Source organism: Piscinibacter lacus (genome assembly GCF_016735685.1).
GTDB lineage: Bacteria > Pseudomonadota > Gammaproteobacteria > Burkholderiales > Burkholderiaceae_C > Aquariibacter > Aquariibacter lacus.
In genome coordinates this window covers 661,754-709,287 of sequence record NZ_JAERRA010000002.1, presented here as the reverse complement: position 1 = coordinate 709,287, position 47,534 = coordinate 661,754, and the positions used below count along the sequence as shown (strand labels likewise).

Below are 47,534 nucleotides of genomic sequence, written 5' to 3'. Positions count from 1 at the left end.
TTAAGCCTGACGACCATAGCGAGGTGGTCCCACCCCTTCCCATCCCGAACAGGACCGTGAAACACCTCAGCGCCGATGATAGTGCGGATGCCCGTGTGAAAGTAGGACATCGTCAGGCTAATACATTGAAACCCCCGTCCTCCATGAGGTCGGGGGTTTTCTCATTGCCGTTTTCGAATGCGGCGAAGGCGCTGCGGTTTCACCTGATGACGGGATGACTCGGGTTGGGGACAATAGTCCCGTTGCAAGGAGACGATCATGACCGCTGCCTGGCTCAAGCACTATCCCCAAGGTGTTCCGGCTACCATTGATCCTAGTGCCTACGGCTCACTGCTGACACTGATTGACGAGAGCTTTGCCAAGTTCTTAGGCCGTCCGGCCTGTCACTTTCTTGGGCGCAGCTTCAGCTTTCACGATCTTGATGTTCGATCGCGCGCTTTTGCGGCATACCTTCAGTCGCTGGGTTTACAGGCGGGTGATCGCGTTGCCGTGATGATGCCCAATGTTCCGCAGTATCCTGTGGTCGTTGCAGGCATCCTGCGAGCCGGCTGTGTGCTGGTGAACGTCAACCCGCTCTACACCCCGCGCGAGCTTGAGCATCAGCTTCGCGATTCCGGATCGTCAGCGATCGTCATTCTTGAGAATTTCGCAGCGACTTTGCGCGCTGCCAAGCATGCCATTCCGCCGAACCGAGTGGTTCTTGCCGCCATGGGCGATATGCTGGGAGTTGCCAAGGGCGCTGTGGTCAATGCGGTGGTGCGGCACGTCAAGAAGCTCGTGCCGGCTTTCGACTCGACGGGTTTTGTTCGATTCGGTACGGCCTTGCAGCGAGGAGCAGCCCAGCCGTACCAGCGACCTGAGGTTGATGCTGAGGATGTGGCGTTGCTCCAATACACCGGGGGAACCACTGGGGTCAGCAAAGGAGCGGTTCTCAGCCACCGGAACATCATCGCAAATGTTCTGCAATGCGAGGCTTGGTATCGACCGGTCCTTGGTGGGTTGCCTGCCAACGAGCCCTTGTTGACGGTTTGTGCACTGCCGCTTTATCACATCTTTGCGTTTACTGTGAACATGATGCTGAGCCTCCGAGTCGGTGGCGCCAACATTCTGATTCCCAATCCCCGAGACCTGCCTGCGGTGTTCAAGGCGCTCAAGCCGCATCGCTTCCACAGTTTTCCAGCGGTCAATACCTTGTTCGGCGCCTTGGCGCGGCATCCTGAATTCAACACCGTCGATTGGTCGAGCCTGCGTTTGAGCGTCGGGGGTGGCATGGCGGTGACCGCGGGTGTCGCGCAGCTTTGGCTAGAAAAGACCGGCTGTTCGATCTGTGAAGGCTACGGCCTGTCGGAAACCAGCCCGACCGCCAGTTGCAATCCGGTCGATGCCAAGAGCTACACCGGCACGATCGGCTTGCCCCTGCCGTCGACGGAGTTCAAGCTGCTTGACGACGCCGGGCAGGAGGTGGCGCTGGGCGAACCCGGCGAGATCGCGATCCGCGGCCCGCAAGTGATGCAGGGCTATTGGCAGCGGCCAGACGAGACGGCAGCCGTGATGACAGCGGACGGCTTCCTGCGGACCGGCGACATTGGCGTGGCCGATGAGCGCGGCTACTTCAAGATCGTCGACCGCAAGAAGGACATGATTCTCGTCAGCGGCTTCAACGTCTATCCAAACGAGATCGAGGATGTGATGTCGCGCATGCCTGGCGTGCTTGAGTGCGCGGCTGTTGGGGTACCCGACGAGAAATCTGGCGAAGCTGTGCGCTTGGTCATCGTGCGTCAGGACCCCTCCCTCACCGAGGAGCAAGTGCGCACCTACTGCCATGCCAATCTGACCGGCTACAAGCGTCCGCGCCAGATCGAGTTCCGGGCCGACTTGCCCAAGACCCCGGTCGGCAAGATCCTTCGACGCGAGCTGCGCTGATTCATGCGCTCCCGTCGCCCTCGCCCTGTTCAAGGATTGTCATGACCCTGGCCCTGATGGCGGCCATGCCCGAGGAGCTTGCCGCGCTTCTGGCCCAGTTGGACTCGCCGACCGTGCATCACCATGCCGGCCGTGCCTTTCACGCAGGTCGTCTCGAAGGACAGGACGTGGTGCTGGTGCTTTCGCGCATCGGCAAGGTCGCAGCCGCAACCACGGCCACCTTGCTGATCGAGCGTTTCAAGGCGCGGGCGATCGTCTTCACCGGCGTGGCGGGCGGCCTGCATCCGCAGGCTCGGGTGGGCGACATCGTCATCGCCCGCGAGCTGCTGCAGCACGATCTGGACGTCTCCCCCCTGTTTCCGCGGCATGAGGTGCCGCTGACCGGACGCTCCCGCTTCCCGACCGATGCCGAGCTGAGTGATGGCTTGCAGGCCGCCGCGGCCGAGGCTTTGGCGGTCGAGCGGCTGGCGCTGGCCGCCTCGCTGGAGGCCTTGGGCGTCTCGCAGCCGCGCCTGCACGAGGGCCTGATCGTCAGCGGCGATCGCTTTGTCGCCACCGCGGCAGAAAGTCAGGCCTTGCGCCACGAGCTTCCCGATGCCCTGGCGGTCGAGATGGAGGGCGCTGCCCTGGCCCAGGTCTGCCACGACTGCGATGTGCCCTATGCCGTGATCCGCAGCATCTCCGACCGGGCCGACGACGCCGCCCATGGCGACTTCCTGCGCTACCTGGCCGAAGTGGCGGCGCCGATGGCCGCGGCCATCCTGCGTTGCTGGTTGCGTCGCGGTCCGCTGCCAGTCTGAGCACTTGCGCGGCCCGGCTCGACCCGCGCCGGCTCGTTCGGCATCGGCAAGGCAGCCGCTCGGCAGGCCGCCCGGTCCGGCAGTTCAGTAACGCTCAGGCACGATTAGATCCTGCGGCACCGGATGCCGCAGGTAATCCGCATGCCGCACCCGCTGCGGCAATTGGATGGCGGGACGCTCCACCTCGGCATAGGGCATCTGATCCAGCAGATGGGCGATGCAGTTCAGTCGTGCCTTCTTCTTGTCGACGGCTTGCACCACCCACCAAGGCGCCTCGGCGATGTGCGTGCGCTCCAGCATCGCTTCCTTGGCCACGGTGTAGTCCTCCCAGCGGCGCCGGCTTTCCAGGTCCATGGGGCTGAGCTTCCACTGCTTGAGCGGATCCTGGATGCGGGCTACGAAGCGGGCTTCCTGCTCCTCGTCGGTGATCGAGAACCAGTACTTGATGAGCTGGATGCCCGAGCGCACCAGCATGCGCTCGAACTCGGGCACCGAGCGGAAGAACTCCTCGACCTCGGCCTCGGTGCAGAAGCCCATCACCCGCTCGACGCCCGCACGGTTGTACCAACTGCGGTCAAACAGCACGATCTCGCCCGCAGCCGGCAGGTGGGCGGCATAGCGCTGGAAGTACCACTGCGTGCGCTCGCGGTCGTTCGGCGCCGGCAGCGCGGCCACGCGGCAGACGCGCGGGTTCAGCCGCTGGGTGATACGCTTGATCACGCCGCCCTTGCCGGCCGCGTCACGGCCCTCGAAGAGGATGACCACCTTGTGCCGCGTGTGCTGCACCCAGTCTTGCAGCTTGACCAGCTCGCCCTGCAAGCGGAACAACTCCTGGAAGTAGCGTCGGCGTTCGTCGCGGCTTTCCGCGCTGCGGCCGGCGTCGCGGTCGTCGAATTCCAGTTCCAGTTCCTCGTCCAGGCTGTCGAGCCGGTCCAGGAAGAGGCGCTCGGCCAGGTCGGGTTCGGCGCCGGTCGCGCGGTCGTCGTCGGGGCGGGTCATGGTCGGCTTCCTGCGTCCGCGGGACAGGTCGCGGCGTGGACCGGACCCTAAGCGCCTTGCATGACCCGGCCGTGAAAACCGGCCCCCGCTCAGCCCGCCACAGCCTCAGCCTTCGTGCGCGCGAAGGCCGCGATCACCTCGGCGACGCTGGCCGTCAGCCGCTGCGCATAGGGCAGGTGCAGGAACTCGTTGGGGCCATGCGCATTGCTCTTCGGGCCCAGCACCCCGCAGACCATCATCTGCGCCTTGGGGAAGCCCGCCTCCAGCAAGCTCATCAGCGGGATGGTGCCGCCCTGGCCGATGTGGGCATAGGACGCGCCGAAGTGCGTGCGCGAGGCGGCCTCCAGCGCCGCATCCAGCCAGGGCGCGAGCGAGGGCGCATTCCAGCCCGTCGCGCCCCAGCGCGCCGAGCCCTGGCCGTCATCGTCGGGGCCGGCCCGGCCATCGGGCTCGAAGGTGACCCGCGCGTTGTAGGGCGCCTGATCTTCCAGCAGGGCCTTCAGGCGCTGGGCGGCGACATGGCCATCCACGCCCGGCGGCAAGCGCAGGCTGAGCTTGAAGGCGGTGAAGGGCCGCAGCACATTGCCGGCGCTGCGGGTGGCGGGAAAGCCGTCGGCGCCGGTCACGCTCAGCGTCGGGCGCCAGGTGCGGTTGAGCAGCACCTCGGCCGGGTCGGTCGTCACCGGCAGCACGAAGCCGCCGTCGGCGCCGCAGGCCCAGGGGTAGCGCTTCCAGACCTCGGCCCCAAGGATGGCGGCGGCCTGCTGCGCCTGGGCCACCCGCTCGGCCGGGATCGCGACATGGAAGCTCTCGGGCAGCACGCGACCGCTGCCGCTGTCCTCCAGCCGGTCCAGCAGATGGCGCAGGATGCGGAAGCTCGAGGGCACTAGGCCGCTGCCGTCGCCCGAGTGCACGCCCTCGTCCAGCACCTCCACCCGCAGCGTGCCGGTCACGTTGCCGCGCAGGCTGCTGGTCAGCCAGAGCTGCTCGTAGTTGCCGGCCCCCGAATCCAGGCAGACGACGAGCTGCACATCGCCCAGGCGCGGGCGCAGCGCGTCCAGGTAGGCCGGCAGGTCGCCCGAGCCGCTTTCCTCGCAGCTCTCGATCAGGCCCACGCAGCGCGGGTGCGGCAGGCCCTGGGCCTGAAGCGCGGCCAACGCCGTGACGGCGCTGTAGACGGCGTAGCCATCGTCGGCGCTGCCGCGGCCGTAGAGCCGCTCGCCCTGCAGCACCGGCGTCCACGGACCGAGGCCGGTCCTCCAGCCATCGAACTCGGGCTGCTTGTCCAGATGGCCATAGAGCAGCACGGTCGGATCGTCCTGCGCACGCACCGCAGCAGCCGGCGTACTCGCCGCCAGCTCGAAGAAGATCACCGGCGTGCGCGGGCGGCCGTCGGGGCCCGTCAGGCGGACGATCTCCAGCCGCAGGCCCCTCAGACCCTGCGCCTCGACCCAGGTCGACGCGTCGCGCAGCACCTTCTCCAGGTGGCCGTGCTCGGCCCAGTCGGGATCGAAGAGCGGGCTCTTGGCCGGGATGGCGATGTAGTCGCGCAGCGCGGGCACGATGCGCTCGGCCCAGGCGCGGTCCACATGGGCACGCAGGGCCTCGGCATCCGGGGACGGCAGCAGGCGTTCGGGGGCGTTCATGGCATGGGGCTCCGGCAAGTGGCGGCCGTCAGGCCGCCGGGGGATGCGTGCTTCGGGCTTTGGGCTTCAGGACAGAGCCCAGGCTCAGGCGCTGAGCACGGCCTCGCGCGTGGGCAGCTCGGCGCGCAGCGAATGCGGCAGGGCCTGGGTGATGCGCAGGTCCAGCAACTGGCCGACCAGGCGCTGCGGCTGCGGGCCGGGGGCGAAGTTGACGATGCGGTTGCACTCGGTGCGGCCCATCAGCTCGGTCGGGTCCTTGCGGCTCGGGCCCTCGACCAGCACGCGCTGCATGCAGCCGACCAGGGCCTGGCTGCGGCGCTGCGCCTCGGCCTCGATCGCCGCTTGCAGGACTTGCAGGCGCTTGAGCTTCACCTCCGCCGGCGTGTCGTCGGCCAGCGCCGCGGCGGGCGTGCCGGGCCGGCTGCTGTAGATGAAGCTGAAGCTCGCGTCAAAGGCCACCTCCTCGACCAGCTTCATCAGCAGGGCGAAGTCGGCCTCGGTCTCGCCGGGAAAGCCGACGATGAAGTCGCTGCCGATGGCGATGTCCGGCCGCAGCGCGCGCAGGCGGCGCACGATGCTCTTGAACTCCAGCGCGGTGTAGCCGCGCTTCATCGCCATCAGCACGCGGTCGCTGCCGTGCTGCACCGGCAGGTGCACATGGTTGACCAGCTTGTCGCAGCGGCCGTAGAGCTCGATCAGCCGCGCGCTGAACTCCTTGGGATGGCTGGTCGTGTAGCGGATGCGCTCGATGCCCGGGATCTCGGCCACCACTTCCAGCAGGAAGGCGAAGTCGGCGATCTCGGCCGTGCCGCCCATCGGCCCGCGGTAGGCGTTCACGTTCTGGCCCAGCAGCGTCACTTCCTTCACGCCCTGCTCGGCCAGGTGGGCCACCTCGCTCAGCACGTCGTCGAAGGGCCGGCTCACCTCCTCGCCGCGGGTGTAGGGCACCACGCAGTAGCTGCAGTACTTGCTGCAACCTTCCATGATGGAGACGAAGGCGCTGGCGCCCTCCACCCGGGCGGGCGGCAGGTGGTCGAACTTCTCGACCTCGGGGAAGCTGATGTCGACCTGCGGCCGGCGCTGGCTGTCGCGGCGCTTTAGCAGCTCGGGCAGGCGGTGCAGGGTCTGGGGGCCAAAGACCACGTCCACATAGGGCGCACGGTCCAGCAGGGCCGCGCCTTCCTGGCTGGCCACGCAGCCGCCCACGGCAATCTTGGTGCCGCGCGCCTTCAGGTGCTTGACCCGGCCCAGGTCGCTGAAGACCTTCTCCTGCGCCTTCTCGCGCACCGAGCAGGTGTTGAAGAGGATCAGGTCGGCCTGCTCCGGGTCCTGCGTGGGCTCGTAGCCTTCGGCGGCGCGCATCACGTCCACCATCTTGTCCGAGTCGTACTCGTTCATCTGGCAGCCGAAGGTCTTGATGTAGACCTTCTTGCCGGCAGCGGCAGGGGCCTCGGCCACGGGGGCGCTGGCTTCGCGGGGGGTGTCGTCGTTCATCGGGGCCTCGCGGAGGAAACCGTGGATTTTCCGCGAAGCCCGCCGGCCCGGGGGCGGGCCCGGTTCAGATCGCGCCGCGGCAGTTGGGCGCGCCGCAGCCGCAGCGCAACTGGCCGGCGTGGTGCGACTCGCCGTAGTCGGCGGTGATCTCCTCGCCCGGGCTCAGCGCGCGCAGGGCGTAGAACTCCACCCGGCCCTGGCGGATGCGCAGCACCGCATTCGGCGCGCAGCTGTGGTTGACGAAGCGCAGCGGATCCGAGGAGCCCGCTGCGTCGATCGCGTGATGCGCATCGAGCTCGACGATCATGATCCGCGCCAGGCCCTTGGCGCGCCGACGGGCCTCGCGCACGCTGATGCGCTCGCCGCGGATCTCGCCGATCTTGCGCCGCGCCGGCACCGCCTCGTCGGCATAGGCGCCCTGGCCGTCGATGCGGCTCGGCGCCACCCGCACGGCATAGGCGGCCGGGCCGTGGCGGCGCGGCTCGCTCGGGGGCGGCGGGGCGGGCGGCAGGCTGCGCAGTTCGGGCATCGGCCCATCATGCCAAAGCCGCGGCGGCGGGCTGCGCCTCGCTTCGCCGCTGCCGCGCAAGCGGGCCGCGTTTTGGGCTCATGGGGCCTAAGGCCTTTGGGCTGTCACACCTGACTGACCGTTTGGTCATTAAGATTGCTGCACTGCGGGTCAAGGGCCGGGCGCTGTGCGCCGGGCCCCTGCCTCCCCCTTCCGGCCGCCCGGGCCAAAGAAGCTGCACGACCATGACGCCCTCCATCCGTCCCCTATCGTCCGACGCCGGCACCCCCCCCGACGCCAACGCCGACGCCACCACCCAGCCCCTGGGCCGCCGCCCCTGGGCCCTGGCGGCCACGACCACCCTGGTCGCCGTGCTCGGCAGCCTCAGCCTGCTGAGTGGCTGCAGCGAAGGCGTCCAGGCCCAGGGCGGCCCGCCGGGTGCGCCGCCGGTGGCGGTGGCGCCCGCGGTCGAGCGCATGGTGCGTGAGCAGCTCGACTTCACCGGCCGCCTCGAAGCGCCCGAATCGGTCGACATCCGCGCCCGCGTCGGCGGCCCCATCGACAAGGTGCATTTCCGCGACGGCGCGGTGGTCAAGGCCGGCCAGTTGCTCTTCACCATCGACCGCCGCACCTATGCCGCCGAGGTCGCCCGCTTCGAATCGCAGCAGGCGGCCGCCCAGGCCCAGTTCGCCATCGCCCAGGCCGACCTGGGCCGCGCCCAGGGCCTGCTGGAATCGCGCGCCGTCTCGCGCCAGGAGGTCGACCAGCTCGCCGCCGCCGCCCGCACCGCCGAAGCCCAGCTTCGCGCGGCCGAGGCCGCGCTGCAGGGCGCCCGCCTGAACCTGGCCTTCACCGAAATCCGCGCGCCCATCGCCGGCAAGCTCTCGCGCGCCGAGATCACCACCGGCAACCTCGTCGGCCCCGAGCAGGTGCTGACCACCCTGGTCAGCCTGCAGAAGGTCTATGCCTATTTCGACGTGAGCGAGCAGGCCTTCCTGCGCCTGCGCAAGGTGGCCCCGGCGACGCTGCAGGCCCGCATGGGCCTGGCCGACGAGCGCGGCCTGCCGCATGCCGGCGCGGTCGACTTCGTCGACAACCGCCTGAATCCGGCGACCGGCGCGATCCGCGTCCGCGCCGTCTTCGACAACCGCGACGGCCGCTTCGCGCCGGGCCTGTTCGCACGCATCCAGCTCGCGGGTGGCGAGCCGCGCAAGGTCGTGCTGACGCCGGACCGCGCGATCGGCACGGACCAGAGCAAGAAGTTCGTCTACGTGGTCGGCGCGGACAAGATCGCGCAGTACCGCGAAGTCCAGCCCGGCGCGCTGCGCGAGGGCATGCGGGTGATCGAGAAGGGCCTGGCCGCGGGCGAGAAGGTGGTTGTCAGCGGCTTGCAGCGCGTGCGCCCCGGCGCGCCGCTGGAGCCGCTGGAACTGCCGGTCGATGCCAATGGCCTGCCGGTCGAAGCCGCCCCGGGCGCGGCGCCGGCCGCCGCCCCGGCCTCCGCCGCCTCGGCGGCCGGCGCCTGATCTGCCGGAGCCCGCGCCATGGACATCTCACGCTTCTTCATCGACCGGCCGCGCTTTGCCGCGGTGCTGTCGATCATGGTCTTCCTCGTCGGCCTGATCGCGATCTTCCGGCTGCCGATTTCCGAATACCCCGAGGTCGCGCCGCCGCAGGTCGTCGTGCGCGCCCAGTTCCCCGGCGCCAACCCGCGCGTGATCGCCCAGACGGTGGCCACGCCGCTGGAAGAGGCGGTCAACGGCGTCGAGGACATGCTCTATATGTCCTCGCAGGCCACCGCCGACGGCGCGATGACCCTGACCGTCACCTTCAAGATCGGCACCGATGCCGATGCGGCCGAGACCGCGGTGCAGAACCGCGTCAACCGCACGCTGCCGCGCCTGCCCGAGGTGGTACGGCAGATCGGCGTGACGACCGAGAAGAGTTCGCCCAACCTGACGATGGTGGTCCACCTCGTCTCGCCGGAGGACAAGTACGACGCGCTCTACCTGCGCAACTACGCGACGCTCAACATCCGCGACGAGCTGCTGCGCATCCCCGGCATGGGCTCGGTGCAGGCCTTCGGCTCGGGCGACTACGCCATGCGCATCTGGCTGGACCCGGACAAGCTCACCGCGCGCGGCCTGACCGCGGGCGACGTGACCCGAGCGGTCCGCGAGCAGAACGCGCAGGTCGCGGCCGGTGTCGTCGGCGCGCCGCCCGCGCCGCGCGGCACCGAATTCCAGCTCTCGATCAACACCCAGGGCCGGCTCAGCTCGCCCGAGGAGTTCGCCGAGATCATCCTGCGCGTCGACACCCGCGACGGCTCCATCGTCCGGCTCAAGGACGTCGGCCGGGTCGAGCTTTCGTCTAACAGCTATTCGCTGCGCAGCCTGCTGAACAACAAGGAGGCTGCGGCCATCGCCATCTTCCAGTCGCCCGACGCGAATGCGCTGGCGCTGTCGGAGGCGGTGCGCCAGACCATGGAGCGGCTCAAGGCCGACTTCCCGGCCGGCGTGGACTACAGCATCGTCTACGACCCCACCCGCTTCGTGCAGACCTCGATCAACAAGGTCGTGCAGACCCTGATCGAGGCGGTGCTGCTGGTGGTGCTGGTGGTCATCGTCTTCCTGCAGACCTGGCGCGCCTCGATCATCCCGCTGCTGGCCGTGCCGGTCTCGGTGGTCGGCACCTTCGCCGTGCTGCTGGCGATGGGCTTCACCATCAACACCCTGACGCTGTTCGGCCTGGTGCTGGCCATCGGCATCGTGGTCGACGATGCGATCGTCGTGGTCGAGAACGTCGAGCGCAACATCGAGTCCGGCCTCAGCCCGCGCGAGGCCAGCATCAAGGCCATGCGCGAGGTCAGCGGGCCCATCATCGCCATCGGCCTGGTGCTGTGCGCGGTCTTCATTCCGCTGGCCTTCGTCTCCGGCCTGTCGGGGCAGTTCTACCGCCAGTTCGCGGTGACGATCGCGATCTCCACGGTGATCTCGGCCTTCAACTCACTGACCCTGTCGCCTGCGCTCAGCGCCATCCTGCTCAAGGGCCATGACGCCCCCAAGGACTGGCTGACCCGCGGCATGGACAAGGTCTTCGGCGGCTTCTTCGCCTGGTTCAACCGCGTCTTCCAGCGCGGCTCCTCGGGCTACAGCCGGCAGGTCGGCGGTCTGGTGCGGCACAAGGCGGCGGCCCTGGTGGTCTATGCCATCGGCCTGGCGCTGACCGGCTTCCTCTTCACCCGCGTGCCGCCGGGCTTCGTGCCGGCGCCCGACAAGCAGTACCTGATCGGCATCGCCCAACTGCCCGACGGCGCCAGCCTGGACCGCACCGAGGCCGTCATCCGCCGCATGAGCGAGATCGCGCTCAAGGTACCCGGCATCAAGGATTCGGTGGCCTTCCCTGGCCTGTCGATCAATGGCTTCGCGGCCCAGCCGAACGCCGGCATCGTCTTCTTCGGCCTGCACGACTTCGAGGACCGCAAGACCGCCGAGACCCAGCTCCAGGCCATCCTGGGCAACGTCAACGGGGCGATCCAGCAGATCCAGGATGCGCAGATGTTCGTCGTGCCGCCACCCGCGGTGGACGGCCTGGGCAATGCCGGCGGTTTCCGCCTGGAGCTGCAAGACCGCGATTCGGTCGGCGAGCAGGCGCTCTATGCCGCGGTCTGGGGCGCCATCGGCCGCATCTATGCCAACCCGCAGTCCAGCATCGGTCTGACCTACAGCAACTATCAGATCAATGTGCCGCAGCTCTTCGCGGACGTGGACCGCACCAAGGCCAAGCAGCTTGGCGTGAACCTGTCCGACGTCTACGAGACCATGCAGACCTACCTGGGCTCGCTCTACGTCAACGACTTCAACCGCTTCGGCAAGACCTACCAGGTCATCGTCCAGGCCGATGCGCCCTTCCGCAACAAGCCCGAGGACATCGCCGCCCTGCGCGTGCGCAACGACCGCGGCGACATGGTGCCGCTGGGCGCCTTCGTCGACGTGCAGCCCACCTTCGGCCCCTCGGCGGTCAGCCGCTACAACGGCTACTACTCGGCCGACATCAACGGCTCGCCCAAGCCCGGCTTCAGCTCGGGCCAGGCCCAGGCCGAGATGGAGAAGCTGCTCAAGGAGGCGCTGCCGCGCGGCGTCGGCTACCAGTGGACCGAGCTGGTCTACCAGGAAAAGATCGCCGGCAACACCATGGTCCTGATCTTCCCGATCTGCGTGCTGCTGGTCTTCCTGGTGCTGGCGGCGATGTACGAGAGCTGGAAGCTGCCGATCGCGATCCTGCTGATCGTGCCGATGTGCATCCTGTCGGCGCTGACCGGCGTCTGGCTCTCGCGCTTCTGGGGCCAGCCGGGCGACTTCAATCTGTTCACGCAGATCGCCTTCGTCGTGCTCGTCGGCCTGGCATGCAAGAACGCCATCCTGATCGTCGAGTTCGCCAAGGAGCTCGAAGAGCAGGGCGAGAAGGTGCTCGATGCCGTGATCCACGCCTGCCGCATGCGCCTGCGCCCCATCCTGATGACCTCGATCGCCTTCATCGCCGGCGTGACGCCGCTGATCTTCGGCAGCGGCGCGGGCTCCGAGATGCGCCAGGCCATGGGCATCGCCGTCTTCAGCGGGATGATCGGCGTGACGATCTTCGGCATCTACCTGACCCCCGTATTCTATGTGCTGATGCGCGGCCGCGGCCGGGCCATGCCGGTTCGCGCCGGCCATGGCCACGGCCACGGCGCGGACAGCCCGACCGCCGGAGCCTCCCATGACTGAGTCCATCCTGCGCCGCGGTCCCGGCCCCCTGCAGCGCCTGGCGCCGCTGGCCGCTGCCGCCCTGCTGGCTGCCTGCACCACCGTCGGCCCGGACGCCAAGCCGCCCGTCACCCGCCTGCCGGCCGGCTTCACCCAGGCCGGTGCCGCGGCGGCGCCCAACACCCAGGCCGTCGACCCGGCCCGCATCGCCCGCTTCTGGCGCGGCTTCCAGGACCCGGTGCTCGACGGTCTCGTCGAGCAGGCCCTGGCCGCCAACCCCGAGCTGCGCCTGGCCCTGGCCCGCTTGCAGGAGGCCCGCGCCGGCCTGCGCGAGGCCGAGGCGGCGCAGCGCCCCAGCGGCGGCATTGATGCCGGCGCGAACCGTACGGTCATTCCCTTGACCCAGGCGCAGGGCCTTTCACGCGAGGCCCGCACCGGCAACATCCTGAACGCCGGCTTCGTCGCAAGCTGGGAGCTGGATTTCTTCGGCGGCCTGGCCCGCAGCCGCGAGGCGGCCACCGCCACCGTCGCGGCCAGCGAAGCCGGCTTGCAGGCGGTGCAGGTCTCCCTGGTGGCCGAGCTGGCGGGCAGCTACCTCAGCCTGCGCGGCCTGCAACAGCGCCTGATCGCGACCGAGGAGGCCCTGCGCGCCCAGCGCGCCTCGGTCGAGCTGCTGCGCCTGCGCAGCGAGGCCGGTCGGGCGAGCGATCTCGACCTGGCCCGCGCCCGCGGCCTGCTGGCCGGCACCGAGGCAGCCCTGCCCGCGCTGCGGGCCGGCATTGAGCGCCAGGCCTTCCGCATCGCCACCCTCAGCGGCCAGGCGCATGGCGAGCTGCTGGCCCGGCTGGCGTCGCCGGCCCCGCTGCCCGCCCTGCCGCTGACCGACCTCGGCGCGCTGCCGGTCGGCACGCCGGCCGCCTGGCTGCAACGCCGGCCCGACCTGATCGCCGCCGAGCGCGAGCTGGCCGCCGCCACCGCCCGCATCGGCGTGGCCACGGCCGATCTCTTCCCCAAGGTCTCGCTCTCGGGCCTGCTGGGCCTGAATGCCGCCACCGTCAGCGGCCTGGCCCGGGCCGGGGCGGGTGTCTACAGCCTGGGGGCGGGCCTGCAATGGGCGCCCTTCGATTCGGGCGCGCTGCGCGCCCGCATCGCCGCGGCCGAGGCGCGCAGCGCCCAGGCCCTGGCGCGCTACGACCAGGCCGTGGCCGCCGCGCTGGAAGAGACCGAGGCCGCCTTCAGCGACTACAGCCGCGGCAGCGAGCGCGTGCAGCGCCTGGCCGAGGCCAGTCGCCAGAACCAGGAGGCCCTGCGCCTGGCGACGCTGCGCCACGACGCCGGCATCGACGACTACCTGAGCGTGCTCGATGCCCAGCGCGAGGCCCTGGCCAGCCGCGAGGCCGAAACCGCCGCCCGCACCGAGGTGGCGACCGCCCTGGTCAGCGTCTACCGCAGCCTGGGTGGCGGCTGGGATGCCGCCAGCCTGCCGGGGGCCGCGCCGCAGGCGGCCGCGCCCGCGGGCGGGCGCTGAGCCGCCGCATGCGAGCGGCCCACGGCGCCCCGGCGCCCGGCCGGCCGTGGCAGCTCAGCCGCGCTCGAAGCTGAAGACCGCGGTCGGCGCGCGCAGATTGGGCCGCCAGTCGATGCGCCGGCCGCCGTCGAGCCCGAAGGCCTCGCGCAGCCGCAGCCCCTGCTGGCGGGCGAGGATCTCGAACTCCGCGAAGGTGCCGACCCGGATGTTGGGCGTGTCGTACCACTGGTAGGGCAGGGCCCGGGTCACCGGCATGCGGCCGGCCAGCACCCGCAGCCGGTTCGGCCAGTGCGCGAAGTTCGGGAAGCTGACGATGCCGATGCGGCCGACCCGCACCGTCTCTTGCAGCATCAGCTCGGTGCGGCGCAGGTGCTGCAGGGTTTCGAGCTGGAGCACCACATCGAAGGCGTTGTCCTGGAACAGCGACAGGCCTTCGTCCAGGTTGCGCTGGATCACGTTGACGCCGCGGGCCACGCAGGCCTCGACCTTGGCATCGTCAAGCTCAATGCCGTAGCCGGTGCAGCCGCGCGTCTCGCGCAGCAGGGCCAGCAGGCTGCCGTCGCCGCAGCCCAGGTCCAGCACATGGGCGCCGGCCGGCACCATGCGGGCGATCTGTTCGAAGTCTCCGCGCGGATTCATGCCTGCAACTCCTTCGCGCCCGACAGGCTCCGGGCCATGCGGTCGAACCACTGGCGCAGCACGCCGTGGTAGCGCGGGTCCTCCATCAGGAAGGCGTCGTGGCCGTGCGGCGCATCGATCTCGGCGTAGCTGACCTCGGCCCGGTTGTCGAGCAGGGCCTTGACGATCTCGCGCGAGCGCTGCGGCGTGAAGCGCCAGTCGGTCGTGAAGCTGACGACCAGGAACTTGGCCCGCGCCGCGGCCAGCGCCCGGCGCAGCGAGCCGCCGTGGGCGCGCGCCGGGTCGAAGTAGTCGAGCGCGCGGGTGATCAGCAGGTAGGTGTTCGCGTCGAAGTACTCGCTGAACTTGTCGCCCTGGTGGCGCAGGTAGCTCTCGACCTGGAACTCGATGCCCTGGGTCGTGTAGGCCAGGTGGCCGTTGCGCAGCTCGCGGCCGAACTTGCTGGCCATCACGTCGTCGGACAGGTAGGTGATGTGGCCGATCATCCGCGCCACGCGCAGGCCGCGCTTGGGCACCGTGCCGTGGCTCAGGTAGTGGCCTTCGTAGAAGTCGGGGTCGGTCACGATGGCGCGTCGCGCGACCTCGTTGAAGGCGATGTTCTGCGCCGACAGCGCCGGGGCCGAGGCGATCACCGCCGCATGCCGGACCCGCTCCGGGTACTGCACCGTCCAGGCCAGGGCCTGCATGCCGCCCAGGCTGCCGCCGATCACCGCGGCCAGGGTGTCGATGCCCAGGGCATCGAGCAGCCGGGCCTGCGCATCGACCCAGTCCTCCACCTGCACCACCGGGAAGTCGGCGCCCCAGGGCTGGCCGGTGGCCGGGTTCGGATGCGTCGGCCCGGTCGAGCCGAAGCAGGAGCCCGGGTTGTTCATGCAGATCACGAAGAAGCGCCGCGTGTCCAGCGGTTTGCCCGGGCCGATCAGGTTGTCCCACCAGCCATTGCTGCGTGCCACGCCGGCGTGGGTGCCGGCGGCATGGTGGCTGGCGTTCAGGGCATGGCAGACCAGCACCGCGTTGTCGCGCGCGGGGCTGAGCGTGCCGTAGGTCTCGTAGACCAGGTCGACCGGCGCCAGCGAGGCCCCGCTGCGCAGCAGCAGGGGGCTGTCGAGCCGGAGGGTCCGGGGCGTCACCTCGCCCACGCTGCTCGGGAAATCCACGGTGTTCAGGCGTCCAGAAAAACGAAAACCCGGCGTCGCTGCGCTAGCGAGGCCGGGCGGTGCTGGGATCGCGGCCCCTGTTTAGCTGCATTTCTTGAGCGCCCGCAAGCCGGAACAAATCGGCGCTGTGCTTTGAGTTTAGCCGCAGCCCCGCGGGGCTGTCCGCCGCCGCGCGGGGCTGGCGTGCCGGCCCGGCCGCGCGACGCGACAATCGCGGCTTTCACGTGGGGAGTCCGTCGCGCATCGCGAGGGCAGGGGGCCCGACGCGCGAGAACCATACGAGGAGTCAAGGTGCTGACGGTTTACCTGGTCGAAGACGATCCCCTGATTGCCCAGCATGTGCGCGAGGCTCTGAACCAGACGGCCCGCCTGCGCTGCGTCGGCCATGCCGCCCGGCTGGCGCAGGCGCGCGAGGAGCTGCCCAGCCTGCGCCCCGATGTGCTGCTGTCCGACCTGGGCCTGCCCGATGGCGACGGCACCGAGCTGATCGCCGAGCTCAGCGCCGCCCCGGCCATCGAGGGCGTCTGGCATCCGCACATCCTGGTCTTCTCGGTCTTCGGCGACGAGATCCGCGTGCTGCGCGCGATCGAGGCGGGTGCCGACGGCTACTTCCTCAAGGGATGCACGACCGAGGAGCTGGTCGTCGCCGTCGAGCAGGCCGCGCGGGGCGAATCGCCGATCTCGCCGGCCATCGCGCGGCAGTTGCTCAAGCGCTTCGAGGGCCGTGCCGAGCCGGCACCGGTCGAACCGGCGCCGCCCGATGCCCTGGACCTGCTCGGCCTGGACACCGACCCCGGCTTCGACACCGGCCTGGGCCTGGACGGCCCCCTGGTCGCCAGCCGGCATGAGGTGACGGCCCTGGAGGTGCAGGTGCTGCGCCTGGTCGCCCAGGGCTTCGTGCCCGAGGAGATTGCCGAGCGCCTCGGCCTGAGCGAGCGCGGTGTGGCGCTGGAAGTGCGCAACGTCTACCGCAAGTTGCAGCTCAGCCAGCGCACCGACCGCCACGCCGGCCGGTGAAGCGCATCGCGCGTCGGCTGGCCGGCTTGCTGCTGGCCTGCATGCTGGCGGCCTGCAGCGGCTTGGCCGAGCCGCTCGGGCCGCTGGTGCAGGAAGTCGATCGCGCAACCCTGCTGCTGCCCGGCGAGCCGCCGCGCGAGACCCGCCTGCCCGATGCCTGGGAGCGCAGCGCACCGCTGCGCGAAGGCGGCGTGCGCTACCGCATCGACCTGGAACAGGCCGCGCTGGAGGCCGGCCCGGCGGCGCTCTTCATCCCGCGCGTCGGTTTGGTGCTGCGGGTGGTGCTCAATGGCGAGCCCATCGCCCAGTTCGGCAGCACCCAGCGCCAGCCCCTGCCCGATGTCTCGCAGCAGCCCATCCTGGTGGCCCTGCCGCCGGCCCTGCTGCGCAGCCGCGGCAATGTGCTGGAGCTGGAGGTGCACGGCGAGCCGCGCCGCGAAGCCGGCCTGTCGCGCCTCTGGGTCGGCCCGCTGGAATTGCTGGAGCCGCGCCATGTGGCCCTGGGCCAGTTGCAGAGCCGCGGCGCCTGGGCGGTGGGCGCGGCCGCCGCGGTGATGGGCGCGCTGGCCCTGCTGCTGGCCTCGCGCGTGCGGCATTTCGGCTACGCCTGCTTCGGCGTCGGCAGCTTGCTGTGGGCCTGGCGGGTGACGGCCTTCGAGCCGGGCGGCAGCGAGGCCTGGTCGCCCATCCTGGCCGTGCTCTTCCAGGTGTCCTACCCCTGGTTCGTCGTGCTGATGAGCTTGTATGCCCTGGCCGTGGTGGGCCGCGACGGACCGCGCGCGCGCCAACTGCTGGCCGGCTGGGCGGTGGTGGCCCTGGTGCTGACCGTGCTGGGCTGGCTCAGCGTGCAGCCCGGTCTGCGCACCGCGGTGCTGGCGGGCAGCCAGGGGGTGTTGATCCTCGTCGGCGGGGCGCTGATCCTGCGCGCCGCACGCGACCGCCAGCTCGCCGCCGTGCTGCTTGCCGTGGCGGCCCTGGCCTGCCTGGTGGTCGGCGCCCGCGATCTCTGGGTCTTCCGGGTGATGTACGACTACGGCGCCGTGTCCTGGGGCCGCTACACCATCCTGGCCCTGCTGGCGGTGCTGGCCTGGACGGTGGTCGATGACTTCGCCCATTCGGCCCGCGGCCTGCAGGCGCTCAACCGCAACCTGGCCGAGCGGGTGGCGCAGAAGGAATCCGAGCTGGCCCGGGCCTTCGACGGCGCGCGCGAGCGCGAACGCGAGCAGGCCACCCGCGCCGAGCGCGACCGCATCCTGCGCGAGATGCACGACGGCCTAGGCGGTCGCCTGGTCGCCGCCATGGCCCTGACCCAGCAAGTGCAGCGGGTCGAGACGGCCGAGACGACCCCGCCGACCGGCAGCCGCCTGCCCGCTGAAACCGGCCCGCCGCCGCCCGCCGAGACCCTGCGCGAGCTGCGCGCCGCGCTGGACGACTGCCTGGTCGAGCTGCGGCTGGCGCTGGATTCCCTGGAAACCGACCGTCGCCCGCTGGTCGAGGCCCTGGCCGAGCTGCGCTTCCGGGTCGAGCCCTCACTGCGCGCGGCCGGCATCCGCCTGGTCTGGCAGCCCAGCGATGCGGTGATCGACTGGTCGCTGCCAGCCACCGACACCCTGCAGGTGCTGCGCATCGTCCGCGAGGCCCTGACCAATGTCATCAAGCATGCCCAGGCCAGCACCGTGTGGCTGCGCCTGGCGCCGCTGCCGCCGGAATCGCCTGAACTGCCCGAGGCCTCGGCCCGGCTGCCGAGCGAGGCGCCTTCCGAGCGAGTCCTCGCCCCCTGGACCGAGGGCGCCCGGCCCGAGGCCGACCGCGACATCGATCCGCCGGAGACCGGGGCCGCGCCCGAAGCCGAGACCGAGCCGGCGCCCTCGCTCGGCGTCTGCCTCAGCGTGATCGACAACGGCCTGCAACGCCGCCAGCTCGCCGAAGGCAGCGACCTGCCGCACTTCGTGCCCGAAGGCCTGCACAAGGGCCGGGGCCTGGCGAACATGGAGCGGCGCGCCGCCGCCCTGGGCGCCCGCCTGAGCAGCGGGCCATCCGAAGAAGGCTGGGCGGTGGAGCTGCGCCTGCCGCCGCGCGGCTGAACAAGCCGCATGCCGCGCCGGGGCGCGGTGCCGGCGGATCAGGCGGCCGGCGGCGCGGTGTCGATGAAGCTTGGCCGCTGGGCCAGCTTCTCGAAGAGCTTGCCCAGGTTGGGATGGCGGTCGCGCCAGTCGATTTCCGGATTGCGGAAATCGAGGTAGCCCAGCGCGCAGCCGACCGCGATGTCGGCCAGGCCCAGGTGGGTGCTGCCGCCGATGCACCAGGGCCGGTCGCCCAGGCCCTGGCTCATGGCCTTGAGCGACGCATGCACCTTACCCATCTGCCGGTCGATCCAGGCTTGCGAGCGCTCGGTCTCGCTGCGGCCGGGCCAGGTGGCTTCCAGCCGGGCCGACACCGCGGCATCGAGCAGGCCGTCGGCCAGGGCTTCCCAGGTGCGCACCTCGACGCGCTCGCGGCTGGCCGCGGGCAGCAGCTTGCCCACCGGCGACAGGGTGTCGACGTATTCGACGATGACGCGGGAATCGAAGATGGCTTCGCCCCCTTCCATCACCAGGCAGGGCACCTTGCCCAGGGGGTTGGCTTCGCTGATCGTGCTGTCTTCGGCCCAGACGTTGTCTTGCACGAACTTGTAGTCGAGCTTCTTCTCGGCCATCACGACACGCACTTTGCGGACGTAGGGGCTGGTGAGGGAACCGATCAGTTTCATGGGAAGGCAGAGGGCGGCGATGGCGGATGCCAGGGTCCATTTCATTCTGCCATTCAGCCTGACGGCAAGCCGACGCCGCTGTCTCCCTGGGCCCACGCCCGGCCGGGGGATGCGCCGCCTAAACTTGCGGGTTGTCCCGGCTTGTGCCGGCCTGCTCCTTGTCACCGCCTGTCATGACCTCCACCCCCGCCCTCAGCGCCCTGACCGCCCTGTCGCCGCTTGACGGCCGCTACGCCGGCAAGCTGGCTGCGCTGCGTCCGCTGCTGTCCGAGTTCGGGTTGATGCACCGCCGCGTGCAAGTGGAGGTGGCCTGGTTCATCGCCCTGTCCGATGCGGGCCTGCCCGAGCTGAAGCCGCTCTCCGCGAAGGCGCGCGCTCACTTGCAGGCCTTGGTCAAGGGTTTTGCCGAGGCCGACGCCCAGGCCATCAAGGACATCGAGAAGACCACCAACCATGATGTGAAGGCGGTCGAGTACTGGCTGAAGGCCCAGTTCGCCGGCCAGGCCGAGCTGGAAGCGGCGGCCGAGTTCGTGCACTTCGCCTGCACCAGCGAGGACATCAACAACACCAGCCACGCGCTGATGCTCCACGCCGCCCGCGGCGAGGTGCTGCTGCCCGCGCTGGACGGCCTGATCGCCACCCTGGCCGGCCTGGCCCGCAGCCACGCGGCGCTGCCCATGCTCAGCCGCACCCACGGCCAGACGGCCAGCCCCACCACGGTCGGCAAGGAGATCGCCAACGTCGTCGCCCGCCTGGCCACTGCGCGGGCGCGCATCGCCGCCGTGCAGCCGCTGGCGAAGATGAACGGCGCGGTCGGCAACTACAACGCCCACCTGGCCGCCTACCCCGAGATCGACTGGGAGGCCTTCGCCCGCGGCGTGGTCGAGCAGCAGCTCGGCCTGGTCTTCAACCCGCACACCATCCAGATCGAGCCGCACGACTGGATGGCCGAGCTGTTCGACGCCCTGACCCGCGCCAACACCATCCTGATCGACTTCTCGCGCGATGTCTGGGGCTACATCAGCCTGGGCTATTTCAAGCAGAAGCTCAAGGCGGGCGAGATCGGCAGCAGCACGATGCCGCACAAGGTCAACCCCATCGACTTCGAGAATGCCGAAGGCAACCTCGGCCTGGCCAATGCCCTGCTCACCCACCTGAGCCAGAAGCTGCCCATCAGCCGCTGGCAGCGCGACCTGACCGATTCCACCGTGCTGCGCAACATGGGCGTGGCCCTGGGCTATGCCCTGCTGGCCTGGGACAGCCTGGCCCGCGGCCTGGGCAAGCTGGAGGTCAACGAAGCCGCCCTGGCCGCCGACCTGGACGCTGCCTGGGAGGTGCTGGCCGAGCCCATCCAGACGGTGATGCGCCGCCACGGCCTGCCCCAGCCCTATGAGCAGCTCAAGGCCCTGACCCGCGGCAAGGCCATCACCGCCGAGACCCTGCGCGACTTCATCGCGGGCCTGGACCTGCCGGCCGAGGCCAAGGCCCGCCTGCTCGCCATGAGCCCCGGCAGCTACACCGGCCTGGCCGAGGCGCTGGCGCGCCGGGTCTGAAGCCGGCGGCCGCCGCCGCAGCCCCAGCAAAAAGGCCACCCGAGGGTGGCCTTTTTGCATCCGGCAGGGGCCGGCGGGCCGAGCGGCTCGCCGGACGCGGACGATCGATCAGTCGGCGTACTGGCCGGCGGCCTTGATGACCGGCGACCACTTGGCGATCTCGGCCGCGACGAAGGCCTTGTGCTCGGCCGGGTTCACGCGGTTGTCGGTGACGATGACCGCACCCAGCGCCTCTTCGCGCTTCTGGAACTCGGCATCCTTCAGGGCCACCTTCAGTGCGGCATTGACCTTGTCCAGCACCGCCTTGGGCGTGCCCTTGGGCGCATACAGGCCGTGCCAGATGCTGACGTTGAAGCCCTTCAGGCCGGCTTCGTCCAGGGTCGGCAGGCCCTTGAGCGAGGGCGTGCTCAGGCGCTGCGGCGTGGTCACGGCATAGGCCTTGACCTTGCCGCCTTCGATCTGCGCGGTGGTGTTGGTGGTCTGGTCGCACATCAGGTCGACCTGGCCGCCGATCAGGTCGGTCATGGCCGGGCCGGTGCCCTTGTAGGGCACGGTGGTCATGTCGATCTTGACCGTGCTCTGGTAGATCAGGCCGCAGAGGTGCGATGCCGAACCCAGGCCGGCATTGGCCAGGTTGACCTTGCCCTTGTTGGCCTCCAGCCACTTGCCCAGTTCGGCATAGGTGGCCACCGGCAGCGTGGGCTTGCCGATCAGGGTCATCGGCACCTCGTTGATCAGGCCGAGGTACTCGAAGTCGTCCTGCACCTTGTAGCTGAGGTTGCGGTACAGGGCCGGCGCGGTCGCCATGCCGATGTGGTGCAGCAGCAGGGTGTAGCCGTCGTTGGCGGCCTTGGCCACGCGGCCGGCGCCCAGGGTGCCGCCGGCACCGCCGACGTTCTCGATCACGATCGTGGCGCCCAGCGGCTTGCGCAGCGCTTCGGCCAGGTCGCGGGCGACCTTGTCGGTCGGGCCGCCGGCCGCGAAGGGCACGACGATGGTGATGGGCTTTTCCGGGTACTCCGCCAGGGCGGCACCGGCGGCCAGGGTGGCACTCAGGGCAATCAGCAGCTTCTTCATCGCGAACTCCTTGTCAGGCGCGACCTCTGCCGGCCGCGGTGCCGCGATGCTAGGGGCCGGCCTGCGCGCCGGTTCAACGGGAACTACGTAAGGCCAAGCCCGGGGTGGGCCGCCCGGGCGCGGGTTCGTTCACGCTTTCAGTCCTCGTCGGACCAGCGCTCGACCTGGCGCAGCGTGTCCTCGATCCAGTGCCGCACCATGGCGCCATCGCTCAGGGTGCGGAGCTGCCAGTCGCTCGAGCGCATCGGGTGCTTGGCCACCCGCGCGCGGATCACCGCGCCGTCCACCGCGATCTCCACCGCCGGCTGGCCGCGCCAGTCGAACCGGGCCGCGCCGCGCTCGGTCAGGCTGCGCTTCTCGCGCAGCGCGCGGCGGATGCGCTCGACGCTGGAGCTGGCGCTGAACGGGGGCGGGGCGAAGAAGTCGTCGCTCATCGGTGTCTCCGGCGGCGGCCGTCCGGCCGCCCATGGGCCGGGATTCTGTCGGAAGCCCGGCCCGCCGGGGCCAGCCGCCGCCGGCCCGCGCTCAGCGGCGGCGGCTGCGGCGCTGCGCGGTGAAGCCGATCGCGGCAAGGCCCGCGGCCATCAGCGCCCAGCTCTTGGGCTCGGGCACCGGAGCGGCCAGGCGCACGGCATCGATGCCCAGGCGGGTGCTGCCCAGGGGGTCGAGCACGTCGATCACGCCGAAGGCCAGGCGATGGTTGCCTGCGCCCAGCACGGTGCTGAAGCTGCCGCTGCCCGGGCCGCCGAGCGTGCTGAGCACGCCGTTGATCAGCACGAAAGCCTGGTCGCCGTCGGCCTGGCCGGCCAGCGGGTCGGCGCTGTCGATCACCCAGTCGAAGTGCAGCACGGTGGGCGCCAGGGTGACGAAGTCCTGCAGCAGGGCCGAGCCCTCGATCGCGAAGATGAAGTTGGCCGGATCCGGGTCCAGCGCGCCGATCGTCAGGCCCAGCCCCTCTTCCAGGCCGCCGGGCTGGCCCACCGCCAGCGGCTCCAGGCCGCTGAGGTTGAGCGCGCCGGCAGCCTGCGTCGCATCGTCGACCAGGCTGGCCGAGGCATTGCCGATCCAGGCGATCTGGCTGCCCTCGGTGGCCAGGGGCGAGGCCAGGGCGGCGGCATCGCCCAGCACCGTCCAGCCATTCAGGCCGGCTTCGAAGCTGCCGTTGAGCGGGGCGGCCTGGGCGGCCGGCAGGGCCAGGCCCAGGGCCAGCAGCAGGGCGGCAGGGCGCAGGTCGGACAGGCGGGGGATGAACATGGGCAACTCCAGAAAGGCGGGCCGCCGGAGGGGCTCCGGCGGCGGCGCGAAAGAAAAGGGGCGTGAAGGTCGGCCGGGCCGGGCTCAGAGGCCCAGGTCGCGACGCGGCTGGATCTGGCTGCTGTTCACGCCAGGCAGCAGCATCAGCAGGCTGGCGCGGGCCGGGCCGGCGCGGCCGTCGGCATCGAAGAGCAGGCCCAGGCCGCGGGCGTTGTCCTGCAGCAGCACATGGCCGCTGGCGAGCAGGTCGTGCCCGCCCAGGCCCAGGCTGGCGACCAGCTCGGCCAGCTCGATGCGGTCCACGCCGGGCGTGAAGTCCAGCACCGTGTCGCCGGCTTCGCGCAGGTTGCGGATCACGAAGACATCGGCACCCGGGCCGCCCTGCACACTGTTGGCGCCCGGGCCGGCGACGATCACATCGTCCCCGGTCGTGCCGTTGACGCTGCCGCGCGCCGCCGTCGCCACCAGGGCCGGCGCCAGGTTCAGGCCGACCAGGACCGGGTCGTGGTCCGAGGCGCGGAAGGGCGTGGGGCTGTAGCGGTCGTCGGGCTTGAACTCGGTGTTGTAGTCCAGCACCGAGGGCTCGTCGGCATTGATCGCCCACTCGTCGGCCTTGACCACCCGGGCGGCCAGGGCCGGCGTGCTCAGGGCATGGTCGAGCCGGCCGGCGGCGCCATCGAAGACGAAGGAGTAGCCGAAGGCCTTGTCGCGGCCGATCTCGTCGACCAGGCCGGCGGCGCGCAGGGTGGCGATCGGGTCTTCCTGGGCATAGGCATTCAGGTCGCCCAGCACCATCAGCTCGGGCGTGGCCGGCACATCGCTGCGGGCCGCCTGCAGGCGGTTGATGAAGCCCAGCAGCGCGCGGGCCTGGGCCACCCGGGTCGCGTTGAAGCAGCCCTGGCCGTCGCCCTGGTCCAGGTCGGCCCCGCTCGCGCCGTCGCAGCCCTTGGACTTGAAGTGGTTGACCACCACGGTGAAGCGGCTGCCGGCGGCCGTCTGGAAGGTCTGCGCCACCGGCGGCCGGTTGTGCACCGCCGCGGGGTCGCTGAGCGAGGCGCCCACCGGGCCGAGCCGGGCCGGCTTGTAGATCAGCGCCGTCTTGATCGCATCGGTGCCGGTGCCGCTGGCCGGATCGGCCACGGCGGCATAGACCGGGCCGCCCAGCTCGGTGTTGAGCGCATCGACCAGGCGGTTGACTGCCGTCATGCCGTTGTTCTGCAACTCGATCAGGCCCAGCACATCGGCATCCAGGGCCTTGATCGCCGCGACCAGCTTGGCCTGCTGGCGGTTGAATTCGTCCAGGTTGCTCGCGCCGCGGCAGTTGCCGGCGCTGACCGAGCTGCCCAGGCTGCAACCCTGGCCGCTGGCGCCGTCGGCGGTGCGGCCGTTGGTGAAGGTGGTGAAGTAGTTCAGCAGGTTGAAGCTGGCCACGCGGTGGCTGCCGCCGACGACCGGCGGCTGGCTGCTGCGCGGGTTGGCGCGGCTGAAAACCGGCATCACCGTGGGCTGCAGGCGGTAGCCCGACAGGCCGGTGGTGCTGGCGGTGTAGAGGCCGAAGTCGATCACGCCGGTGAGTTGCGGCGTGGTGTCGCCGGCGCGCACGGTGGCGTCTTCGCCCAGGTAGGGAATGGGGTTGGGGTTCTGCAGGCTGCTGCTGTCGTCCAGCAGCAGGGTGCGGCGGGCATTGGATTCGGCCAGGGCCTGCGCCTCGGGGCCGGGGCGGTGGCGGTTGGTCGGCGTTTCCACGCGATCGCCGGCGGCCACGGTCATCTGACCGAAGCGGCCGAGGAAGAAGTTCTGGCTGACGGTGATCGGGCCGCCGACGGTGACCAGCATGCCCTCGACCCGCTCCAGCAGATCGCCACCTTGGGTGGCCAGGTCGATGGCGACGGGGGCCGGCAGCGCGGCCGTGCCCAGCTTGACCACCGTCGGGCTGCCGCCGATCTCGGTCAGCGGCCGGGCCTCGGCCGCCGGGTTGGCGCCGCTGCCGCTCACGTCGAACTCGATCACCGAACCGCTCACCCGCACGCGGTCGCCGGCGACCACCGTCGGGGCGCTGCTGGTGAAGACGAAGACGCCGTCCGAGCTGAGCGGGTTGCCGTCGCCGACCGGGTCTTGCAGGAAGAAGCCGTTGTTCAGCACCTTGGTCACCACGCCCTCGGTGCTGACCGTCTGGCCCGCCAGCGGGCTGCGCGCGCCGGTGCCCTGGATGCTGGGGATCGGGGTCAGCGCCGCGGCCGGCGCCTCGACGGTGACGGTGGCCGTGCAGTTCGCCGTCTGGCTCTCGTCGTTGGACCAGCTCAGCTCCACCGGGTAGCTGCCCGCGGCCAGGCTGGCCGAGGCGCTGAGGGTGACGCTGGCGGTGCCGCCTTCGCCCGTGGCCGGGGTGAGCGTGCCCAGGCTCAGGCCGGACGGCAGGCTGCCGACCACGCGGACGGCGTTCACCACGCTGTCCGGATCGCTCGCCGTCTGGGCCGCGCTGCCGGCCTGGCCCTGGACCAGGCTGAGGGCCATGCAGACCGGCGCGATGGGCTGGTTCAGCGGCGGCGGGGTGACGCTGCAGGGGTTCAGCGGCGAGGCGCTGTTGCGCGGCGCGGGCAGGGCGGCGGTGAAGTCGTTGCCGTTGTGGTTGCTGTCGGTGCAGCCGCCCATGGCGCGGAAGGCCGCGCGGGTCGCGCTCAGCGCCGGGGCGGCGGCGCCGCCTTCGAAGTAGTTGGCATTGCCATAGCCCACCGCATCGGCAATGCGCGCGAGCTGGGCGGCATTGCAGGGGCTGCTGGCCGCGCTGCCGCCATTGCAGGCCAGGCCGCTGGCCGTGCCGCTTGCGTCGGGCGCCACCAGCACGAACTTGCCATTGGCTGCGGCGGCGGCGATGGTGCCTTCCTTGTCCGGCGTGGGCAGGGCCGCGCCGTTGGCGCCGCCGGCCAGGCTCAGCAGCAGGTACTGGCCGGGTTGCAGCATCGCGCCGGGCAGGGCCAGCGGGCTGTTGCTGGCGAAGTTGCCGGTGCCGGTGGACGAGGCGTATTGCAGCGACCAGCCTTCCAGGCTGACCGCGCTGCTGCCGCGGTTGAAGATCTCGACATAGTCCTTGTTCAGCGTCGCGCCGCTGTTGCCGCCGCCGCCATAGACCTGGCTGATGACCAGGGCGGGCAGGCTCTGGGCGGCCACGGGGCCGCCCAGCAGGGCGGCGAGGGCCAGGGCCAGGGGGGCGAGCCGCGGGCGGGCCGGGCGGGCGAATCGGGACATGGTGGGCATTCCGGGGACGGCAAGACGGGCTGCGCCCCGCGAGGGGGCACAGGCTTCTGCCGCGCACTGTCGCGGCGGGCCGTGAAAGCCGCGTGTCGTGCCCGTGTCAGTCCGGTATTCGGCGGCCGACCCCGGCAAGCCGGGGCCTCACACCGCCTCAGGCCTGGCGCCAGCCGCGCCGGCTCCAGGCCAGGGCCGCGGCCAGCAGCAGCGGCGGCACCGTCAGGCCCAGGCCGAGCAGGCCCTCGATCACGCGCAGCGCGGTCTCCGGCCCGCGCGGGCTGAGCAGGGCATTGAGGCCCTGCAGGGCATGGTGCTCGAACATCAGCAGGCGCAGGCCCTGGAAGGCCGGGAAGCTGCCCGAGAGCGCGAAGACCGCGCCCACCGTCATCAGGTAGCAGAAGCCGACCAGGCTGGCCGCCGTCTGGCTGCGGCTGAAGCTGACCACCAGGGTGGCCACCGCGCTCAGGCCCAGGCCCATCAGCAGCAACATGCCCCAGAGCAGCCCGCTGCCCAGCAGGCGCGGCGCCAGCACCGCCAGCATCAGCGCACAGGCCGCCGCGGCCAGGCCCAGGTGAAAGATGAACTTGGCCAGCAGGGTCAGGCCGGGGCCGACCGGGCTCAAGGCCACGGCCTGGGCGATGCCGCGTTCGCGCTCGTGCGCGGCAAAGGAGATGAAGAGCGCGCAGGCGACGAAGAACTGCGCCGAGTACAGCAGCATGGTGCCGACCAGGGCCCGGGTCTGGCCGCTGCCCAGGTCCAGCTTGGCCAGGCCGCCCGGCGGCGGCAGGGCATGGCCGGCGGGGAAGGGTTGCAGGCCCTGCTCGACATTCGCGTCCAGGGCCTGGGCGGCCAGGCCCGACAGCACCCAGCGCGCAAGCTGCTCGCTGCGCGCGCGGTCCTCGCCATGGCGGAAGACGATGCGGCGCAGCGGCTTCAGGCCCTGGGCCTGGCGGTCCTGCACCGGGCCGATCTCGGCTGCGCAGGGCAGGCCGCGCGGGTAGGCGCTGGCCTGCGGCTGATCGCGCGCGACGAATTCCACCGGCAGCCGCGGCCCGGCATGGCGTTGCAGGTAGGCGGCGAAGGCATCGCCCGGCGGATGCACGATCCAGCAGGGCAGCCGGGCCGAGCGTGCCTCGGCGCGCTGCTGGGCCTGGCCGCTGCGCGTCTCCAGGCTGACCAGCACGCTCATCAGCACCAGCAGGCCCACGGCCATCAGCGCGGCCGGGTTGCGGCGCAGGCGCAGCAGCTCCTTGCCAAGCAGCACGGCAAGCGCGCCCAGGGCGCCGGGCGGGCGCGGCGGCGGCAGGCCGGCGCTCATGCCGGCACCCCGCGCGCGGCGGTGGCAGCGGCCGTCAGGCTGCGGAAGACCTCCTCGAAGGCCGGCTCGCGGGTGTGCATGCGCAGGTGCGGATGCGTGCGCAGCAGGCTGGCGAGCTGCTCGCGCTCGGCATCGTCGTCCATGCGCAGGCTCAGGCGCTGGCTGCGGCCCTCGCTTTCGTACTGCACCTCGCACCAGCGCTGCGCATGGCGGGCGATCAGCCGGGCCGGCGTGTCGCAGGCCAGCAGGCGGCCGTGGGCGATCAGGGCCACCCGGTCGCACAGGGCCTCGACCTCGTCCATGTCGTGGGTGGTCAGGAAGACGGTGCGGCCTTCGGCCACCTGCTCGCGCAGCAGGGCATGCACGCGGCTGACGGAGTGGCGGTCGAGGTGGGCGGTGGGCTCGTCGAGGAAGATGATTTGCGGTGCATGCATCAGCTCGCGCGCGATCAGCAGCTTCTTCTTCATGCCGCGCGAGTAGCTGCGCACCTTGAGGTCGGCGGCCTCGCTCAGCTCGACCCGCGCCAGCCAGGTGTCCACCGCGCGCGGGTCGACGCCGTAGAGCCGGGCGAAGAGCCGCAGGTTCTCGCGCGCGCTGAGGTCCTCGTAGTGCGTGTCCACATCGGGCACGCAGGCCATGCGCGGCTTGAGCCGGGCCAGCTCGCGCGGCAGCTCGCAGCCGGCCACCCGCACCCGGCCGGCGCTGGCGCGCAGCGCGCCGCTGAGCACGCGCATCGTCGTCGTCTTGCCGGCGCCGTTCGGGCCGAGGAAGCCGAAGAGCTCGCCCGCGGGCACGCTCAGGCTCAGCGACTCGACCGCCATGAAGCGGCCGAAGCGCACCTGCATTCCATCCAGTTCGATCATCCCGTCCGCCTTCGGTCCCGCGGCATTGCGGGCCTGCGGCAGGCTACGCAGCGGCGGGCCGATGGCTGCGGGAAAAGCTCACGAGCCCCCCGGGGGGAAGCCCGGCGGCACCATGCAAAACGCCTCCCGGAGGAGGCGTCTGCGCGGGTGCCTCGGCCGGGCGCGGGGCCCGGCCGGGTGGAACTCACTCCACCGCCTTGACCATCTCCTCGACGACCTTCTTGGCATCGCCGAAGACCATCATGGTCTTGTCCATGTAGAACAGCTCGTTGTCCAGGCCCGCATAGCCGGCGGCCATGGAGCGCTTGTTCACGATCACCGTCTTGGCCTTGTAGGCCTCCAGGATGGGCATGCCGTAGATCGGGCTGCCCTTGGTCAGGGCCGCGGGGTTCACCACGTCGTTGGCGCCCAGGATGATGGCCACATCGGCCTGGCCGAACTCGCCGTTGATGTCTTCCATCTCGAAGACCTGGTCGTAGGGCACCTCGGCCTCGGCCAGCAGCACGTTCATGTGACCCGGCATCCGCCCGGCGACCGGGTGGATGGCGTACTTCACCGTCACGCCCTTGGCCACCAGCTTGTGCGCCAGCTCCTTCACCGCATGCTGGGCGCGTGCCACCGCCAGGCCGTAGCCGGGGACGATGATGACCGTCTCGGCATTGCCCATGATGAAGGCCGCGTCGTCGGCGCTGCCGCTCTTGACGCTGCGCTGCTGCTGGGCGCCGCCGGCGGCTGCCGTGGCATCCCCGCCGAAGCCGCCCAGGATCACGTTGAAGAACGACCGGTTCATCGCCTTGCACATGATGTAGCTCAGGATCGCGCCCGAGCTGCCCACCAGCGAACCGGCAATGATCAGCATGGAGTTGTTCAGCGAGAAGCCGATGCCCGCCGCCGCCCAGCCCGAATAGCTGTTGAGCATGGACACCACCACCGGCATGTCGGCCCCGCCGATCGGGATGATGATCAGCACGCCCAGCACGAAGGCGATCGCCAGCATGACGAAGAACATCGGCCAGCTTTCCGTCACCGCAAAGCCCACGCCCAGGCCCAGCATCGCCAGGCCCAGCCCCAGGTTGAGCATGTGCTGGCCGCCGAAGGTGACCGGCGCGCCCTGGAAGAGGCGGAACTTGTACTTGCCGCTGAGCTTGCCGAAGGCGATGACCGAGCCGCTGAAGGTGATGGCACCGATGGCCGCACCCAGGAAGAGCTCCAGCTTGTTGCCGAAGGGAATCGCCACGCCCTTGGCGGCGATGCCGAAGGCCCAGGGCTCGGCCACGGCGGCCACGGCGATGAAGACCGCGGCCAGGCCGATCATGCTGTGCATGAAGGCCACCAGCTCGGGCATCTTGGTCATCTCGACGCGCTTGGCCATCACCGCGCCGGCGCCGCCGCCGACGACCAGGGCCGCCAGCACATAGGGCAGGCCGCCGGCCGCGCTGTCGGGTTGCTGGCCGAGCTGCTGCAAGATCAGCGCGGCCGTGGTGAGCACGGCGATCGTCATGCCGGCCATGCCGAAGGCATTGCCGCGGATCGAGGTCGTCGGGTGCGACAGGCCCTTGAGGGCCTGGATGAAGCAGACCGAGGCGACCAGGTAGAGGAAAACGACGAGGTTCAGGCTCATGGTCAGTGCTTCCCTTCGGCGGCCTTGGCGGGACGCTCTTTCTTCTTGAACATTTCCAGCATGCGGCGGGTCACGAGGAAGCCGCCGAAGACATTCACCGCCGCCAGCGCCACGGCGAGCACGCCCATGGTCTGGCCGAGCACGGTCTCGGTGAGGGCCGCAGCCAGCATGGCACCGACGATGACGATGGCCGAGATGGCATTGGTCACCGCCATCAGCGGCGTGTGCAGGGCGGGTGTGACGGTCCAGACCACGTGGTAGCCCACGTAGATGGCCAGCACGAAGATGACGAGGTTGAGCAGGGTCGGACTGACGGCGTCCATGGGGGGGTCTCCTGGCGGAATCTCAGAACTTGCGGATCTGGCCGATGCGGTTGCCCGCATCGAGCAGCACAACTTTGGGCTTGTGGCCCGCGACCTCGTCCTCGCTCATCGGTGCGTAGGTGCAGATGATCAGCAGATCACCGACCTGGGCCTTGCGGGCCGCCGCACCGTTGAGCGAGATCACGCCCGAGCCGGCCGGCGCGGGAATGATGTAGGTCGAGAAGCGCTCGCCGTTGTGGATGTTGTAGAGCTCGATCTGCTCGAACTCGCGCATGTCGGCCGCGGCCAGCAGCTCGCTGTCGATGCCGCAGGAGCCCTCGTAATGGAGGTCGGCCTCCGTCACGGTGGCGCGGTGCAGCTTGGCGCGCAGCATCAGGCGTTGCATGGGCGGGATCGACGGCTCAGTTGCGCAGCAGTTGCCCGTCGCGGCACATCAGGCAGGCCTTGACGATGTCGTCCTCCAGGTCCACCGTCAGCGCGCTGGCGTCCTTGGACAGCACGAGCTTCAGGAAGTCCAGCACATTGCGCGCATAGAGGGCCGAGCTGTCGGCCGCCACGCGGGCCGGCAGATTGGTCTCGCCGATCAGCGTCACGCCGTGCTTGACCACCGTCTGCCCGGCCTCGGTCAGCGGGCAGTTGCCGCCCACGCCGTCGGCGCCACGGCCTGCGGCCAGGTCGACGATCACCGAGCCCGGCTTCATGCTCTGCACCATCTCGGCGGTGATCAGCGTCGGCGCGGCGCGGCCCGGGATCAGCGCGGTGGAGATCACCACATCGGCCTGGGCCACGCGCTTGGCGACCTCGGCCTTCTGGCGGTCCAGCCAGCTCTGCGGCATGGGGCGCGCATAGCCGCCCACGCCCTCGGCGGCTTCCTTCTCCTCGGCCGTCTCGTAGGGCACGTCGATGAACTTCGCGCCCAGCGACTCGACCTGCTCCTTGACGGAGGGCCGCACGTCCGAGGCCTCGATCACCGCGCCCAAGCGCTTGGCCGTGGCAATGGCTTGCAGGCCCGCCACGCCCACGCCCAGGATCACGACGCGCGCGGCCTTGATGGTGCCGGCCGCCGTCATCAGCATGGGGAAGAGTCGCTGGTACTGGTCAACCGCCATCATCACGGCCTTGTAGCCGGCGATGTTGGCCTGGGAGGACAGCACGTCCATGCTCTGCGCGCGGGTGGTGCGCGGGGCGGCTTCCAGCGCGAAGGCGGTGAGCTTGGCGTCGGTGAGCGCCTGCAGGCCAGGCTTGTGGAAGGGATCGAGCATGCCCACCAGCGCGGCGCCGGACTGCATCAGCGGCAGTTCCTCCGCCGAGGGCGAGCGGACCTTGAGCACGAGTTCGGCGCCGAGCGCACCGGCGGCATCGCTGATCTCCACGCCGACGGCGGCATAGGCTGCATCGGTGGCGCTGGCGGCCACGCCCGCGCCGGACTGCAGCCGGATGCGGTGACCCTGGGCAATGAGCTTCTTGGCCGTCTCGGGGGTGACGGCAACCCGGGTTTCGCCTGCGGACGTTTCCGCGGGCACTCCGATCAGCATGGGGATTCCTCCGGGCAGGGGCCGACTTGTGTGCGGCCTCGTTCAAGGGCAGAAATGAATTCGAGCGTTGCGGGACCTTGCGGCCTGCGCGACACGAGGCCCTGCGTGGGGCAGGGCCTTGGCGGCGCGCAGCTTACACAATGTGTCCTGTTTTGGGTCGGTCCGTGTTGTTTTGCGCAAACCGTTCGCCCGTTGGCAAGTTCCGGGCCGCGGCCGCGAGGGCGAGGCTGCGGCCGTGCCGGCCCGGGCGTCCGGCGCAGGCCGCAGGGCGGGGGCAGCGGCCCCTGTCCCTGGCCCGGCCCGGCGGGACGTGCCAGACCGGAGCGCCGCAGCCCAGCGGCCGGCGGGCCGACAATCCGGGGATGAACGCCGCTGTCCCCGCCCGCTGGAGCCCCAATGTCACCGTCGCTGCCGTCATCGAGGACGGCGGCCGCTTCCTGCTGGTCGAGGAGCACACCCCCGAGGGCCTGCGCCTGAACAACCCCGCCGGCCACCTGGACCCGGGCGAGTCGCTGCATGAAGCCGTCGTCCGCGAGGTGCTGGAGGAGACCGCCCGCGTCTTCACGCCCACCGCGCTGCTGCCGGTCTGCCTGGCGCGTTTCCAGCGCCCGGCGCGGCAGCAGGATGTGACCTATCTGCGCTTCTCCTTCGTCGGCCGGGTCGGCGAGGCCGACCCGGCGCGCGCGCTCGACACCGGCATCGTCCGCACCCTGTGGATGACGATCGACGAGCTGCGCGCCTGCCCCGAGCGCCACCGCAGCCCCATGGTGCAGCAGAGCATCGAGGCCCACCTGGCCGGCCGCCACCTGCCGCTGGACGCTGTCTGGGCCGATGCCAGCCTCTACATGGCGCCGCTGCCACCGGCCGGCGAGGGGCTCAGCGCATGAGCCCGGCGGGTTCTAAGCGCCGTATCGTCGTCGGCCTTTCAGGTGGTGTCGATTCCGCCGTCAGCGCCTGGCTGCTCAAGCAGCAGGGCCATGAGGTCGTCGGCCTGTTCATGAAGAACTGGGAGGACGACGACGATTCCGAGCACTGCACCTCACGCCAGGACTGGCTGGACGCAGCCAGCGTGGCCGACGTGATCGGCATCGACATCGAGCATGTGAACTTCGCGGCCGACTACAAGGACCGCGTCTTCGCCGACTTCCTGCGCGAGTACGCCGCCGGCCGCACGCCCAATCCCGACGTGCTCTGCAATGCCGAGATCAAGTTCAAGGCCTTCCTCGACCATGCCCTGGCCCTGGGCGCCGAGACCATTGCCACGGGTCACTATGCCCGCGTGCGCCGCAACCCGGCCAGCGGCCGTCATGAGCTGCTGAAGGGCCTGGACCCGCTCAAGGACCAGAGCTACTTCCTGCACCGCCTGAACCAGGCCCAGCTCGCACGCACCCTCTTTCCGGTCGGCGAGCTGCCCAAGACCGAGGTGCGCCGCCTCGCCGCCGAGATCGGCCTGCCCAACGCGAAGAAGAAGGACTCGACCGGCATCTGCTTCATCGGCGAGCGGCCCTTCCGCGACTTCCTCAACCGCTACCTGGCCAACCAGCCCGGCCCCATCGTCGACGACCGCGGCCGCCGCCTGGGCGAGCATGTCGGCCTGAGCTTCTACACCCTGGGCCAGCGCAAGGGCATCGGCATCGGCGGCGTCAAGGAGAAGGGCGCGCCGCGCGGCGGCGGTGACCATGAAGCCTGGTTCGTCGCCCGCAAGGACCTGGCGCGCAACACCCTGCTCATCGTGCAAGGCCACACCCACCCCTGGTTGCAGCAGCACAGCTTGCAGGCCGACGCGCCGAGCTGGGTGGCCGGCGAGCCGCCGCCAGCCGGCGCCCGCCTGGCCGCCAAGACCCGCTACCGCCAAGCCGACGCCGCCTGCCACTTTCAGCCGGCCACCCTGCCCGCGGCCGGCGAGCGCCCGGCCCGCGAGGGCTTTGCCCTCGACTTCCCCGAAGCCCAGTGGGCCGTCACGCCCGGCCAGTCGGCTGTGCTGTATGACGGCGAGGTCTGCCTGGGCGGGGGCTTCATCGACGCGGCGGCCTGAGCCCCGCCCCGCACCCCGCCTGCCTCAGGCGTCCTGCGCCAGCCGCAGCCCGCTGAACTGCCAGCGCGCGGCCGGCGGGAAGAAGTTGCGGTAGCTGTCGCGCGCATGGCCGGGCGGGGTGGCCAGGCTGCTGCCGCGCAGCACAAGCTGGCTGACCATGAACTTGCCGTTGTATTCGCCGACCGCGCCGGCCCAGGGGCGGTAGCCGGGGTAGGGGTCGTAGCTGGATCGGGTCCACTGCCAGGCCACGCCATGCAGTTGGTGCAGTGCGGCGGCCTGCGGGCCGGTGGCGGCGGCTTCCCACTCGGCCTCGGTCGGCAGGCGGGCGCCGGCCCATTCGGCATAGGCGGCGGCCTCGTAGAAGCTCAGGTGCAGCACCGGGGCTTCGGGCCGGAAGGGCTCGACGCCGCGCAGGGTGTAGATGCCTTCGGGCTGGCCGTCGGCGCCCTCGGGCAGCCAGTAGGCCGGCGCGGTCCAGCCCTGGGCCTGCACGGTGGCCCAGCCGTCGCTGAGCCAGAAAGCCGGCCGGCGGTAGCCGCCCTCGGCGATGAAGGCCTGGTACTCGCCCTGGGTGACCAGGCGGTTGCCCAGGCGGTAGGGCTGAAGCCGCAGCGGATGGCGCGGGCTTTCGTTGTCGTAGGCGAAGCCGGGGCCGGCATGGCCGATCCAGGCCTCGCCGCCGGCTTGCTCGATCCACGCAAAGGGCTGCCCGGCCGCGGCGGCGCGCGGCGCCTGCGGCAGGGCGGCCGGCCGCAGCGGGTTCATCGACAGGGCATGCAGGATGTCGGTCTGCAGCAGCTCCTGATGCTGCTGCTCGTGGTGCAGGCCCAGTTCGACGAGGAAGGCGCGTTCCGCATCCAGCGGCCCGGCCAGCAGCGCATCCATGGCGGCATCGACATGCGCGCGGTAGGCGCGCACCTCGGCCAGGTCGGGCCGGGTGATCAGGCCGCGCTGCGGCCGCGGGTGGCGCGGGCCGAGCTGCTCGTAGTAGGAATTGAACAGGCTGGCATAGGCCGGGTGGGGCGTGCGGTAGCCAGGCGCATGGGGCTTGAGCAGCAGGGTCTCGAAGAACCAGCTCGTGTGGGCCAGATGCCATTTGGTCGGGCTGGCATCCGGCATGGACTGGATGCACTGGTCCTCGGCCGAAAGCGGCTCGGCCAGGGCCTCGCTGTGGGCTCGGACGGCGGCATAGCGCGCCCGGCGCTCGGTGGCGAGAAGCAGGGCCGATTCGGTGCTGGCGTTCATGGTGGCGTGTTCTTGTTCGGGGCGCGGCTCAGGCCGCGGCAAGGGTGTCGAGGGCCTGGTCCAGCGCATCGAGCAGGTGGTCGACCTGCGCGTCCTGGGTCGCTGGGCTGATCAGCATCATGGAATGGAAGGGCGTCAGCAGCACGCCGCGGTTGAGCAAGGCCAGGTGCAGCCAGGCGTCCAGGCGGTCGTCGAACTGCGCGGCGGCTTCCTTACCGTTGCGCGGCGGGCGCGGGCCGTATTGCAGCTCGCAGCGTGCGCCCAGCCGGCTTACGGACCAGGGCAGGCCGCGGATGCCGATGAGCCGCTCCAGCCCGTCGGCCAGACGCGCGCCGCGTGCCAGCATGCCGGCGTAGACGGCCGGGGTCATCAGCGTTTCCAGCGTCGCGCGCATCGCGGCCAGGCCGGCCCGATGGCCGCTGAGCGTGGTGCCGATGCCGGAATGCCCGGGCGCCGCGGCCAGCTTGGCGACCATGGCGGCTTCGGCCCAGCGCGCGCTGAAGCCGTAGGCTGCCACCGGCAGGCCGCTGCCCAGGGCCTTGCCGACGACCAGGGCGTCGGGCCGCAGGCCCTGGGCGCGGCACCAGCCGCCCGGCCCGGCGCTGAGGGTGTGGGTCTCGTCGGCGATCAGCGGCACCTCGTGCCGGTCCAGCAGGGCGCGGGCGGCGGGCCAGAAGCCGGGCTCGGGCAGCACCATGCCGCAATTGGTCAGCGCGGGCTCGGCCAGCAGGCAGGCCACATCGCCTTCGGCGAGTGCGGCTTCCAGCGCGTCCAGGTCGTTGAAGGGCAGCACCGTGGTCGAGCCGCGCAGGTCCTGCACCTGGCCGAGCAGGCTGGGGCGCATGGTCGGCCGGCCGTCGTCGTCGAGGTCGACGAAGCAGTCGTCGACCGTGCCGTGGTAGCAGCCGTCGAAGACCAGCAGGCGCCGTCGCCCGGTGGCCGCGCGCAGCCAGCGCAGCAGGAAGCGGTTGGCATCGCTGGCCGACAGCGCGAACTGCCACTGCGGCAGGCCGAAGCGGGCCTGCAACAGGGCGCCGACGGCGGCGGCATCCTCGCTGGGCAGCATGGCCGTGCTGCCGCGCGCGATCTGGCGCTGCACCGCCGCCACCACGGCCGGCGGCGCGTGGCCGAACATGGCCGCGGTGTCGCCCAGGCAGAAATCGTCGAGCGCCTGGCCGTCCAGGGTGTGCACGGTCGCGCCTTCGGCGCGCTCGATGAGCAGCGGGAAGGGCAGGCCCCAGTCGCGCATCCAGTGCAGCGGCAGGCCGAAGAGCAGCGAGGCCTCGGCCTGCCGGGCCGCCGCCTGGCTGCGCGGATGGGCGTGGGCATAGGCGGCGCGCTCGGCGGCCAGGGTGGCCTCCAGCCGGGCCGGATCGAGTAGCGGGTGGGACGGGCGCATGGGCGTGATCGCGGCATTCTCCGCGCAGCGGCCGGCACGGGCCGCCTGGGGCGGGATACTCGGCGCCCTTTCCCTGCCCTCGAAGCCGCCCGACCGGGCTTCGCCCTGCGCGATGTCCGGTGTCCAGACCCTGCAATCCAGCGTGCCCATCCGCGGCGCGGCCGACCTCCAGGTGCGCGCCCTGCGCGACCGCCAGCAGTACGACGACCCGCTCGGCGCGGCCGAGGCGCTGGGCATCTCGCCGGCGGCCTGGCCGCTGTTCGGCCTGGTCTGGCCCTCGGGCCTGCAATTGGCCGACCGCATCGCGCAGCGCGTGCTGAAGCCCGGCGAGCGCATCCTGGAGATCGGCTGCGGCCTGGGCCTGGCCAGCCTGGTCGGCCACCGCCGCGGCGCCTGCATGACGGCCAGCGACATCCATCCCCTGGCCGGCCCCTTCCTGCGCGAGAACCTGCGCCTGAATGCGCTGGCGCCGATGCCCTACCACCACGGCCCCTGGACCGGCAGCGCCAGCGGCCGGCCGGCCGAGGAAGCCGCCTGCGGCAGCGAGCGCTACGACCTGCTGATCGGCAGCGACCTGCTCTACGAGCGCGACGAGGCCGGCTGGCTGGCCGCCTTCATCGGCCGCCATGCCGCCGAGCAGGCCGAGATCTGGATCGTCGACCCCGACCGCGGCAACCGCAGCGCCTTCCACCGTCGCATGGCCGACCTCGGCTACGGCCGCGAGGAACTGCGCCTGGACGCCGCCGAGCAGGACGAGCGCGCCGCCTACAAGGGCCGGCTGATCACCTACCGCCGGGCCTGAGCGGGTGTGGCCGAGAACCGGCCGCGCCCGCTCAGTCGCGCGTGCCGGTGGGCCGCACGGTGCGCAGGCCGGGCCAGTCCGCGCCCGGCGGGGGCTGCTGCTGCAAGCTGCCCCAGGGTTCGGCCGCCTCGCGGTAGAGGGCCAGCAGGGCCTCGGCATGGCGGGCCGGGCTGTGGGCACCCAGCACCCGGTGCTGGGCGGCGCGGCCGATGTCGGCCAGGTCCTCGCCGCGGTCCAGCGCGCGCCGCAGCGCATCGCCCAGGCCGCGCACGGTGTCGGCGTCGCAGAGGAAGCCGGTCAGCCCGTCGCGGATCAGCTCGGCCGGCACGCCCACCGGGCTGGCCAGCACGGGCGTGCCCAGGGCCATGGCGTCGAGCGCGGGCGAGGGGCGGGGATCGTCGACCGTCGAGGGCAGCACCAGCAGGTCCGCCGCCCGGTAGGCCGCGGCCGGCACGCCCTCGCGCGGCAGGTTGCGCAGCAGCACGGAGGCGGCGCGGTCCAGGCGCGGCAGCAGCCGGTAGATGGCCGGGCGCTCGGCCTCGGTCGTCAGCAGCGTCAACTGCCAGGAGGCGGGCAATTGATCCAGGGCCTGCAGCAGCCGCGGCAGGCCGCCGGCGGGCCGCGCGCTGCCCGCATGCAGCAGGGCCAGCGGCCGTTCCAGGCCGGGGCGACCGGGCAGGCGCTGCACGTGGGCGGCCTCGCTGCCGTCGAAGCGGCTGCAACCCGGCATCACCCGCAGCGGCGCCGGATGGAAGCGGTTGCTCAGCAGCAGCTTGCGCATCGACTCGCTGGGCACCACCACGCGGTCGAAGAGGCGCTCGAAATCCAGCGCCGCGCGCTTGGTGTTGAGCCGCCGCAGGCCCCCGGGCAGGCCGCCCCGCGGCAGGGATGCCGGCTCGGTCAGGGTGCAGCCGAAGGCCATGCAGCCCAGGCCCAGGCTGCGGCCGCAGCGGTCGCCGGGCCAGCGGCGGCGGTCCTCGCGCATGCAGATCACGGTGTGGTCGTGGATGCTGCGCAGCAGCGGCACGTCCAGGGTCTGCAACTCGCTGAGCAGGTGGAGCTGCTCGCAGCGGTGCACATGCACCACATCGGGCGCCCAGCGATGCAGCGCACGCAGCGTGGCCTCGCTGCTGACGGTGGGCAGGGGCAGCAGGGTGACGCCTTCGGGCACCGGCTGGGTCAGGGCCGTGGTGAGCGGCAAGGCCAGGCCCACCTTGGCCCCGGCCGCAGCCAGGGCCGGCGCCAGGGCCAGGAGATGGGCGGCCAGCGCATCGCCGCCGCCCTCGTTGGACAGCCGGTCGGCGAGCAGCAGCACGCGCAGGGCTGGTTTCATGATCAAGGGAGTCCGATGCTCGGGGCCGCACGGTGCGGCTGCACCGAATCTTCCCCTGTCGTCCGTCAAGCAACATGTCGGCCACCTGGGGGGAGGGCCTTCCGGCCCCGCCTGATCAGGGGGGATGCGGGCGCCCGCGGACAATCAGCCCACGCCGGCCTGCTGCCGCGACCGCCCCTGCCCCGCCCCGTGTCGAACCTGCCCCTTCCTGCGTCCTTGCCGGTCGCTGCCCCTGCCGAGCCGGCTGGCGCGGCGGCGCTGCGCGTGCTGTCGCTCATCCCGCCGATGACGCAGCTCAACACGCCCTACCCCTCGACGGCCTACCTGACCGGTTTCCTGCGCTCTCGCGGCCTCGACGCGGTGCAGGCCGACCTGGCCCTGGACCTGGCGCTGGACCTGCTGTCGCCCGCCGGCCTGGACGCCATCCGTGCCGAGATCCTGGCCCTGCCCGCCAGCCATGCCGCCCACGGACGGCCCGCGGTGCAGGCCTTCCTCGGGCAGTTCGAGGCCTACCGCCTGAGCCTGCCGCGCACCCTGGCCTTCCTGCAGGGCCGCGACCCGACCCTGGCCCACCGCATCGCCAACCGCAGCTTCCTGCCCGAAGGCCCGCGCTTCGCCACGCTGGAGGCCCATGCCCTGGGCGAGGACGGCGAGGACGGCGGCGCGGACCCGCTGGCCTGGGCCTTCGGCAGCCTGGGCGTGCAGGACCGTGCGCGCCACCTGGCCACGCTCTACCTGAACGACCTGGCCGAGGTCATCCAGGCCGGGGTGGATCCGCGCTTCGAGTTCGTCCGCTACGGCGAGAGCCTGGCCGCCAGCCAGGCCTCCTTCGACCCGCTGGCCGAGGCCCTGGCCGCGCCGCCCACCCTCGTCGACCGCCGCTTGCAGTGCCTGAGCGCCGAGGTGCTGGCGCGCCACCGGCCGCAGTTGCTGCTGCTCTCGGTGCCCTTCCCGGGCGCGGTCTATGCCGCGCTGCGGATCGCGCAGACGGTCAAGGCGCAGGACCCCTCGGTCGCCATCGCCCTGGGCGGCGGCTGGGTCAACACCGAGCTGCGCGAGCTGGCCGAGCCGCGGCTCTTCGATTTCGTCGACTTCGTCTGCCTCGACACCGGCGAGCGCCCGCTGCTGGCGCTGATCGAGCACCTGCAAGGGCGGCGTTCGCGCCAGCGCCTGGTCCGCACCTTTTACCGTGCCCCGGCGGACGACGGCCGGCCCGCCGTGCGCTACGCGAACTGGGCCGAGCCCGACATCCTCTTCGCCGAGGTCGGCACCCCCACCTGGGACGGCCTGCCGCTGGACCGCTACCTCAGCCTGCTGGACCTGCTCAACCCCATGCACCGGCTGTGGAGCGACGGCCGCTGGAACAAGCTGACCGTGGCCCATGGCTGCTACTGGAAGAAGTGCAGCTTCTGCGATGTGAGCCTGGACTACATCAGCCGCTATGACGCGGCGGGCGCCGAACTGCTGTGCGACCGCATCGAGGCCATCGTTGCCGAGACCGGCCAGACCGGCTTCCACTTCGTCGACGAGGCCGCGCCGCCCAAGGTGCTCAAGGCCCTGGCCACCGAGATCCTGCGCCGCAAGCTGACCCTCAGTTGGTGGGGCAATGTGCGCTTCGAGAAGACCTTCACCCCCGAGCTGGCCGGCCTGCTGGCCGACAGCGGCTGCATCGCCATCTCCGGCGGGCTGGAGGTGGCCTCCGACCGCCTGCTCGCGCTGATGAAGAAGGGCGTGTCCGTCGAGCAGGTCGCCCGCGTGACCCGCGGCTTCACCGAGGCCGGCGTGCGCGTGCATGCCTACCTGATGTACGGCTTCCCGACCCAGACCGTGCAGGACACGGTCGATGCGCTGGAGTACGTGCGCCAGCTCTTCCAGCAGGGCTGCATCCAGAGCGGCTTCTTCCACCGCTTTGCCTGCACCGTGCACTCGCCGGTCGGCCAGCGGCCGCAGGACTACGGCATCACGCTCAAGCCGCTGCCGCCGGGCGGCTTCGCCAAGAACGATGTCGGCTTCATCGACCCCACCGGCACCGACCACGACACCCTGGGCCGCGCCCTGAAGAAGGCGCTCTACAACTACATGCACGGCCTCGGGCTGGAAGACGATGTGCGCGGCTGGTTCCAGGAGCAGGGCCTGCACCCCGTGCCCAAGCCCACCGTGGGGCGCCGCCGCATCGAGCGCGCGCTGCAAGCCCCGCCGGCCTGAGCCCCCGGCCCGGCCGCAGGGCCCTGTCGCGATCCGGAACAGGGCGGCACAGCCCATGCTGCGGTGCAAAAAACCGGCCGACAATCCCGTCCGCCGTGCAGGCGGGCCCCCGCGCCCGGCCGCACCTCCCATCCCGATCGAGTCTGGAGAACCACACCGTGAGCTTGACCACCGTGGGCGTCATCGGCGCCGGCACCATGGGCAACGGCATTGCGCAGGTCAGCGCACTGGCCGGCCTCGACGTCGTGATGATCGATGTCAGCGAGGCCGCCCTGCAGCGCGGCCGCGACACCCTGGCCGGCAGCCTGGACCGGCTGATCAAGAAGGACAAGCTCAGCGCCGAGGCCCGCGACGCCGCCCTGGCCCGCCTGACGCTCAGCACCGACTACGTCGCCCTGGCCGGCTGCCCGCTCGTGATCGAGGCGGCCACCGAGAACCTGGAGCTGAAGCTGCGCATCCTGCGCCAGGTCGATGCCGTGGCCGGCGAAGGCGCGGTGATCGCGACCAACACCTCCTCGATCAGCATCACCCAACTGGCCGCGGTCATGAAGCAGCCGGGCCGCTTCGTCGGCATGCATTTCTTCAACCCGGTGCCGCTGATGGGCCTGATGGAGGTGATCCGCGGCCTGCAGACCGACGATGCCACCCACGCGCTGGCGCTGGACTTCGCGGCCCGGGTCGGCAAGACGCCGGTCACCGTGAAGAACGCGCCGGGCTTCGTCGTCAACCGCATCCTGGTGCCGATGATCAACGAGGCCATCTTCGTGCTGCAGGAGGGCATCGCCAGCGCGGCCGACATCGACGCCGGCATGAAGCTGGGCTGCAACCACCCCATCGGCCCGCTGGCCCTGGCCGACCTGATCGGCCTGGACACCGTGCTGGCCATCATGAATGTCTTCCACGCCGATTTCGGCGACCCGAAGTACCGCCCGGCCCCGCTGCTCAAGGAAATGGTGGCCGCCGGCCACCTCGGCCGCAAGGCGGGCCGCGGCTTCTACGCCTATTGAAGACCCCCAGGGCGCACCCGGCGGCCCCCGTCCGCCTCAGGCGTGCAGGGCCCGCAGGGCTTCGGCCTGGGCCAGGGTGGCCTGTTCGCCCGCGGCGATCGCGCGTTCGCGGAAGGCCCGGGACAGGTTCACCCAGTAGCCGAAATCGGGATGCAGCAGCAGGTCGGCCGCGGCGGCATCGGGGGCGGTGCGGGCGCGCTTGGCCAGGTCGCCGGCGCGGAAGCGCGCGGCCGCGGGCGGCGCGCGGTCCTCATGGGCCGAGGCGTCGACGGCCAGCACGCGCTGCGCGCCCAGGGCCCGCGCCAGCCGCACTGGCAGCGGGCTGATCGGGTCGGCATCGCCGTACAGCCGGCCGTGGATGCGCACCGGCGCCAGCTCGCCCACCACCGCGGCGGCCGCCTGCACGGCCAGGCCCGCATGCCCGGCGGTGAATCCGACGATCTGCCCGTCGTCCAGGCGCTGGGCCACGCAAACCATGGGCAGCGGCAGCTCCTGCAAGCGTGGCGAGGGCAGTTGCGCGTCCAGCCAGTCCGGCAGGCCGCCGGCACCCAGCCAGGCCGGCCCGCCCGGTTGCAGGCGGATCAGCTCATGCAGGCCAAGCGATAGGGCCAGGGCCTCGATGCGCGCCGCGTCCAGGCCGCCGGCGCGCAGGGTGCCGACGAGCGCGCCGACCGAGGCGCCCACGATCAGGTCCGGCGCCAGGCCGAGCCGGTCCAGGGCCTTGATCACGCCGACATGCACGAAGCCGCGCGGCCCGCCCGAGCTGAAGACCCAGGCCACCCGCGGCCGCTTGGCCAACGGCGCGGCGCGCGGCGCCTCCGGCCCGGCATGGTCTGCGGGCAGGGCGCAGCCGCCGAGCAGGGCGCCCAGGCCCAGCGCGCCGGCGCGGCCCAGGGCCAGGCGGCGGGCGGGGTGCTGCAGGGCAGGGGGCATGGGTCGATCGGGAAGCCAGTCCACCGCACAGCCTACGCCGGCCGCCGGCCGGCGGATGCCGCCTGCCTACACTGCCGCATGCCTGCCGATGCCCACGACCCCGCCGACCCGATCGACGCGCGCCTGACCGATCTGGAGATCAAGCTCAGCTTCACCGAGGACCTGGTCGAGCACCTGAACGCCACCGTCGCGCGTCAGCAGCAGACCCTGGATGCGCTGCATCACGAGCTGCGCCTCCTGCGCCAGCAGCTCCAGGCCCAGGACAGCCCCGGCGGCCCGCGCAGCCTGCGCGACGAGCTGCCGCCGCACTACTGAAACGCCGTGCATCCCGCCGCCGCGCCCGCCCCGGCCCCGCTGCCCTTCCTGGCCGGCTACCCCGCCGGGCTGCAAGCGCAGGTCCGCGAGCTGCTGGCCACCGGCCGCCTGGCCGAGTACCTGGCCCGACGCCATCCCGAGCCGCATGCCGTGCGCACCAGCGCCCAGCTCTACGAGCATGTGCAGGCCCTCAAGCAGCGCCACTTGCGCCGCGCGCCGCCGCTCGGCAAGGTCGAGTACGACAGCCGCCTGCTGCTCGACCAGCGGGCGCTCGGCACGCTCAGCACCGTCTCGCGCGTGCAGGGCGCGCGCTTGCAGGCCAAGCGCGAGATCCGCATCGCCGCCGTCTTCAAGGATGCGCCGGCCGCGATGCTCCAGATGATCGTCGTGCACGAGCTGGCGCACCTGAAGGAGCGCGAGCACGACAAGGCCTTCTACGCGCTCTGCGAATCCATGCTGCCCGGCTACGCGCAGATCGAGTTCGATACCCGCCTGCACCTGCTGCTGCGCCAGCAGCAGGCGGCGGCGCCCGTCATGCCGCTTGCGGAGCGATCGTCCGGCCCGCCGGCCTGAAGCCGGCGCCATGCCTCAGGCCTCCGCGACCCGCGGCAGCCGCAGGTGCCGCAGCAGGTCCAACTGCTCCCGCTGCAGGGCGAGCAGCTCGTGCCACTGCTCGTGCTGGAGCCGGTCCAGCTTCTGGTGCAGCAGCAGGATCTCCAGCTCGGCCTTGAGATTGACCTCGTAGTCGCCGTCGAGCTTCACGCGGTCCTTCTCGGCCTGCCGGTTCTGCGACATCAGCAGGATCGGCGCCTGGATCGCCGCCATCGTCGACAGCACCAGGTTCAGCAGGATGAAGGGGTAGGGGTCGAAGGCGGAACCGAGCCGGGCCAGCAGCAGCACGTTCAGCAGCAGCCAGGCCAGCACCGTGGCCGTGAACAGGCCGACAAAGCGCCAGGAGCCGCCGAAGGCGGTGAGCGCATCGGCGGCCCGGGCGCCGCGGTCGGCCGGCGGCGGCGGCTCGGCCGCCGGCCGCGGCCCCAGGCGCTTGCGCCGCGCCACATGCAGGGCCACGCGCTGGGCCGCCGGATCCAGGGTCGCATAGGGCTGGCCCAGCAGGCTGCTGGCGATGTGCTCGACCGGCAGCACCGGCCCGGCGGCTGCGGCCGGGTCGCGGGCCGGCGTGCGGCGGCTGCCGGGTTTCATCGTCGCGGGCGCCGGCGGGCCGTGGCGCACGCGGGCAGGTTCGGGCAGGGCATGGGGTGCCGTCAGACAGCCAGGGGCCTTCAGCTTGCGTTCGGCCGGGCCCGCGGTCGGTGCGTCAGCGCACGCCGCCGGCCGCCGTGGCGTGCCGTACAGACCGGGCTGCGGCCGGGGCCGACCCTCAAGGCTTCGGCGGGGCCATCCGGCCCGGCCCATCCGCCCCAGGAGGTGTTCCCATGTCCCAGCCCCGTGCTGCCGATGCTTCCCCCGCTTCACGCGAGGCCCGCCATGCGGCCCATGCCGACGGCGCCCTGATCCCCCGCGTCGAGGGCGAGCCCCAGCCCACCGTGCCCCAGCGCCTCGAACAGGCTTGCGAGGACACCCGCGAAACCGTGCGCGACTGGGCCGCCGAGCGCGGCGCCCAGGCGCGCGAGACCCTGCACGGGCTGGGCGAGCAGGCCCAGCGCCTGCGCCATGCCGCCCGCGATTCGGTCGTTCACCGGCCGCTCACGGCCCTGGGCCTGGCGGCGCTGGCCGGCGCGGGCCTGGTCGTGCTGGGCAGCCTGATGGCGCGTGGCTTCGGAGGCCCGCCGCGCTGAGGCCGGGGGGCGTCATGGCCCCGGTCTCGGCCCTCCAGGCCCTGGTGGCGGCGCCCGATCTGGCGCTGGAGCACCTCGCCGCCCGGGCCGAGCTGGCCCGGCTCGAAGGCCAGAGCCTGCTCGACGAAACCCTGCGCCGCCTGCGCTGGCGCCTGCTTGCCAGCCTGCTGGCCCTGCTGGGCCTCGGCCTGGCCGGCGTGGCGCTGATGCTTGCCGTGCTGGCCGGCCCGCAGCCGCTGGCCGTCCAGGCCGTGTTGCTGGGCGTGCCGCTGCTGCCCTTGCTGCTGGCGCCGCTGGCCTGGTGGATCGGCCGGGATCGCCTGGCCGAGCCCTTCGTCGCGACCCGCCGCGAAGCCGCTGCCGACGAGGCCGCGCTGCGCTCCCTCGGCACCGTGCCATGAACCGCAGCGCCCGGGCCCGGCGGGCGGCCCTGGCGCGGGCCGAGGCCCGTCTGGCGGCCTCCCGCGCGGCCCTGATCCGGCGCCTGGCACCGGCCGAGGCGGCGGCGCCGGCCGGCGGGGCCTGGTCCGGCGGCCTGGCGGCCTGGCTTGCCCATGCCCTCGACCCGGCGGCGCCACCGCTTGCCACGGCGCCGCCGCTGCATGCCCTGCTGCCCTTGCTGCAGGGGCTGATCGCCCCGGCCCTGGGCCGCCATCCCCTGGCCGGCCTGCTGGGCGCCGCCGTGCTGGGCGCCGTGCTGGTTCGCCTGCGCGCCTGGCGCGCCTTGCGCGGTCGGGTGGCCTGGCGGACCCTGGGCCTTTCCCTGCTGCTGCGGGCCTTGCGGCAGCAGGCCGCAGCCCAGGCGCCCCGGCCCGCGGCGGCGCAGCCTCCGCCGACACCGACACCGACACCGACACCGCCTCCTTCCCAGCCCGCGCGGCCGGCTCAGCCTGAGACGCCTGTCCAGGCGGCGCCCGCCGTGCAGCCCGCCCAGACCGCGGCGCCCTGAGCCGCCGGGGCCAGCGCGCTCAGCCCCAGGCGCCCAGCGCGCCGAGGCCGCCCAGGCTGGCCGCGGCCAGGCTCAGCAGCAGGCCGGCAGCGAGCTGCAAGCCATAGCGCCTGCCGCCCGCCCCATGGCCCAGCACCAGCCGGCTCAGGGTGTTGGCGGCCACCGCCAGCCCGATGCCCCGGGCCAGGCCCTCGCCGCCCAGGGCGCCCCGGCTGGCCAGGGCGGTCAGGGCCGCCACCGGCGCATGCGCATCGGCCAGGGCGGCCAGGGCCACGCCGGCGTGCAGGCCGGCCGCCCCGAAGGCCTGGTGCAGGCGGTTCAGGCCATAGGCCACCGCAGCCAGCAGCAGGGCGAAGCCCAGGGCCTGGCCGGGATGCAGGGCGCTGCCGTCGGGCACCGCTTCGGCATCCGCCCGGGCCGCCGGGGCGCGCCAGGCCAGCAGCGCGGCGGCCGCCAGCGCACCGGCCGCGCCGCCGGCGGTCATCGGCAGCAGGTCCAGGGCCTGGGCCGGTAGCAGCGCGCTGACGATCAACTGCACTTGCAGCCAGGTCGCCGCGCCCGAGAGCGTGGCCCCGGCGGCCCACAGTCGGCCGGCCGCGCCGGCCCGCCGCGCGCGGGCGCCGAAGGCCAGCACCGTGGCCGTGCTCGACACGAAACCCGAAACCAGCCCCGCCAGCAGCAGCCCGCGCCGCAGGCCCAGGGCCCGCTGGGCGGCATGGCCCAGGGTCTGCACCAGCAGCAGCATCAGCAGGGTGGCGGCCAGGCTGCGCGGGGCCAGGCCGGCCAGGGCCGGCACCGGCCCGTCCGGCAGCAGGGGCAGCACGATCAGGCCGAGGCTCAGCACCAGCAGGCCGTCTTGCAGCTCATGCGCGCTGAGCGTGCGCACGGCGAAGCGGTGCAGGGGGTTGCGCGCGGCCAGCAGCACCGTCAGCAGCACGGCCGCCGCAGCCGCCTGCAAGGGCGCCGACATCGCCCGGGCGCCGATCAGCAGCACGGCCAGCCAGGCGATCTCGGTGCTCAGGCCCGGATCCTCGCTGCGGCTGCGCTGGTGCGCGACGGCCGCGAGCAGCGCCGCCCCCAGGGTGCAGGCCGCCAGCAGGCCGGGCGTGTCGAGCACGGCCGCCAGCGCGCCGACCAGCGCCGCCACGGCGAAGCTGCGCAGGCCGGCGGCCTCGCGGCCTGCCTGCCGGGCCTTGTGCCGTTCGCGCTCGATGCCGACCAGCAGGCCCGCGCCCAGGGCCACCGCCAGCCCGGCGGCGAGCGCCGGATCGGCGGGGTTCACGCCGGTCCCAGCCGCCTCACGGGCAGGCGGCCGCCGGGCGGCGGCAGCCGGTGTCGACGAAGTCGCCGGCCTGCATGCCCAGGCCCGGGGTGCGCAGGGGGTCGGCCAGCGCGCGCAGCAGGAGCAGGGCGCTGGCGGCATCCGGACCGTCGCGCGGGCTGCCGTCGCTCAGCGGCTGCGGCAGCCGGGCGCGGGCCAGCAGACCGCGTTGCAGCAGGGCCTGGCGCAGCAG

42 protein-coding genes and 1 rRNA gene (1 of these 43 cut by a window edge) are annotated in these 47,534 nt (G+C 71.8%); 19 read left to right on the top strand and 24 right to left on the bottom strand.

The features are described 5' to 3' along the window. Positions 1–5 precede the first annotated feature (5 nt). From rrf to JI742_RS13635, 3 genes are all read left to right on the top strand, one after another. Positions 6–118 (top strand): 5S ribosomal RNA (gene rrf / locus JI742_RS13645). 137 nt (positions 119–255) lie between these two features. Next, positions 256–1,923: a long-chain-fatty-acid--CoA ligase gene (locus JI742_RS13640; RefSeq protein WP_434057651.1), complete on the top strand. Its 1,668-nt coding sequence runs from the start codon at positions 256–258 to the stop codon at positions 1,921–1,923. A 41-nt stretch (positions 1,924–1,964) separates the two neighbouring features. After that, complete coding sequence (locus JI742_RS13635) at positions 1,965–2,723, top strand: 5'-methylthioadenosine/adenosylhomocysteine nucleosidase (RefSeq protein WP_236677035.1); 759 nt, start codon at positions 1,965–1,967, stop codon at positions 2,721–2,723. An 84-nt stretch (positions 2,724–2,807) separates the two neighbouring features. Here the strand turns inward: JI742_RS13635 and ppk2 are convergent, their stop codons facing one another. The 4 genes from ppk2 to JI742_RS13615 form a co-directional block, all read right to left on the bottom strand. Next, on the bottom strand, positions 2,808–3,722 hold the full coding sequence (gene ppk2, locus JI742_RS13630) for a polyphosphate kinase 2 (protein WP_201827863.1): 915 nt from the start codon (positions 3,720–3,722) through the stop codon (positions 2,808–2,810). An 89-nt stretch (positions 3,723–3,811) separates the two neighbouring features. Beyond that, a complete protein-coding gene (locus JI742_RS13625) occupies positions 3,812–5,368 on the bottom strand; it encodes a M20/M25/M40 family metallo-hydrolase (RefSeq protein ID WP_201827860.1) in 1,557 nt (518 codons plus the stop codon). A gap of 84 nt (positions 5,369–5,452) precedes the next feature. Further along, on the bottom strand, positions 5,453–6,766 hold the full coding sequence (gene miaB / locus JI742_RS13620; RefSeq protein WP_236677101.1) for a tRNA (N6-isopentenyl adenosine(37)-C2)-methylthiotransferase MiaB: 1,314 nt from the start codon (positions 6,764–6,766) through the stop codon (positions 5,453–5,455). Between the two features lie 160 nt (positions 6,767–6,926). Next, positions 6,927–7,391, bottom strand: a complete 465-nt coding sequence (locus JI742_RS13615; protein WP_201827854.1) for an SET domain-containing protein — start codon at positions 7,389–7,391, stop codon at positions 6,927–6,929. 224 nt (positions 7,392–7,615) lie between these two features. Between JI742_RS13615 and JI742_RS13610 the strand changes: the two genes are divergently transcribed. Genes JI742_RS13610 through JI742_RS13600 form a run of 3 tightly spaced genes read left to right on the top strand, consistent with a single transcriptional unit; the run spans position 7,616 to position 13,643 of the window. Continuing rightward, positions 7,616–8,896: an efflux RND transporter periplasmic adaptor subunit gene (locus JI742_RS13610; RefSeq protein ID WP_201827851.1), complete on the top strand. Its 1,281-nt coding sequence runs from the start codon at positions 7,616–7,618 to the stop codon at positions 8,894–8,896. A gap of 18 nt (positions 8,897–8,914) precedes the next feature. Continuing rightward, a complete protein-coding gene (locus JI742_RS13605; protein WP_201827848.1) occupies positions 8,915–12,136 on the top strand; it encodes an efflux RND transporter permease subunit in 3,222 nt (1,073 codons plus the stop codon). Continuing rightward, positions 12,129–13,643: an efflux transporter outer membrane subunit gene (locus tag JI742_RS13600; RefSeq protein ID WP_201827845.1), complete on the top strand. Its 1,515-nt coding sequence runs from the start codon at positions 12,129–12,131 to the stop codon at positions 13,641–13,643. The genes JI742_RS13605 and JI742_RS13600 overlap by 8 nt, the downstream gene beginning before the upstream one ends. A 54-nt stretch (positions 13,644–13,697) precedes the next feature. Here the strand turns inward: JI742_RS13600 and metW are convergent, their stop codons facing one another. Then, entirely contained in the window at positions 13,698–14,282 is a 585-nt protein-coding gene (metW, locus tag JI742_RS13595; RefSeq protein WP_201827841.1) for a methionine biosynthesis protein MetW, read from the bottom strand. Next, positions 14,279–15,439: a homoserine O-succinyltransferase MetX gene (gene metX, locus JI742_RS13590; protein ID WP_201827838.1), complete on the bottom strand. Its 1,161-nt coding sequence runs from the start codon at positions 15,437–15,439 to the stop codon at positions 14,279–14,281. Before metX ends, metW begins: the two co-directional genes overlap by 4 nt. A gap of 291 nt (positions 15,440–15,730) precedes the next feature. Here metX and JI742_RS14095 point away from each other — a divergent pair, with 291 nt between their 5' ends. Both JI742_RS14095 and JI742_RS14155 read left to right on the top strand, forming a co-directional pair. Further along, positions 15,731–16,456, top strand: coding sequence for a response regulator (locus tag JI742_RS14095; protein WP_201827836.1), 726 nt, complete (start codon positions 15,731–15,733; stop codon positions 16,454–16,456). Continuing rightward, entirely contained in the window at positions 16,453–18,540 is a 2,088-nt protein-coding gene (locus JI742_RS14155) for a sensor histidine kinase (RefSeq protein WP_201827833.1), read from the top strand. The genes JI742_RS14095 and JI742_RS14155 overlap by 4 nt, the downstream gene beginning before the upstream one ends. Positions 18,541–18,578: 38 nt before the next feature. On the opposite strand, the gene JI742_RS13575 is transcribed toward JI742_RS14155, so the two are convergent. After that, positions 18,579–19,205, bottom strand: coding sequence for a glutathione S-transferase N-terminal domain-containing protein (locus tag JI742_RS13575; protein ID WP_201828026.1), 627 nt, complete (start codon positions 19,203–19,205; stop codon positions 18,579–18,581). Between the two features lie 173 nt (positions 19,206–19,378). Between JI742_RS13575 and purB the strand changes: the two genes are divergently transcribed. Continuing rightward, on the top strand, positions 19,379–20,758 hold the full coding sequence (purB, locus tag JI742_RS13570) for an adenylosuccinate lyase (RefSeq protein ID WP_201827830.1): 1,380 nt from the start codon (positions 19,379–19,381) through the stop codon (positions 20,756–20,758). Positions 20,759–20,866: 108 nt separating this feature from the next. Here the strand turns inward: purB and JI742_RS13565 are convergent, their stop codons facing one another. From JI742_RS13565 to JI742_RS13520, 10 genes are all read right to left on the bottom strand, one after another. Continuing rightward, positions 20,867–21,835 carry a tripartite tricarboxylate transporter substrate-binding protein gene (locus JI742_RS13565; protein ID WP_201827827.1) on the bottom strand — a complete coding sequence of 323 codons (969 nt, stop codon included), beginning with the start codon at positions 21,833–21,835 and terminating at the stop codon, positions 20,867–20,869. Between the two features lie 137 nt (positions 21,836–21,972). Continuing rightward, positions 21,973–22,269: a hypothetical protein gene (locus JI742_RS13560; RefSeq protein WP_201827824.1), complete on the bottom strand. Its 297-nt coding sequence runs from the start codon at positions 22,267–22,269 to the stop codon at positions 21,973–21,975. 91 nt (positions 22,270–22,360) lie between these two features. After that, positions 22,361–23,089: a PEP-CTERM sorting domain-containing protein gene (locus JI742_RS13555; RefSeq protein WP_201827821.1), complete on the bottom strand. Its 729-nt coding sequence runs from the start codon at positions 23,087–23,089 to the stop codon at positions 22,361–22,363. 84 nt (positions 23,090–23,173) lie between these two features. Then, positions 23,174–26,335: an ExeM/NucH family extracellular endonuclease gene (locus JI742_RS13550; RefSeq protein ID WP_201827818.1), complete on the bottom strand. Its 3,162-nt coding sequence runs from the start codon at positions 26,333–26,335 to the stop codon at positions 23,174–23,176. Between the two features lie 157 nt (positions 26,336–26,492). Next, positions 26,493–27,656 (bottom strand): ABC transporter permease, encoded by a 1,164-nt coding sequence (locus JI742_RS13545; protein WP_201827815.1) that lies wholly within the window; start codon positions 27,654–27,656, stop codon positions 26,493–26,495. Then, on the bottom strand, positions 27,653–28,519 hold the full coding sequence (locus JI742_RS13540) for an ABC transporter ATP-binding protein (protein WP_201827812.1): 867 nt from the start codon (positions 28,517–28,519) through the stop codon (positions 27,653–27,655). The genes JI742_RS13545 and JI742_RS13540 overlap by 4 nt, the downstream gene beginning before the upstream one ends. 184 nt (positions 28,520–28,703) lie before the next feature. Beyond that, positions 28,704–30,140: an NAD(P)(+) transhydrogenase (Re/Si-specific) subunit beta gene (locus tag JI742_RS13535; protein WP_201827809.1), complete on the bottom strand. Its 1,437-nt coding sequence runs from the start codon at positions 30,138–30,140 to the stop codon at positions 28,704–28,706. 2 nt (positions 30,141–30,142) lie between these two features. Next, positions 30,143–30,463, bottom strand: a complete 321-nt coding sequence (locus JI742_RS13530; protein ID WP_201827806.1) for an NAD(P) transhydrogenase subunit alpha part 2 — start codon at positions 30,461–30,463, stop codon at positions 30,143–30,145. Positions 30,464–30,485: 22 nt separating this feature from the next. Then, a complete protein-coding gene (gene panD / locus JI742_RS13525; RefSeq protein WP_201827803.1) occupies positions 30,486–30,848 on the bottom strand; it encodes an aspartate 1-decarboxylase in 363 nt (120 codons plus the stop codon). Between the two features lie 16 nt (positions 30,849–30,864). Next, the gene (locus JI742_RS13520) at positions 30,865–31,998 is read right to left on the bottom strand and encodes a Re/Si-specific NAD(P)(+) transhydrogenase subunit alpha (protein WP_201827800.1); all 1,134 of its coding nucleotides are present in this window, start codon (positions 31,996–31,998) and stop codon (positions 30,865–30,867) included. Positions 31,999–32,360: 362 nt separating this feature from the next. Between JI742_RS13520 and JI742_RS13515 the strand changes: the two genes are divergently transcribed. Together JI742_RS13515 and mnmA are read left to right on the top strand one after the other, a co-directional pair. Next, positions 32,361–32,885, top strand: coding sequence for an NUDIX hydrolase (locus tag JI742_RS13515; RefSeq protein ID WP_201827797.1), 525 nt, complete (start codon positions 32,361–32,363; stop codon positions 32,883–32,885). Continuing rightward, positions 32,882–34,033 (top strand): tRNA 2-thiouridine(34) synthase MnmA, encoded by a 1,152-nt coding sequence (gene mnmA, locus JI742_RS13510; RefSeq protein WP_201827794.1) that lies wholly within the window; start codon positions 32,882–32,884, stop codon positions 34,031–34,033. Before JI742_RS13515 ends, mnmA begins: the two co-directional genes overlap by 4 nt. Positions 34,034–34,057: 24 nt before the next feature. Here the strand turns inward: mnmA and egtB are convergent, their stop codons facing one another. Both egtB and JI742_RS13500 read right to left on the bottom strand, forming a co-directional pair. After that, a complete protein-coding gene (gene egtB, locus JI742_RS13505; RefSeq protein WP_201827789.1) occupies positions 34,058–35,278 on the bottom strand; it encodes an ergothioneine biosynthesis protein EgtB in 1,221 nt (406 codons plus the stop codon). A 28-nt stretch (positions 35,279–35,306) separates the two neighbouring features. Then, on the bottom strand, positions 35,307–36,677 hold the full coding sequence (locus tag JI742_RS13500; RefSeq protein WP_201827787.1) for a transaminase: 1,371 nt from the start codon (positions 36,675–36,677) through the stop codon (positions 35,307–35,309). 112 nt (positions 36,678–36,789) lie between these two features. Between JI742_RS13500 and JI742_RS13495 the strand changes: the two genes are divergently transcribed. Further along, the gene (locus JI742_RS13495) at positions 36,790–37,479 is read left to right on the top strand and encodes a class I SAM-dependent methyltransferase (protein ID WP_201827784.1); all 690 of its coding nucleotides are present in this window, start codon (positions 36,790–36,792) and stop codon (positions 37,477–37,479) included. A gap of 31 nt (positions 37,480–37,510) precedes the next feature. Here JI742_RS13495 and JI742_RS13490 read toward each other — a convergent pair whose 3' ends face one another. Beyond that, complete coding sequence (locus tag JI742_RS13490; RefSeq protein ID WP_201827781.1) at positions 37,511–38,812, bottom strand: glycosyltransferase family 4 protein; 1,302 nt, start codon at positions 38,810–38,812, stop codon at positions 37,511–37,513. Between the two features lie 285 nt (positions 38,813–39,097). Between JI742_RS13490 and JI742_RS13485 the strand changes: the two genes are divergently transcribed. Then, positions 39,098–41,017, top strand: a complete 1,920-nt coding sequence (locus JI742_RS13485) for a B12-binding domain-containing radical SAM protein (RefSeq protein WP_201828023.1) — start codon at positions 39,098–39,100, stop codon at positions 41,015–41,017. Between the two features lie 158 nt (positions 41,018–41,175). Beyond that, a complete protein-coding gene (locus tag JI742_RS13480; RefSeq protein ID WP_201827779.1) occupies positions 41,176–42,024 on the top strand; it encodes a 3-hydroxybutyryl-CoA dehydrogenase in 849 nt (282 codons plus the stop codon). Between the two features lie 36 nt (positions 42,025–42,060). On the opposite strand, the gene JI742_RS13475 is transcribed toward JI742_RS13480, so the two are convergent. Continuing rightward, the gene (locus tag JI742_RS13475; RefSeq protein WP_201827775.1) at positions 42,061–42,957 is read right to left on the bottom strand and encodes a patatin-like phospholipase family protein; all 897 of its coding nucleotides are present in this window, start codon (positions 42,955–42,957) and stop codon (positions 42,061–42,063) included. Positions 42,958–43,035: 78 nt separating this feature from the next. Here JI742_RS13475 and JI742_RS13470 point away from each other — a divergent pair, with 78 nt between their 5' ends. Both JI742_RS13470 and JI742_RS13465 read left to right on the top strand, forming a co-directional pair. Then, complete coding sequence (locus JI742_RS13470) at positions 43,036–43,272, top strand: SlyX family protein (protein ID WP_201827771.1); 237 nt, start codon at positions 43,036–43,038, stop codon at positions 43,270–43,272. Positions 43,273–43,278: 6 nt separating this feature from the next. Continuing rightward, positions 43,279–43,845 (top strand): YgjP-like metallopeptidase domain-containing protein, encoded by a 567-nt coding sequence (locus JI742_RS13465; protein WP_350309684.1) that lies wholly within the window; start codon positions 43,279–43,281, stop codon positions 43,843–43,845. 15 nt (positions 43,846–43,860) lie between these two features. Here the strand turns inward: JI742_RS13465 and JI742_RS13460 are convergent, their stop codons facing one another. Then, on the bottom strand, positions 43,861–44,475 hold the full coding sequence (locus JI742_RS13460) for a DUF1003 domain-containing protein (RefSeq protein ID WP_201827768.1): 615 nt from the start codon (positions 44,473–44,475) through the stop codon (positions 43,861–43,863). Positions 44,476–44,708: 233 nt separating this feature from the next. Here JI742_RS13460 and JI742_RS13455 point away from each other — a divergent pair, with 233 nt between their 5' ends. The 3 genes from JI742_RS13455 to JI742_RS13445 are packed head-to-tail and all read left to right on the top strand — an operon-like array spanning position 44,709 to position 46,020. Then, positions 44,709–45,071, top strand: coding sequence for a hypothetical protein (locus JI742_RS13455; protein ID WP_201827767.1), 363 nt, complete (start codon positions 44,709–44,711; stop codon positions 45,069–45,071). 14 nt (positions 45,072–45,085) lie between these two features. Beyond that, positions 45,086–45,472 (top strand): hypothetical protein, encoded by a 387-nt coding sequence (locus JI742_RS13450; protein ID WP_201827765.1) that lies wholly within the window; start codon positions 45,086–45,088, stop codon positions 45,470–45,472. Next, on the top strand, positions 45,469–46,020 hold the full coding sequence (locus tag JI742_RS13445) for a hypothetical protein (protein WP_201827764.1): 552 nt from the start codon (positions 45,469–45,471) through the stop codon (positions 46,018–46,020). Before JI742_RS13450 ends, JI742_RS13445 begins: the two co-directional genes overlap by 4 nt. A gap of 19 nt (positions 46,021–46,039) precedes the next feature. On the opposite strand, the gene JI742_RS13440 is transcribed toward JI742_RS13445, so the two are convergent. Continuing rightward, positions 46,040–47,302: a DUF4010 domain-containing protein gene (locus JI742_RS13440; RefSeq protein WP_350309683.1), complete on the bottom strand. Its 1,263-nt coding sequence runs from the start codon at positions 47,300–47,302 to the stop codon at positions 46,040–46,042. Between the two features lie 16 nt (positions 47,303–47,318). Further along, positions 47,319–47,534, bottom strand: the 3' end of a protein-coding gene (locus JI742_RS13975; protein ID WP_236677034.1) for a hypothetical protein. The gene runs 855 nt beyond the window's last position; only the last 216 of its 1,071 coding nucleotides appear in the window; the start codon falls outside the window, past its right edge; it ends in the stop codon at positions 47,319–47,321.

Excerpts from the sequence above, each read along its gene's own strand:
- mnmA (WP_201827794.1), top strand. The coding sequence starts at position 32,882 with ATGAGCCCGGCGGGTTCTAAGCGCCGTATCGTCGTCGGCCTTTCAGGT.
- JI742_RS13550 (WP_201827818.1), bottom strand. The coding sequence starts at position 26,335 with ATGTCCCGATTCGCCCGCCCGGCCCGCCCGCGGCTCGCCCCCCTGGCC.
- metW (WP_201827841.1), bottom strand. The coding sequence starts at position 14,282 with ATGAATCCGCGCGGAGACTTCGAACAGATCGCCCGCATGGTGCCGGCC.
- JI742_RS13535 (WP_201827809.1), bottom strand. The coding sequence starts at position 30,140 with ATGAGCCTGAACCTCGTCGTTTTCCTCTACCTGGTCGCCTCGGTCTGC.
- JI742_RS13575 (WP_201828026.1), bottom strand. The coding sequence starts at position 19,205 with ATGAAACTGATCGGTTCCCTCACCAGCCCCTACGTCCGCAAAGTGCGT.
- JI742_RS13615 (WP_201827854.1), bottom strand. The coding sequence starts at position 7,391 with ATGCCCGAACTGCGCAGCCTGCCGCCCGCCCCGCCGCCCCCGAGCGAG.
- JI742_RS13600 (WP_201827845.1), top strand. The coding sequence starts at position 12,129 with ATGACTGAGTCCATCCTGCGCCGCGGTCCCGGCCCCCTGCAGCGCCTG.
- JI742_RS13490 (WP_201827781.1), bottom strand. The coding sequence starts at position 38,812 with ATGAAACCAGCCCTGCGCGTGCTGCTGCTCGCCGACCGGCTGTCCAAC.
- JI742_RS13565 (WP_201827827.1), bottom strand. The coding sequence starts at position 21,835 with ATGAAGAAGCTGCTGATTGCCCTGAGTGCCACCCTGGCCGCCGGTGCC.
- JI742_RS13530 (WP_201827806.1), bottom strand. The coding sequence starts at position 30,463 with ATGGACGCCGTCAGTCCGACCCTGCTCAACCTCGTCATCTTCGTGCTG.
- JI742_RS13605 (WP_201827848.1), top strand. The coding sequence starts at position 8,915 with ATGGACATCTCACGCTTCTTCATCGACCGGCCGCGCTTTGCCGCGGTG.
- JI742_RS13540 (WP_201827812.1), bottom strand. The coding sequence starts at position 28,519 with ATGATCGAACTGGATGGAATGCAGGTGCGCTTCGGCCGCTTCATGGCG.
- JI742_RS13485 (WP_201828023.1), top strand. The coding sequence starts at position 39,098 with ATGACGCAGCTCAACACGCCCTACCCCTCGACGGCCTACCTGACCGGT.
- panD (WP_201827803.1), bottom strand. The coding sequence starts at position 30,848 with ATGCAACGCCTGATGCTGCGCGCCAAGCTGCACCGCGCCACCGTGACG.
- JI742_RS13560 (WP_201827824.1), bottom strand. The coding sequence starts at position 22,269 with ATGAGCGACGACTTCTTCGCCCCGCCCCCGTTCAGCGCCAGCTCCAGC.
- purB (WP_201827830.1), top strand. The coding sequence starts at position 19,379 with ATGACCTCCACCCCCGCCCTCAGCGCCCTGACCGCCCTGTCGCCGCTT.
- JI742_RS13520 (WP_201827800.1), bottom strand. The coding sequence starts at position 31,998 with ATGCTGATCGGAGTGCCCGCGGAAACGTCCGCAGGCGAAACCCGGGTT.
- ppk2 (WP_201827863.1), bottom strand. The coding sequence starts at position 3,722 with ATGACCCGCCCCGACGACGACCGCGCGACCGGCGCCGAACCCGACCTG.
- miaB (WP_236677101.1), bottom strand. The coding sequence starts at position 6,766 with ATGAACGAGTACGACTCGGACAAGATGGTGGACGTGATGCGCGCCGCC.
- JI742_RS13445 (WP_201827764.1), top strand. The coding sequence starts at position 45,469 with ATGAACCGCAGCGCCCGGGCCCGGCGGGCGGCCCTGGCGCGGGCCGAG.
- JI742_RS13470 (WP_201827771.1), top strand. The coding sequence starts at position 43,036 with ATGCCTGCCGATGCCCACGACCCCGCCGACCCGATCGACGCGCGCCTG.
- JI742_RS13475 (WP_201827775.1), bottom strand. The coding sequence starts at position 42,957 with ATGCCCCCTGCCCTGCAGCACCCCGCCCGCCGCCTGGCCCTGGGCCGC.
- JI742_RS13455 (WP_201827767.1), top strand. The coding sequence starts at position 44,709 with ATGTCCCAGCCCCGTGCTGCCGATGCTTCCCCCGCTTCACGCGAGGCC.
- JI742_RS13450 (WP_201827765.1), top strand. The coding sequence starts at position 45,086 with ATGGCCCCGGTCTCGGCCCTCCAGGCCCTGGTGGCGGCGCCCGATCTG.
- JI742_RS13545 (WP_201827815.1), bottom strand. The coding sequence starts at position 27,656 with ATGAGCGCCGGCCTGCCGCCGCCGCGCCCGCCCGGCGCCCTGGGCGCG.
- JI742_RS13515 (WP_201827797.1), top strand. The coding sequence starts at position 32,361 with ATGAACGCCGCTGTCCCCGCCCGCTGGAGCCCCAATGTCACCGTCGCT.
- JI742_RS13635 (WP_236677035.1), top strand. The coding sequence starts at position 1,965 with ATGACCCTGGCCCTGATGGCGGCCATGCCCGAGGAGCTTGCCGCGCTT.
- egtB (WP_201827789.1), bottom strand. The coding sequence starts at position 35,278 with ATGAACGCCAGCACCGAATCGGCCCTGCTTCTCGCCACCGAGCGCCGG.
- JI742_RS13495 (WP_201827784.1), top strand. The coding sequence starts at position 36,790 with ATGTCCGGTGTCCAGACCCTGCAATCCAGCGTGCCCATCCGCGGCGCG.
- JI742_RS13500 (WP_201827787.1), bottom strand. The coding sequence starts at position 36,677 with ATGCGCCCGTCCCACCCGCTACTCGATCCGGCCCGGCTGGAGGCCACC.
- JI742_RS13460 (WP_201827768.1), bottom strand. The coding sequence starts at position 44,475 with ATGAAACCCGGCAGCCGCCGCACGCCGGCCCGCGACCCGGCCGCAGCC.
- JI742_RS13555 (WP_201827821.1), bottom strand. The coding sequence starts at position 23,089 with ATGTTCATCCCCCGCCTGTCCGACCTGCGCCCTGCCGCCCTGCTGCTG.
- JI742_RS13610 (WP_201827851.1), top strand. The coding sequence starts at position 7,616 with ATGACGCCCTCCATCCGTCCCCTATCGTCCGACGCCGGCACCCCCCCC.
- JI742_RS13625 (WP_201827860.1), bottom strand. The coding sequence starts at position 5,368 with ATGAACGCCCCCGAACGCCTGCTGCCGTCCCCGGATGCCGAGGCCCTG.